This window comes from Pedobacter sp. MR2016-19, assembly GCF_014947265.1.
Taxonomy (GTDB): domain Bacteria; phylum Bacteroidota; class Bacteroidia; order Sphingobacteriales; family Sphingobacteriaceae; genus Pedobacter.
Window position 1 is genome coordinate 115,343 of record NZ_JADCNK010000009.1, and the last position, 57,671, is coordinate 173,013.

48 protein-coding genes and 2 tRNA genes (2 of these 50 running past the window's edge) are annotated in these 57,671 nt (G+C 37.3%); 31 read left to right on the top strand and 19 right to left on the bottom strand.

Going from position 1 to position 57,671, the window contains the following annotated elements:
- The 7 genes from IM793_RS13615 to IM793_RS13645 form a co-directional block, all read right to left on the bottom strand.
- Positions 1–1,331, bottom strand: the 5' portion of a protein-coding gene (locus IM793_RS13615) for a S9 family peptidase (RefSeq protein ID WP_227256252.1). It extends 805 nt beyond the left edge of the window; 1,331 of the gene's 2,136 nt are visible here — the first part of the coding sequence; it begins with the start codon at positions 1,329–1,331; the stop codon falls past the left edge of the window.
- A 245-nt stretch (positions 1,332–1,576) separates the two neighbouring features.
- Complete coding sequence (locus IM793_RS13620; protein ID WP_193422206.1) at positions 1,577–2,191, bottom strand: hypothetical protein; 615 nt, start codon at positions 2,189–2,191, stop codon at positions 1,577–1,579.
- A 152-nt stretch (positions 2,192–2,343) separates the two neighbouring features.
- Positions 2,344–2,919 (bottom strand): hypothetical protein, encoded by a 576-nt coding sequence (locus tag IM793_RS13625; protein WP_193422208.1) that lies wholly within the window; start codon positions 2,917–2,919, stop codon positions 2,344–2,346.
- Positions 2,920–3,128: 209 nt separating this feature from the next.
- The gene (locus IM793_RS13630; protein ID WP_193422210.1) at positions 3,129–4,190 is read right to left on the bottom strand and encodes a helix-turn-helix domain-containing protein; all 1,062 of its coding nucleotides are present in this window, start codon (positions 4,188–4,190) and stop codon (positions 3,129–3,131) included.
- A 926-nt stretch (positions 4,191–5,116) separates the two neighbouring features.
- Positions 5,117–5,201, bottom strand: a tRNA-Ser gene (locus tag IM793_RS13635).
- 89 nt (positions 5,202–5,290) lie between these two features.
- Positions 5,291–6,721, bottom strand: coding sequence for a pyruvate kinase (gene pyk, locus IM793_RS13640; RefSeq protein ID WP_193422212.1), 1,431 nt, complete (start codon positions 6,719–6,721; stop codon positions 5,291–5,293).
- Positions 6,722–6,869: 148 nt separating this feature from the next.
- Positions 6,870–7,289: an IPExxxVDY family protein gene (locus IM793_RS13645; protein WP_138818787.1), complete on the bottom strand. Its 420-nt coding sequence runs from the start codon at positions 7,287–7,289 to the stop codon at positions 6,870–6,872.
- 158 nt (positions 7,290–7,447) lie between these two features.
- Between IM793_RS13645 and IM793_RS13650 the strand changes: the two genes are divergently transcribed.
- The 3 genes from IM793_RS13650 (at position 7,448) to rnc (ending at position 9,783) form a co-directional block, all read left to right on the top strand.
- Positions 7,448–7,684 (top strand): acyl carrier protein, encoded by a 237-nt coding sequence (locus IM793_RS13650; protein WP_008508386.1) that lies wholly within the window; start codon positions 7,448–7,450, stop codon positions 7,682–7,684.
- A 21-nt stretch (positions 7,685–7,705) separates the two neighbouring features.
- A complete protein-coding gene (gene fabF / locus IM793_RS13655) occupies positions 7,706–8,959 on the top strand; it encodes a beta-ketoacyl-ACP synthase II (protein WP_121287478.1) in 1,254 nt (417 codons plus the stop codon).
- 95 nt (positions 8,960–9,054) lie between these two features.
- Complete coding sequence (gene rnc, locus IM793_RS13660; RefSeq protein ID WP_121287475.1) at positions 9,055–9,783, top strand: ribonuclease III; 729 nt, start codon at positions 9,055–9,057, stop codon at positions 9,781–9,783.
- Positions 9,784–9,985: 202 nt separating this feature from the next.
- On the opposite strand, the gene IM793_RS13665 is transcribed toward rnc, so the two are convergent.
- Positions 9,986–10,696, bottom strand: coding sequence for a hypothetical protein (locus IM793_RS13665; RefSeq protein WP_193422214.1), 711 nt, complete (start codon positions 10,694–10,696; stop codon positions 9,986–9,988).
- Between the two features lie 6 nt (positions 10,697–10,702).
- Positions 10,703–11,419: a hypothetical protein gene (locus tag IM793_RS13670; RefSeq protein WP_193422216.1), complete on the bottom strand. Its 717-nt coding sequence runs from the start codon at positions 11,417–11,419 to the stop codon at positions 10,703–10,705.
- Between the two features lie 703 nt (positions 11,420–12,122).
- Here IM793_RS13670 and IM793_RS13675 point away from each other — a divergent pair.
- The 5 genes from IM793_RS13675 to IM793_RS13695 all read left to right on the top strand — a co-directional run bounded on the left by IM793_RS13675 (position 12,123) and on the right by IM793_RS13695 (position 16,631).
- The gene (locus tag IM793_RS13675; RefSeq protein ID WP_193422218.1) at positions 12,123–12,986 is read left to right on the top strand and encodes a YicC/YloC family endoribonuclease; all 864 of its coding nucleotides are present in this window, start codon (positions 12,123–12,125) and stop codon (positions 12,984–12,986) included.
- A gap of 58 nt (positions 12,987–13,044) precedes the next feature.
- Positions 13,045–13,611, top strand: a complete 567-nt coding sequence (gene gmk, locus IM793_RS13680) for a guanylate kinase (protein WP_193422221.1) — start codon at positions 13,045–13,047, stop codon at positions 13,609–13,611.
- Between the two features lie 235 nt (positions 13,612–13,846).
- On the top strand, positions 13,847–14,419 hold the full coding sequence (gene nadD / locus IM793_RS13685; protein WP_193422223.1) for a nicotinate (nicotinamide) nucleotide adenylyltransferase: 573 nt from the start codon (positions 13,847–13,849) through the stop codon (positions 14,417–14,419).
- A gap of 90 nt (positions 14,420–14,509) precedes the next feature.
- Positions 14,510–16,243, top strand: a complete 1,734-nt coding sequence (locus IM793_RS13690) for a glycoside hydrolase family 3 protein (protein WP_193422225.1) — start codon at positions 14,510–14,512, stop codon at positions 16,241–16,243.
- 178 nt (positions 16,244–16,421) lie between these two features.
- Positions 16,422–16,631, top strand: a complete 210-nt coding sequence (locus IM793_RS13695; protein WP_193422227.1) for a hypothetical protein — start codon at positions 16,422–16,424, stop codon at positions 16,629–16,631.
- Positions 16,632–16,732: 101 nt separating this feature from the next.
- On the opposite strand, the gene IM793_RS13700 is transcribed toward IM793_RS13695, so the two are convergent.
- Positions 16,733–17,266 (bottom strand): thioredoxin family protein, encoded by a 534-nt coding sequence (locus IM793_RS13700; protein ID WP_193422229.1) that lies wholly within the window; start codon positions 17,264–17,266, stop codon positions 16,733–16,735.
- A gap of 207 nt (positions 17,267–17,473) precedes the next feature.
- On the opposite strand from IM793_RS13700, the gene IM793_RS13705 reads away from it, so the two are divergent.
- The 5 genes from IM793_RS13705 to IM793_RS13725 all read left to right on the top strand — a co-directional run bounded on the left by IM793_RS13705 (position 17,474) and on the right by IM793_RS13725 (position 26,262).
- Positions 17,474–18,130: a TatD family hydrolase gene (locus tag IM793_RS13705; RefSeq protein ID WP_193422231.1), complete on the top strand. Its 657-nt coding sequence runs from the start codon at positions 17,474–17,476 to the stop codon at positions 18,128–18,130.
- Between the two features lie 111 nt (positions 18,131–18,241).
- Positions 18,242–19,243, top strand: coding sequence for a YhcG family protein (locus IM793_RS13710; protein ID WP_193422233.1), 1,002 nt, complete (start codon positions 18,242–18,244; stop codon positions 19,241–19,243).
- Between the two features lie 8 nt (positions 19,244–19,251).
- Positions 19,252–20,055: a ThiF family adenylyltransferase gene (locus IM793_RS13715; RefSeq protein ID WP_193422235.1), complete on the top strand. Its 804-nt coding sequence runs from the start codon at positions 19,252–19,254 to the stop codon at positions 20,053–20,055.
- Between the two features lie 125 nt (positions 20,056–20,180).
- On the top strand, positions 20,181–23,399 hold the full coding sequence (locus tag IM793_RS13720) for an exodeoxyribonuclease V subunit beta (RefSeq protein WP_193422237.1): 3,219 nt from the start codon (positions 20,181–20,183) through the stop codon (positions 23,397–23,399).
- Between the two features lie 7 nt (positions 23,400–23,406).
- Positions 23,407–26,262 carry a PD-(D/E)XK nuclease family protein gene (locus IM793_RS13725; protein WP_193422239.1) on the top strand — a complete coding sequence of 952 codons (2,856 nt, stop codon included), beginning with the start codon at positions 23,407–23,409 and terminating at the stop codon, positions 26,260–26,262.
- A 105-nt stretch (positions 26,263–26,367) separates the two neighbouring features.
- Here the strand turns inward: IM793_RS13725 and IM793_RS13730 are convergent, their stop codons facing one another.
- Entirely contained in the window at positions 26,368–27,489 is a 1,122-nt protein-coding gene (locus IM793_RS13730; RefSeq protein WP_193422241.1) for an ATP-binding protein, read from the bottom strand.
- Between the two features lie 190 nt (positions 27,490–27,679).
- Here IM793_RS13730 and IM793_RS13735 point away from each other — a divergent pair, with 190 nt between their 5' ends.
- The 5 genes from IM793_RS13735 (at position 27,680) to IM793_RS13755 (ending at position 33,236) form a co-directional block, all read left to right on the top strand.
- Positions 27,680–28,237 carry a GNAT family N-acetyltransferase gene (locus IM793_RS13735; RefSeq protein WP_193422243.1) on the top strand — a complete coding sequence of 186 codons (558 nt, stop codon included), beginning with the start codon at positions 27,680–27,682 and terminating at the stop codon, positions 28,235–28,237.
- Positions 28,238–28,490: 253 nt separating this feature from the next.
- Positions 28,491–29,477: a pyruvate dehydrogenase complex E1 component subunit beta gene (locus tag IM793_RS13740; protein WP_121287443.1), complete on the top strand. Its 987-nt coding sequence runs from the start codon at positions 28,491–28,493 to the stop codon at positions 29,475–29,477.
- A 401-nt stretch (positions 29,478–29,878) separates the two neighbouring features.
- Positions 29,879–30,451 carry a pentapeptide repeat-containing protein gene (locus IM793_RS13745; RefSeq protein ID WP_193422245.1) on the top strand — a complete coding sequence of 191 codons (573 nt, stop codon included), beginning with the start codon at positions 29,879–29,881 and terminating at the stop codon, positions 30,449–30,451.
- A gap of 41 nt (positions 30,452–30,492) precedes the next feature.
- Positions 30,493–30,672 (top strand): hypothetical protein, encoded by a 180-nt coding sequence (locus IM793_RS13750; protein WP_193422247.1) that lies wholly within the window; start codon positions 30,493–30,495, stop codon positions 30,670–30,672.
- 272 nt (positions 30,673–30,944) lie between these two features.
- Positions 30,945–33,236: a Tex family protein gene (locus IM793_RS13755; protein WP_193422249.1), complete on the top strand. Its 2,292-nt coding sequence runs from the start codon at positions 30,945–30,947 to the stop codon at positions 33,234–33,236.
- A gap of 104 nt (positions 33,237–33,340) precedes the next feature.
- Here the strand turns inward: IM793_RS13755 and IM793_RS13760 are convergent, their stop codons facing one another.
- Together IM793_RS13760 and IM793_RS13765 are read right to left on the bottom strand one after the other, a co-directional pair.
- Positions 33,341–33,742 carry a hypothetical protein gene (locus IM793_RS13760; protein WP_193422251.1) on the bottom strand — a complete coding sequence of 134 codons (402 nt, stop codon included), beginning with the start codon at positions 33,740–33,742 and terminating at the stop codon, positions 33,341–33,343.
- Between the two features lie 393 nt (positions 33,743–34,135).
- Positions 34,136–35,215, bottom strand: a complete 1,080-nt coding sequence (locus tag IM793_RS13765; protein WP_193422253.1) for a mechanosensitive ion channel family protein — start codon at positions 35,213–35,215, stop codon at positions 34,136–34,138.
- Positions 35,216–35,415: 200 nt separating this feature from the next.
- Here IM793_RS13765 and pnuC point away from each other — a divergent pair, with 200 nt between their 5' ends.
- From pnuC to frr, 12 genes are all read left to right on the top strand, one after another.
- Positions 35,416–36,027, top strand: coding sequence for a nicotinamide riboside transporter PnuC (gene pnuC / locus IM793_RS13770; RefSeq protein WP_227256253.1), 612 nt, complete (start codon positions 35,416–35,418; stop codon positions 36,025–36,027).
- Entirely contained in the window at positions 36,024–36,989 is a 966-nt protein-coding gene (locus tag IM793_RS13775) for an AAA family ATPase (RefSeq protein ID WP_193422257.1), read from the top strand. Before pnuC ends, IM793_RS13775 begins: the two co-directional genes overlap by 4 nt.
- A 40-nt stretch (positions 36,990–37,029) precedes the next feature.
- Entirely contained in the window at positions 37,030–37,563 is a 534-nt protein-coding gene (locus tag IM793_RS13780) for an ORF6N domain-containing protein (protein ID WP_193422259.1), read from the top strand.
- 370 nt (positions 37,564–37,933) lie between these two features.
- A complete protein-coding gene (gene rplM / locus IM793_RS13785; protein WP_010602007.1) occupies positions 37,934–38,377 on the top strand; it encodes a 50S ribosomal protein L13 in 444 nt (147 codons plus the stop codon).
- A gap of 3 nt (positions 38,378–38,380) precedes the next feature.
- Complete coding sequence (gene rpsI / locus IM793_RS13790; protein WP_025145383.1) at positions 38,381–38,767, top strand: 30S ribosomal protein S9; 387 nt, start codon at positions 38,381–38,383, stop codon at positions 38,765–38,767.
- An 18-nt stretch (positions 38,768–38,785) separates the two neighbouring features.
- Positions 38,786–39,646, top strand: coding sequence for a 30S ribosomal protein S2 (gene rpsB / locus IM793_RS13795; RefSeq protein ID WP_193422261.1), 861 nt, complete (start codon positions 38,786–38,788; stop codon positions 39,644–39,646).
- 129 nt (positions 39,647–39,775) lie between these two features.
- Positions 39,776–40,621: a translation elongation factor Ts gene (gene tsf, locus IM793_RS13800; RefSeq protein ID WP_121287423.1), complete on the top strand. Its 846-nt coding sequence runs from the start codon at positions 39,776–39,778 to the stop codon at positions 40,619–40,621.
- 637 nt (positions 40,622–41,258) lie between these two features.
- Complete coding sequence (gene nagA, locus IM793_RS13805) at positions 41,259–42,350, top strand: N-acetylglucosamine-6-phosphate deacetylase (protein WP_193422263.1); 1,092 nt, start codon at positions 41,259–41,261, stop codon at positions 42,348–42,350.
- 64 nt (positions 42,351–42,414) lie between these two features.
- On the top strand, positions 42,415–43,323 hold the full coding sequence (locus tag IM793_RS13810; protein ID WP_227256254.1) for an MBL fold metallo-hydrolase: 909 nt from the start codon (positions 42,415–42,417) through the stop codon (positions 43,321–43,323).
- 57 nt (positions 43,324–43,380) lie between these two features.
- The gene (locus IM793_RS13815; protein ID WP_193422266.1) at positions 43,381–46,653 is read left to right on the top strand and encodes a carboxypeptidase regulatory-like domain-containing protein; all 3,273 of its coding nucleotides are present in this window, start codon (positions 43,381–43,383) and stop codon (positions 46,651–46,653) included.
- Positions 46,654–46,792: 139 nt separating this feature from the next.
- Positions 46,793–47,497 carry a UMP kinase gene (gene pyrH, locus IM793_RS13820; protein ID WP_086548079.1) on the top strand — a complete coding sequence of 235 codons (705 nt, stop codon included), beginning with the start codon at positions 46,793–46,795 and terminating at the stop codon, positions 47,495–47,497.
- Positions 47,498–47,536: 39 nt separating this feature from the next.
- Positions 47,537–48,100, top strand: a complete 564-nt coding sequence (gene frr, locus IM793_RS13825) for a ribosome recycling factor (protein ID WP_121287415.1) — start codon at positions 47,537–47,539, stop codon at positions 48,098–48,100.
- A 59-nt stretch (positions 48,101–48,159) separates the two neighbouring features.
- Here the strand turns inward: frr and IM793_RS13830 are convergent, their stop codons facing one another.
- Both IM793_RS13830 and IM793_RS13835 read right to left on the bottom strand, forming a co-directional pair.
- Positions 48,160–49,173: a LacI family DNA-binding transcriptional regulator gene (locus IM793_RS13830; RefSeq protein WP_193422268.1), complete on the bottom strand. Its 1,014-nt coding sequence runs from the start codon at positions 49,171–49,173 to the stop codon at positions 48,160–48,162.
- A 137-nt stretch (positions 49,174–49,310) separates the two neighbouring features.
- Positions 49,311–49,455, bottom strand: a tRNA-Asp gene (locus IM793_RS13835).
- Positions 49,456–49,800: 345 nt separating this feature from the next.
- Here IM793_RS13835 and IM793_RS13840 point away from each other — a divergent pair.
- Positions 49,801–50,277, top strand: coding sequence for an Lrp/AsnC ligand binding domain-containing protein (locus IM793_RS13840; RefSeq protein ID WP_025145395.1), 477 nt, complete (start codon positions 49,801–49,803; stop codon positions 50,275–50,277).
- Between the two features lie 690 nt (positions 50,278–50,967).
- On the opposite strand, the gene feoB is transcribed toward IM793_RS13840, so the two are convergent.
- The 4 genes from feoB to IM793_RS13860 all read right to left on the bottom strand — a co-directional run.
- A complete protein-coding gene (gene feoB, locus IM793_RS13845; RefSeq protein WP_370629787.1) occupies positions 50,968–53,076 on the bottom strand; it encodes a ferrous iron transport protein B in 2,109 nt (702 codons plus the stop codon).
- 11 nt (positions 53,077–53,087) lie between these two features.
- Entirely contained in the window at positions 53,088–53,303 is a 216-nt protein-coding gene (locus IM793_RS13850) for a FeoA family protein (protein WP_055913318.1), read from the bottom strand.
- 97 nt (positions 53,304–53,400) lie between these two features.
- The gene (locus tag IM793_RS13855) at positions 53,401–56,148 is read right to left on the bottom strand and encodes a TonB-dependent receptor domain-containing protein (RefSeq protein ID WP_193422270.1); all 2,748 of its coding nucleotides are present in this window, start codon (positions 56,146–56,148) and stop codon (positions 53,401–53,403) included.
- A 275-nt stretch (positions 56,149–56,423) separates the two neighbouring features.
- On the bottom strand, positions 56,424–57,671 hold the 3' portion of the coding sequence (locus tag IM793_RS13860) for an outer membrane beta-barrel family protein (RefSeq protein ID WP_193422272.1). The gene runs 1,560 nt beyond the window's last position; only the last 1,248 of its 2,808 coding nucleotides appear in the window; its start codon lies beyond the right edge, outside the window — the gene reads right to left on this strand; the stop codon is at positions 56,424–56,426.

The following is a 57,671-nucleotide window of genomic DNA, read 5'->3' on the forward strand; positions in this document are numbered from 1 at the left end:
TTCCAACCTGTAGCGATTAATCTCGAAACATCTGTTTTTTCTAAAGTATTGATTAGTTTTCCGTCAATGCTTCTCAAAACGGTAACTGCTGGTACATCAGGCTGCGAATAGCTATCGATAAAATATTTTTCTGAAGGAGATAGTGATACAATATGATTTCCTACTTCAGGAGTTAGGTTGGTTAAATTTTTCCCGTCGAAACCAATTTTATACAGGTAACTGAAATAAGGATTTCCTTTCTCACGTCCGTTTGCAAAAAAGTAAAGTGTACGTGTCTTTTCGTCAACTTTAATCAAACGAGAAACTACGAAATCGCCTTTGGTAATCTGGTTTTTCAATTTTCCGTTACTTGAATCGTACAAATACAAATGTCCCCAGTTATCTCTTTCCGAATACCAGATAATTTCTTTTGAAGCAGGAAGATAACGCCAGTTGATGGATCCTTGCCCCGATTCGTACTGTGTTTTTACAGTCTCTTCGAAAACTTCGCGAACAGCACCTGTTGTGGCGTTGGCAATACGGAACTTTTCATTTTTATGATCTCGTGAAGTCGACACGAAAGCAACTTCCGATCCATCTGCTTTCCAATCGATATCATCAAAAGTACCACTGCTTGATATATCATCACTCAAAGTTGCCCGATGTTGATCTGCAGGAATGTTAAGCGAAATTACTTTCGGGTTTTCTACATCGATAACCACTCTACGGATGGTTGCAATCTGCTTATCGCCAGGCAAGGGATATTTCCAGGCTTTTAGTACCGGTGCACCCACATTAGTGGTTACGAGGTACATATCTTTTGAATTTCTTTGATCTTGCTGAAAGGTCGCTATCTTTTTTGAATCGGGCGACCAACGTAAAATTGTGGCATCACTGTGTTTCCAGCCTGCGTTATCGGTAGCATAACCATAGTCTTTAATGCCATCGGTGGTGAGCTGTGTTAATTTGCCTGAGGCCGCATCTTTCACAAAAAGATTATAATCTTTAATTAAAATGGCTTTTTTCCCATCAGGTGATAATACCTCGTTGCGGCCACCCAAGCGTCGCGATGGCATTTCGCCACCTTTATAATCAGTAGTGGCTGTTTTGGTTTTATTTGCGGGATCTACCAGAAAAGTCTGTTCGCTACCATTCGTTTTTGTGCTATACCAAAATTTATCACCTTCGAGCCAGTTCGGCTGCACGTTGGCATGGTCGATATACTTTGCGGTGTTATAGCTCATAAAACTTTCCGCTCTTTCATAATCGCTAACGGTTAAAGCCTTCTGCTGAGCATTTGCCGTAATGGCCAAAGTACAAGCCGTTACGGTAAGCCAATATTTATTCATCATGTTAGTTAATCTTGCGATAAAAATAATACTGTTTTGGCAAACGATAGGTATTAATCGTGATACAAAATGGGCATAAGGCTTGGGGGAAGGCGTAAAGAGCCAGACAAATTACCTCAGACTTTTGGACACCTGACCTGATACTAGACTACACTTTCTCTTGTTAACCGCAAAGAATGCAAAGAGAACGCGCAGCGTTTACAATGTAGACAAGTGATATCAAAAAAGATACTGCACAAAACTCCTTGCTACATATTACTTTTTGGTTCAATTATCCCCTTTGCATTACTTATATCGTAATAAAAATCAAAATCCTCAGTACTTCCCAAAAAAATCGAGTGTTTGTAAAATTCAGCCGTAACCACATCATTAAATGGTAGAGATACTTTTATTGAAGTCATTTTGGTGCTGATATGCCTGTCAATACTGGCAATTTTAAAAAATCCTACTAAGATACATGAGCTCAAAAATAGGTGCATGCAGACACATTTCAGTTGAAATAGCCTTACATGAAATACAACAATCCACAAAAACAAGAATAACACCAAGGCAATAAGGAATGGAACTAAGATCTCTTCAAAACCAGACTGAAAGGATAAGCAGAAAAAAAGTATAATTGGAACAAGTCCGATAATTAAGCATAAATTTCTAAAAAACCTATCAGTGCATGTGTCTTTAGCCCAACTGCATCCAATAAATATCAAACAAATAACAAAGGGCATTAAAAACGAAATTGCTAATTCTTTTGCTATGGAGAAAACCCTTTCAGAGATCAAAAGATCAGTGGTGTCGGCAAAACCTAGAATGTCGATTTTAAAACTTCGGAAATAATGTAACTCTCCATAAAAATTTAGTGCAGCCAAAAACACTATGTATAAAAAAAAATAGGTAAAGAATAGCCGGGTCATAGTAGATAATATCGATTACTGGAAGTACTTCAGGTTATGTTAATTAGCCATTAAAACAAAGTAAAATTGTCATAGCGTATAAAGAATCAAATTTGCTTTTTCCAAACTCACGACCAAAGGTCTGGCTGAATGAGGTAAGTTCTATAAATCCTTTCAGGCACCTGCTTCCAGACCTTAGGATAAATCGTTTTGAAATACCTTAACTTGTTTTCGGGGCCATCCAGTTTAGAGAGCAGTGTTATGTTGTTGAGATCTCTTATTGCATTTGGAAATAGCAAATGACTAAAAAGGCGGTTTAATATTGGGTAATCATCACAGCCCTTTTCAAGTTCTCTGCGGGGTATTATCAATAGCCAAGAATCTTCCAGAGCCTCAAGATTGAATCCCTTAGCTTCGTTTACCTGGCTTTCGTTAAAGTATACACTACCGGATACTCCCAACCAAACATCACGTCTTGGCATCGGAAACTCAAAAATATATCCACTCACAAATCCCTGTAATACGAGAATAAAGCTATCTGAATAACCCAAAAAGGTACTTACAGAAATTTTATTACCGGTCGAAATCTGTGCAAAGAAAGAATGCCTGAAAACATAACGCAATGCATGGCGGTGGGTATTGTTTATAATTGGCAGAAAAAAATTGAGGAATAATTTAATTTCTTTTATTGATTTTATTTTCATTGTATTTAACCTATCTGTTAACATGCTCAACAACTGCAAAAACAATTCTCTTGCCTTTCAATATCTATGGGCGTTAAGTCAATTGGTCTAAGTTCCCTATCTGGCAAAGGCGATAACATGACCATCGACAATTGAAACCTTGATTGTTTTCAGAATTACACCTGCCTGGAAAATTTTGGTTAAACCCTGTAAATATGTCCCTGATTCTACTACCTATTTACTTTCCGAAGTTTCTCTATACTATTAAGGAGAATGTCATTCGCGTCCTTTTCTATCAGTCCATCCCTGGCAAAATCACTAAGAATCCTACTCAAAGTCTCTGAAGCTATGCCAACAATATTTGCCAGATCAGTTCTAGGGAGACTGACACGAATTTTATCTGAAGAGTTCTTCCCCTGCTTTGCAAGTCTGATAATGGCAGCTGCCACCCGCTCTCGTACTGAGGCATGAGCAAGTGCCATTGCCTTTTCTTCCATATCCCTTACCGACACTGCAAGTTTTTTAACAAAAACTCTTAGTATATCTGGATATTCAACTATAAGCTCATTAACATCTTTCAGCGGAATTGCGATTATTTCAGCGTCTGATATCGCCTTTGAGGTGTGAAAAGCATGAGAACCCAAAGCAAAATCCTGAAGTCCAAAATACTCTCCAGGTCCATAGATGTCGGTGATTAAAAGATTTCCTGAGCTATCTGAGATAAATGTCTTAACATTGCCAGATACCAGATAGTAAAGACCTGAATGATATTCGCCCTGATAATAAATAGTCTGGTTCTTTCTAAAGAAGCGAGCCTTCAGCCGGTCCAATTTCTCATCCAGCCAAAACATTTCGTTGCTAGATTTAATCATGCTTCTTTCCTGAAAATGCTGTTTTAAAAAAAGTTCTTGCTGAAATCTCTTTTTCTTTAACCTTACCTCCACCTGGTTCAAAAGTTCAGCATCATCAAAACTAGTTGACAGATAACCGTCCGCACCGATTTCCATTGCCCTGCGTAATGCGGCCTGATCCCCAGTTTCTAATAACATAATCAGCCCAATCCCTGCAGTATCCACAAATTTGTTTAGCATTCTCACAACGCCATATCCATCAATTCCATATAACTCAATTCCACAGATAATTAAGTCGACACGGTGGCTTTTAACTATCTCCATCGCTTGCTTTCCACTATCAGTTAATTCAACTACATACTTACTGAACAGCAGTATGTCTGAAATTTTGGACCTTAGCCCGGAATCTTTGAGAATAATCAATATCTTAGATCCTTCCATTCAATATTTTTTTTTTATCTTTTGGACCGCCAATCACTTTGCGATATCGGTGATTGTTTATTACTGATCAAACTACCTGATTAAGAGCTTTTTTGCCGACGACAGCAAAGTTCCTTTGAATAGGCAAAACCCTAACAGAACTACTCCTTTCAGTATCAAAACAACTCACTTTAATAAGCCTGGCGTGATGATAGGATTTCTTTAAAACGACTTCAGACAATCTAACATAGCATGCCTACAATATGCACTTTTGATGTGAAAATTTGGGCATTTAACTCTGTTGAGAAGTGTCTTTGACGGGGTAGACTAAAAATCGGAGTTAAAGAGTATCTGTCTATCTTGACTGGTGCGCATTTGATAACTTATTTTTTTGATGTGGAGCTATTTTATTTAAACTATCCATTTGGTTAACTCAGTTTTAATGATAGTTATTCTCAAAGGTTGTCAATAAAAAACCAATAGATATTGACTTATATCAAAGCAATTGTTGATAACAATCAATAGCCTTCATAAATATAATCAAATACAGCATACTAAATCGATTTCATTAAAATTAAAATAATGAAGCATAAATATTATTTCAATCTTGAATATGCACATTCCTGAGAACTGATCAGATTTTAAATAAAATCAAGCCATTAAAAATTCCTATTTAATAGAATCATGCGGAGCGGAAATCAGAAAAAATGATGCAAAATTTTGAGAAATGATAAAGAAGATGATTATTGCCTGGTAATAATTAATAAATCGCTTAACAACCAAACTAATTAAAATAAGACAAAAACTGAATTTGTCCAATAAGAAGGTAGCTTAAAATAACCTTTTCTGTATATATCTATCATACAACGCATCAAACCCCTTACACCATCCTAAAATCCTTAAGCATAAAGTCTAAAGCATTTTTGTGTATTTTGATTATACATTTGCGGAGAGGGCGGGATTCGAACCCGCGGTACCTTGCAGTACACACGCTTTCCAAGCGTGCTCGATCGACCACTCTGACACCTCTCCGTGTTGGATTGCAAAAGTATATTTTTTATTGATAAAAAAAATGCTCCCGGTTAAAAATCGGGAGCATTTTACATATGATGTTAGAAAAATTAATCTATAACTGTAATTTTTAACATATTGGTCTTTCCTTTTGCTTCCATCGGGATAGCAGCGGTATTAATTACGATATCGCCTTGTTTAACCAATTTTTTGCTTTTTAAGAATTCGTTCACCTCAATAATGGTGTTATCGGTACTTTCCCACTTATCGTAGTAGAAACCTCTAACGCCCCAAAGCAAACTTACTGCATTTAATAAGGCCCTGTTACTGGTAAAAATAAAGGTTAAAGCCTCCGGACGGTGACTCGAAATTTCGAAAGCAGTATAACCGCTTAAAGTCATCGATACTATACCTACTGCATTGGTCTGCTTCGCTAAGAAACAAGCCGAATCGCAAATTGCGTCGCTTAAGAAAGATGGTGATTTTGGTTTTAAAAACTTATCAGGATTGAAAGGATAATTGTTTTGCTCAATGTTCTGGATAATTTTTTGCATGGTTTCGATAACAATCAGCGGGAATTCACCAACTGAAGTTTCGCCACTTAACATTACCGCATCAGCACCATCCAAAACAGAGTTAGCTACATCATTTACCTCTGCACGTGTTGGCCGGGGCGTAGTGATCATACTTTCTAACATCTGAGTAGCCACAATTACTGGTTTAGAAGCTGCTCTACATTTAGCAACAATCATTTTTTGTAACAATGGAACTTCTTCCATCGGACATTCAACACCTAAATCACCGCGGGCAACCATAATTCCATCAGAAACAGCGATAATTTCATCAATGTTAGCGATAGCTTCCGGTTTTTCTATTTTAGCAATTACACGGGCAGTTTTGCCACGCTCTGCAATAATCTTTTTAAGTTCGATAATGTCATCAGCTTTGCGCACAAAAGATAAACCGATCCATTCTACATCATTTTCTAGAACAAATTCTAAGTTTTCACGGTCTTCTGGTGTTAATGAAGGGATAGAAACTTTAGTATTTGGCAGGTTTACACCTTTTCTTGAAGTTAAGATACCACCGTGAACGATTTCGCAAACAACTTCATCCTTTAAGTTGGTAGAAATTACTTTCATTTGAAGCTTTCCATCATCCAAAAGGATAATTTCGCCAGCCTGAACATCCTGAGGGAAGCTTTGGTAAGTGATGTAAATCCGTTCTTCATTACCTATACATTCGGTAGTGGTAATTACGGTAGTTTTACCATTGATCAGGTTAATCCCACCTTCTTTCACTAAACCAATACGGATTTTAGGCCCTTGTAAATCGGCAAGGATACCTACATTATATTCGTATTTTTTATTTAAATCGCGGATGGTATCCAAAACAGCTTGATGATCTGCTTGTGATCCGTGTGAAAAATTCAGACGGCAAACGTCTAAACCCGCGTTAAACATACTATATAATACATCTGGTTTTGCTGATGCAGGCCCAAGCGTGGCAACAATTTTAGTTCTCGAATGAAAAGGTTTCATTTATTAATTGATTTTAGCAATGCAGTTTAAGAAAGCATAATTATTATCTAAAATAATCAAACTGCATTAAATTTTATATATTTTGTTTTTTTGTTCTTTGTTTGTAACCGTCAAATATAGTGTATTTAATACACCATGTATATAATTTTTATATTACCAAATTCTCCCGGCTTTTTAATTTAGTTGGATCTATCTTTGCAGCCACCTGTATATCAGGCAGTTTATTCAATCCGTTAATTAAATAATCCAAATCTTCCTTATCAATAAATTCTTTAATAATAATAAAAAAATCAACCTTGCTCATCTCCGGAATTAGAAAACCATCGCTGCTTTTATTACAAATTAAATAGTATTCTACCTCACCTTGCTCTACAAAAAAGTAATATTTAGAGAAAGACCAGGCGGGTTCGTCGATATTAAAAAATATTTCGTGGTCTTCTATTTTTTCAAATTGTGTATTTAACCGGGTATTAATTTTGTGGCAAAGCACATAGTCTTTTAGGGGTGCTGTGATCGCAATTAGTATAAAATCAAGGTCTAAGGTAAGTTTTAGGTAAGTCTTATTCAAAGCGAAATAAATTATTTACAGAACGAAATTAAAAAACTAATTCTATATTCGCTGTGTTATTGAGATACCAAAATTACGTATCGAAATAAAAACATTTGAAAATTGTAAGAATTTATTTTTCTTTGCACAGAATTATTTAACCATTAAATTATAAAATTATGTCTGATATTGCTTCAAGAGTTAAGGCTATTATCGTAGAAAAACTAGGTGTTGACGAAAGCGAAGTTACGCCAGAGGCTTCATTCACCAACGATTTAGGTGCAGATTCTTTAGATACCGTAGAGTTGATTATGGAATTTGAAAAAGAATTCAATGTAGCTATTCCTGATGATCAGGCTGAAACCATCGGTACAGTTGGCCAGGCGATTGCTTATTTGGAAAAAAACGTTAAATAGAATTACGCTTTTTCAGTATAAATGGAATTAAAAAGAGTAGTAGTAACAGGGTTGGGTGCGCTCACTCCTATAGGCAATAATGTTCCCGATTTTTGGGAAGGATTGACTAACGGGGTGAGTGGCGCTGCTCCTATTAAGGGTTTTGATACTGAAAAGTTCAAGACCAAATTCGCATGTGAGGTTAAAAATTTTAATCCTGAAGATTTTTTGGAGAAAAAAGAAGCCCGCAAGCTAGATCCATTTGTACAATATGCTCTTGTAGCAACAGATGAGGCTGTGAAAGATGGTGGTTTTGATTTTGAAAAATTAGATACCAATCGGATCGGAGTAATCTGGGGTGCGGGCATAGGTGGATTGAAAACTTTTTTGGATGAGATCTCGAATTTCGCCAAGGGAGATGGTACGCCAAGATACAATCCATTTTTTATCCCTAAAATGATCGTAGATATTGCCCCAGGGCATATCTCTATCAAATACGGCCTGCGTGGGCCAAATTTTGCAACTGTTTCGGCATGTGCTTCTTCAACAAACGCAATGATAGATGCATTTAACTATATCCGTTTGGGTATGGCTGATGTAATTATCAGTGGCGGTTCTGAAGCGATCATCAATGAGGCAGGTATGGGTGGTTTTAATGCCATGCATGCATTATCAACACGTAATGAAGATCCGGCAACGGCATCGCGTCCTTTTGATAAAGACCGTGATGGCTTCGTAGCTGGTGAAGGTGCAGGAACCATTATTTTAGAAGAACTTGAACACGCAAAAGCAAGAGGTGCAAAAATTTATGCAGAACTTGTAGGCGGTGGAATGAGTGCAGATGCAAATCACATCACAGCACCTCATCCTGAAGGTTTGGGCGCTAGAATGGTAATGACCAATGCACTGAAAGATGCTGGTTTAACAACTGCTGACATAGATTATATCAATGTACACGGCACTTCTACGCCACTAGGTGATATTAGTGAAACCAAAGCCATTGGTACATTATTTGGTGAGGATGCTTATCGTTTAAACATCAGTTCAACCAAATCAATGACTGGCCACCTTTTAGGTGCTGCCGGAGCTATTGAGGCTATTGCAGCAATTCTTTCTGTTAAAAATGATATTGTTCCTCCAACAATCAATCACTTTACAGATGATCCTGCATTTGACCCTAAATTGAATTTTACTTTTAACAAAGCACAAAAACGTACTGTTAGAGCTGCTTTAAGTAATACATTCGGTTTTGGTGGCCATAATGCTTCTGTTATTTTCAAGAAATACGAAGATTAATTTAGAACAGCACTGCTATATAATTTTGTATGCTAATTAAAAATAGATAACTTAGTTAAATATGCTGATTAGCCGTTAATTGTGTTATTTATTTAATGCCGATATTAAAATTATATAAACTTTATCTCTCTCCTGAAAAGGAGTTTGTTAAAAAGCTGAAAAACATTTTAGGCTTTGTTCCAGGCAATGTTACGCTCTATAAAATGGCGTTCAGACATCGCTCTGCAGCAAAAATTTTAAAAAATGGAAGCAGAAGCAGCAATGAGCGCCTGGAATTTTTAGGCGATGCTGTTCTGGGTTCGGTAATAGCAGAGCTGCTTTTTAAACATTATCCCTACAAAGAAGAAGGTTTTTTAACAGAAATGCGCTCGAAGATTGTAAACCGGGCTAATTTAAACCAGCTGGCAAAAAAAATTGGTTTTGATAAACTCATCCAGTTTGATCAACGATCAGTGAGTATACAAACCAAACACAATTCGATGTTGGGCGATGCTTTTGAAGCCATTATAGGTGCCATTTATATGGATAAAGGGTACAATTTTACCAAAGAATTTTTATTGCGCAGAATTGTAAAACCACATATCGATATTCATACCCTTGAACTTACTGAAACCAATTTTAAAAGTAAATTAATTGAGTGGTGCCAACGCCATGGTAAGGATGTATTGTTCGAACTGGCAGAAAATGGTGAAGGCGAAAGTGCCAAACTATTTACCATTAGCGCAGTAGTAGAAGGCGAAAAAGTGGGTACCGGAAGAGATTACAACAAGAAAAACGCAGAAAAATTAGCAGCTGAAAAAGCTTGCGAAACATTGAGTATATAAAATTTCACTGAATCACTTGCCATTGGGTTAGCTGTTTACGATCTTAAACTTAATTGCTTTATTGCTGGGATTGTTAAATTGTTGGGAATAATCGATTAATTGTCGATACGGGTTAAAACTTCAGACCTCCGACACCGGACTTCGGACTTTATTCTATACACCCAAAACTCCAAACGCCCAACTCAAAACTCAGGACTAACCCCTACTTTCCTTTCCCCAGCGTATCTGTAAATTTCTTTGAGGATTCTTTAATGTATTTAATATAATCGTAACTGTTCCAGTATTGCGCTTTATCAAATTCGGGCCGGCAGTTTAGCATGTACTTTTCTAAGGTATCGCCTCTTAATTCTGTATTGTTTTTAATAATGCTCTGATTAAAATACACATCAATCTGCGATTGCTTGATTTCATTATCGGCATACCTGCCAAATCTCCGTGCATTTTTAGGATCGCTACCAAGGAGGTTATACAAAGCATTTAAGGGGCTAAATATGGCAGACAAAACCGTTGTTTTTCCACCGTTGTAAACCCCCTTGTTTTTAAACTCCTGCTTAATTTCATCCAAATCCTGTTTTTTTGTATTTCCTCTGATAGTTACATCATCCAGGGTGGTGCTTCCTCTAACCAGGTAAACTACCAGATCTTTTTCGCTGTTTACCACCACACGCTGATCGATCAGGTCTCGTTTAATTACCAGCAGCGTATCACCGATTCTCGCTTTTAACTGAAATAGACCAATATCATTGCTTCCTACACCTATTCCCGTCCGCAGGTTGGTAATTTCTGATAATGCAATTCTGATATTTGAGCCTTTTTCAATTACCACACCTTTCACAATAAAATCCTGCGCGTTTGCGAAGAAACTGACTGAGGTAAAAACGAAGAGTATAAAGGCAAATTTAAAATTTTTCATGGTATGTTAATTTGTGTGTTTCAAAGTATCGGTATATTTCTTAGCCGATTCTTTGATATATTTAACAGCATCGTAATTGCTCCAATTAAGAGTCATGCTGCGTGTTGGGTAATAATCAAGCAAAAACTTGTCCAGATCTTTCCCGGTTAAGGAAGTATTATTCGACACCAAACTTTTATTAAAAAATTTGTCTACCTCGATCAAACTTAGTTCTTTTTTATAATAACGGTTAAAATTACGTGCTCTGGTTGGCGTTTTTCCAAAAAGCTCATAAAAAAATGTTATCGGATTTCCTCCAAATGGGTTTAGCAGAATTAATGGAGGTTTACCGCCATAAAATGAACCATTTCTTCTCAGGTCTCTTTTTATGCTCTCCATTTCCTGTTTTTTGGTCTGCCCTTTAACTGTAACCTCGTCTAGCATGGTACTTCCCCTGATCAGGTAAACAACCAGGTCATCATTTGTTTTAACCACTATCTTTTGCTCATTCAGATTTCTTTTTTGAATGAACAGTGTATCTCCAATCCGGGCATTTAACTGAAATATGCCAATATCGTTACTGGTTGCGCCCGTCTTACTACGGATGTTCGTAATACTGGCCAGAGCAATCCGCACATTTGAACCTTTTTCGATTACCACACCTTTCAGCACAAAATCCTGGGCCTTTATTTTTAGACCTTGCATTAAGATAATTGATAGAAGAATAATTTTTAAATGCTTCATTGTGTAAAATGGCAAGTTAAATTATCTGATAGCGCAGATTAGGTTTCTATTTTAACAGCAGATAGGTTTTTGTTGTTTGTTTCCAGCCTTACTTGTTACATCTTAACCATGAAACTAATATATTCCTTAATGAAGATTAAAAAATACAACCCTATCTACCAATATTTTTTGTAAAATTAACATTTATTAACCTTGCAAACTGTTAAATAAACGTTAAGAATCATAAGAAATGAGCAGGTAGATTTTTATTCATTTATTCAACATTATATTCTTTATGCCCATAATTATCGTTTTCCACATTTAGGGAAAGGTTCTGCATCCTTTAGGTAACAGGTCCTGCCAAAAACTACTCCACATTGTACATAAGCCGATCGATAACTATCGGATGCAGCAGGCATCCAGATTTTTCATCGGTGTAAAGTGCAATGTTATTAAGTTAAGCCATTAGGCATAAGAAATAATTTAACCACAGATAGGAAGGATGCACACAGATATGAAAATCCGTGTTTATCTGTGCTCATCTGTGGCTAAAACCCTTAATTTAATGAAATTGGGATAAAGCATGGCTGCGATTCTCAAAGAAACACTAAAAGCTGATTTTCTAAATAAAAAATGTTTTATTATATGAACTATAGCTCTGCACCTTAACCATTATTATTTCTCCTTTCGGCTTAAAACCCTATCTTTGCGCATGATAAAATCCATGACAGGATACGGCTTAGCAACAGCCGATTATGCAAACGCAAAGTATAGTGTCGAAATCAAATCGCTCAACAGTAAATTTCTGGAGCTGAATTTAAAATATCCTAAAGCTTTTTCCGATAAAGAGTTGATTCTGCGCAACATCTGTAGTAAAGATATCGAAAGAGGAAAAGTAAGTTTAAGCATCAATGTAGAACGCACCAATGGTGAAGTTACAGGTGCAACCATCAATACCGCACTATTAAGTCATTACTACAAGCAGCTTATTGCTGTTAATAACGAATTAGGGGCTGACAGCAGTAACTTATTGCAAACTGCATTAACTTTTCCTGATGTAATCAGTTACAAGGAAGAAAGTGTAAGTGAAGATGAGTGGAACCATTTATTTCAGATTTTCAACTCGGCTTTGGCCAATTTTAACAAATTCAGAGAAGATGAAGGCTCAGTTTTAAAAGCCGATTTAGAACTAAGAATTAAAAACATTCTTTCTTATTTCAAATCAGTTGAGGAATTAGAACCTAAAAGGATTACTGCAATCCGCGATAAATTTACCCAGTTTTTAGACGATGCGGTAGGCAAAGTAAATATAGATCAGAACCGTTTCGAACAGGAATTGATTTATTACATCGATAAAATCGACATTACCGAAGAAAAAACACGTTTAAAAAGCCACTGCGATTATTTCTTGCAAACTTTGGCAAGCAAAGAGGCAAATGGTAAAAAAATGGGGTTCATTTCACAGGAAATTGGACGTGAGATTAATACTATGGGAGCAAAAGCAAATGATGCCCAAATGCAACAGTTTGTTGTAGGTATGAAAGAAGAATTAGAGAAGATAAAAGAACAATTACTGAATGTGTTGTAGCGTTAGGCGGAAAGCGATAAGCGCTTAACGCCAAACGCCAATCGCAAAACTTTAAAAAATGCAAGGCAAATTAATCATATTTTCGGCACCATCAGGAGCAGGTAAAACCACTATAGTACATCATTTATTAACGAAATTTCCTGAGCTGAGCTTCTCTATTTCTGCGACTACCCGCGAATTGAGGGGTGCTGAAACACATGAAAACGATTATTATTTTATTAGCAAGGAAGAGTTTTTACATAAAGTAGCCCGCCAGGAATTTGTGGAGTTTGAAGAGGTTTATAATGGAACTTTTTATGGCACCTTACGCTCCGAAATCGAGCGTATCTGGAATGATGGCAAACATGTAATTTTCGATATTGATGTAGAAGGCGGTATCCGTTTGAAAAGAAAATATGAAGAAGATGCTTTAGCCATTTTTGTTCAGCCACCCTCATTAGATGTTCTAAAAGAACGTTTAAGCGGCCGTGGAACAGATAGCCCTGAAAAATTACAGGAACGTTTTATCAAAGCTGAAAAAGAACTGCTTTATGCAGATAAATTTGATGTGATTTTAAAAAATTACGACCTGAGTACAGCTTGTGCAGAAGCAGAGCAGTTGGTAGGAGATTTCTTGAAAAGTTAGCAGTTTATAGTTTCCAATTCTCAGTTTTGGGCGCTCTAAAATATTGTTTGGTTAAATATTAAAGTCACTTTATGGGCGATTTTTCTGATTTATGATCGAACTCAGCATTACAAAGCGACGAAGTTGGAAAAATTGCTAAATCGCATGATAAATTTCCCCGAGAAATATGGTGTTGTTTAATTTTAATTGGCATATTCAACTGAAAACCGCCAATTGAAAACTGTAAACTAATAAAATGAAAACTGGTCTTTTTTTTGGTTCATATAACCCCATCCATGCCGGCCATTTAATTATTGCCAATTATATGGCCAACCACACGGCGCTTAATGAAATATGGCTGGTGGTATCTCCCCATAATCCTTTGAAAGATAAAAGTGGCTTAACCAATATGTACGACCGCTTGGAAATGGCCAAACTGGCTACTGAAAATGCAGAACATATCCGCGTAAGTGATATTGAATTTGCATTGCCGCAGCCTTCTTACACTATTGATACACTTACTTATCTTCATGAAAAATACCCTGAAAAAGAATTTGTGCTGATTATGGGTGCTGATAACCTCGCTTCATTTAAAAAATGGAAAAATTACGAGGTGTTATTAAAAAATTACCAAATTTATGTGTACCCCCGTCCTGGAGCAAATGTTAGCGAATGGGAAAACCATCCTGCAATTACTTTTACCAATACCCCTTTAATGGAAATATCCTCTACTTTTATCCGAAAGGCCATAAAGGAGAAAAAAAACGTTCAGTTTTTTCTTCCTGATAAAGTAATCGACTTCATAGAGGGTAAAGGAATGTACAGATAGCATCAATCTTTATTACCATAAATCAACAGGCTTACAACAAATTGTATTAAATCGATTACTTGGTTTGGTTTTTGTTTAATTAGGCTTTAGATGATTAATTTAGCAGCTGATACAACAAAACACGTGAGAAAAAATTTATTTATATTTATTGCCCTTTTCGGCACTGCATTTTCTGTAAGTGCGCAACAAAAAACCTATTTAGAATTATTGGCCAACCAACCGAAATGGGTTGATTCGGTTTTTAACAGACTTAATCGCAGAGAGCGTATTGCGCAGATGTTCTTTGTCAGGGCGCATACCAATTTGGGGAAAAAATATACTGATTCTGTTGGTCAGGTAATTAAAAAAGAACAATTGGGCGGTGTGATCTTTTTTCAGGGAGGTCCTGGCCGACAGGTTTTAGCTACTAATGCTTATCAAAAACTGAGTAGGGTACCTTTAATTGTGGCAAATGATGGCGAATGGGGTTTAGGTATGCGTTTGGATAGTACTATTTCTTATCCTTATCAAATGACTTTGGGCGCCATTCAAAACAAAGAATTATTGTATAAAATGGGCTTGGAAGTGGCTAAAGACTACAAGCGCATGGGCATGCAGATGAATTTAGCTCCTGATGCCGATATTAATAATAACCCTAAAAACCCCGTAATCAATTACCGTTCTTTCGGCGAAAACAAATATAACGTAGCCAATAAAGTTGCCGCATATATGAAAGGTATGCAGGATGGTGGTTTATTAACCACGTTGAAACATTTCCCCGGCCATGGCGATACTGATGTAGATTCTCATTATGATTTACCGCAGCTTACCTTCTCCGCTACACGCTTGGATACTTTAGAAATGTATCCTTTTAAAGAGCTGATTAAACAAGGTGCTTCGGGTGTAATGATTGCCCACATGAATATCCCATCATTAGATGCTACCCCAAATCTGCCTTCTACCCTATCCAAACCGATTGTTACTGGCATTTTGAAACAGAAATTAGGTTTTAAAGGGTTAATCATCTCCGACGCAATGGATATGAAAGGCGTTGTAAAATATTTTAAGAATGGTGAAGCTGATTTAATGGGCATTATTGCGGGTAACGATATCATAGAACTATCAGAAAATAGCGATAGAGCCATAAAACTGGTGCGTAAAGCCGTAAGACAGAATCGTGTAAGCATGGCCGAAATTGATCAAAGCGTACGTAAGATCTTAACTGCAAAATATTGGGCTAGCTTAGCCAAGCGCGATACCGTTGTAACCCAGGGTGTTGTTGCTGGTGTAAACCGCAACTCGAGCAATGCATTAGTACAGGAACTGGCCAATGCATCCGTAACGCTGTTAAAAGGCAAAGATTATATTAAGCGGCTCATCCCAATCAGGAGAACGGCCATTATCAGCATTGGCGTGCCTTCGGTTACCACTTTCCAAAAAGAGGTTTCTAAAGGATATTACAACTCTGTTTATTATGTATTGGATAAAGATGCAAGTGCCACACAGATTTCGAACATTGCCCGTGAAATCGGCGCATTTGATCAGGTGATTGTAGGCATCCACGATAACAGATCAAGACCTGCTAATAACATGCCTCTAAATGCAGGTGTAAAGAATTTTATTAAAGAATTATCAGCTAAAAATGCTGTTTTTGCCTTGTTTGCAAATCCATATAACCTTGCTGGCTTATCTGGATTAGAAAATAGCAAAGGTTTAGTGGTAGCCTATCAGAAAGAAGATTTCATGCAGATTTCTGCAGCAGCCGTAATTAATAACAGGTTAGTACCAACAGGTAAATTACCAGTAAGTATTGCTCCATTTTATAAATTTGGTGAGGGGTTATAAAAGACCACAAAGACAAGAAGGCACAAGGAATTAGTATTTTGTCATTCTGAGCATAGCGAAGAATCTTTTACCACGGAAAACTATCTATCATGTTATAATTCTTTGGACTTACCTTTAAGCCTTTTCCCAAAACAATTTCGCCTCCAAAACGATTATTTAATAATAAAACCTCAATGTTATGATAGATCCAGAAGACGACAATTATTCGAACGATCCGAACGATGCCTTACGCAAAGAAGACGACGTAGAAAATATCAACGAAATTAGTGGCGATGATACCAGTATTGAACATGATAAAGATCTACTGGAGCAAGCTGACGAAGCTTCAAGAGCCTCTTATGAGCTAAACCTCGATGATGAGGTAGACGAAGATGAGCTAAACGATTAACAAGAAAGCCGTCCTGATGTAAAAATCGGAACGGCTTTCTTAATTTTTAGGTTTCGGTTTTATCGCTCGGACTTAAGCCTTACACCGACTACCTTAAACCTTTACTTAGCTTTCGCTTTATAAGTTTCAGGATTTACCGCCGTTGTGGTCCAGCCTTTTAAAAACGAAGTAATTTTTTTAACGTCATGTCCAACTTTCTTTTTGCCATTAGCCGCAACTTCATCCGTTTCTAAATAAGAAGAATTTTCAATATGCAATACTTTTCCTTTGCCGTCTAAAATTAAAAATACCGGGAAACCAAAACGTTGAGGGTAACCCAGGCTCGCCAAAACGCTTTCATTTTTATTCTCCGGGCTGTAATTAACCAAAACGGTTTCAAAATTATCGTTGATGTATTTTTTTAATGTAGTGGTGCTGTCAACCAGGTTATGGAACGCGATACACCAGGTACACCAATTTCCTCCAACCTGTAATAAAACATGTTTATTTTCTTTAGCCGCTTTTGCAACAGCAGCAGCAATTTCCGCCCTGGCATCGGCCTGTGGGTTATAAATATGAACACCTTCTTTTTTCGCCTGACTAAATGCTGCAGTCGAAATCAGCACAGCAGTTAATAAAATGATTAATTTTTTCATGATTTTCGATGAATAATAATGTCAAATGTAATAAAGGCTAGCAACTTTGTAGATGATTAGCAAATTCTTTACAGAGCGGAAACATTGGTTATTAATGGATTTAAATCCTGCAAAGTAGGTTCAATTGGTTTTTAATTTTATATCTGATATTCTCCATCATCCGTCTCACATTTTCCATCTTCCATTTTTACTTATCTTTACCTTGTAATGGATTTTTTAGACATACATACCCACAAAGTTGCCACCCAGCCTGGGGTAATCAGCATTCAAAGTTTGTCGTTAACCAACGATATCTTTTTAGCGATGCCTAAAACCAAGCCAATTTCTGTTGGACTTCATCCCTGGTTTGCGAAAATTGATCACCTGGAACTGCAGATGAAATATCTAAACGTTGTTGCGAATCAAACAAATGTAAAACAGATTGGAGAGTGTGGTTTAGATCGGCTAAGGGGAGAAAATCTGGAAAATCAACTTGTTATTTTGGAAAAGCAGATCGAACTGGCAGAAAAAATCAATAAACCCCTGATTTTACACTGTGTTAAATGTTTTTCAGAGTTAATTGCCACTAAAGAACGATTAAAAGTCAAAGTGCCGATGATTATCCATGGTTTCAACAAAAATGAGCAACTTGGCAAACAATTATTAGATAAAGGATTCCTTTTATCTTTTGGAATTGCCGCTTTAAAAGAGAATTCTGGTGCAGCTAAACTGATTCAAAGTACAGATCACTTTTTCTTAGAAACTGATGATGCAGATGTTTCGATTGAGGAAATTTACCAGGCTGTAGCCATTTTAAAAAAATGTACAGTTGATGAACTTAAAGCTCGTATTTTTGCTGACTGGAATAAATTGAATTTAATATAATTTTTTTAAACACTATTTAAAAACTAACATTTTTAGTAAATTAATATACAGGTTATTCTCATTACCTAAATTTTATATTAAAGATTACTATAATTCCTTTAAATTGATTTAATGCAACTAAAAAAAGAGCTTTTACAACAAATACAATCCATCATAACCTACTCAAAAGAACGAGCAGTACGTTCCGTTGAAACAGAAAGGATGATTATGTATTGGAAAATCGGTAAAGTTATTTTTGAAGAAGAACAATCGGGTAAAGATAGAGCCGGTTATGGCGAATACCTCATTAAATCTATATCCGATGAGTTTCAGCCACAACTAGGAACAGGATTTTCAATTCGTCAATTGGAAAGAAATAGGCAGTTTTATCGTGCTTTCCCAATTGCGTCTGCACTGCGGACGCAATTCAGTTGGACACATTATAAAATCCTGATAAGCATTGATAATCAAGACAAAAAAGATTTCTACATTGCTGAGGCTGAAAAAAATAATTGGTCAGCAAGACAACTAGAAAGACAGGTAAATAGCCAATTATTTGAACGCTTATTACTGAGCAACGATATTGAATCTGTTTTAGCCATAGCTAGAGCTGAAAAACAGCCAACAGAACCAACGCAGATTATCAAAGACCCAATGGTATTAGAATTTCTGGGACTGAAAAAAGAAACAGCTTACTACGAAAAGGATTTAGAGACAGCTATTCTTACGCACCTACAAGATTTTCTGTTAGAAATTGGAAACGGCTTCTCATTTGTGGCACGACAGAAACGCATACACATTGATGGAGATGAATTTTTTATTGACCTTGTTTTCTACAATCGGCTTTTACAGTGCTTTGTAATAATTGAGATTAAAACAACCAAGCTTAGCCACCAGGATATGGGGCAATTACAAATGTACGTAAACTACTACGATCGTTTTGAAAAACAAAATTTCGAGAACCCAACCATTGGTATTCTATTATGCACCGATAAAAACGATGCAGTAGTAAAAATATCACTGCCTGAAAACAATAAAACTATTATAGCAAGTAAATATCAACTTTATCTACCTACAGAGCAGCAATTAATGGATGAAATGAAAAAAGAAATTGAAAAAATAAAGAATTTATAGAATATATTATGTCTGATGTTAGCTGGCTTTCGCGCTCTGCCCTCCTTCTTGGGAATGATGGAATAGATAAACTCCAATCGAAACATGTTTTGGTAATCGGTTTAGGTGGAGTGGGTTCTTTTGCTGCCGAATTTATTTGCCGCTCAGGAATTGGAGAAATGACTATTGTTGATGGTGACGTGGTAGATCCAACCAACCGAAACAGGCAGCTACCCGCTTTGGCAACCAATCATGGTGTAAGTAAAGCCGCAATTATGCAGGAACGTTTACTGGCTATTAACCCCGAATTAAAACTTCATGTGGTTAATACCTTTCTAACGCCTGAAAAATGCAGGGAAATTTTAGAATCGAAATTCGATTACATTATGGATTGTATTGATAGTGTGATGCCTAAAATTACTTTATTAGGAACTGCATTGGAAAAAAACATCCCAATCGTGAGTTCGATGGGTGCTGGTGGTAAAATGGATCCGACACGATTGAGAATTACACTTCTTCCTGACACTTATCAATGTGTATTTGCAAGTTATGTGCGCAAAAGGTTGAATAAACTTCCTAATGCAGGAAAAATAAAAGCAGTTTTTTCTACAGAAGAAATGGATAAAAATTCTATGATTATGACGGATGGAAGTAATTTCAAACGTTCTGCTTATGGCACAGTTTCTTATCTGCCCGCAGCATTTGGTGGTGCATGTGCATCGGTGGTGATTCGCGATTTGCTCGGCCTGCCCATCGAAATGGCCGAACGTCCGGCAAGGATCAGTCATAAAACACTTAATAAAAGGAAAAATAAAAATCCAAATAGAAGTTAAATTATTGATATCCTGATTTCGTGCAGATTTTAAATTGTTGTAAGTTAGGGTAAAATAATAATGAGTCTATAGTAGCCACCCCGCCCTATGGGTACCCCTCCAAAGGAGGGAATTAGAAAAACAATATGCCCCAACCCCTCAAAATTCTTCAAGCCTCCGCAGGTTCTGGTAAAACGTTCAGTTTAACTGCACATTATCTCACGTTGCTTTTCAGCGGCGATAATAAATACCGCGAAATTTTAGCGGTAACCTTTACCAATAAGGCCACGGAGGAAATGAAAACCAGGATTCTGGAGGTATTGTTAGGATTGGCAAAGGGTAATCCATCAAAAAAAATCGAAGATTATCGGAAAATCATTTTACTCGCCTATCCGATATTAAGCCCTCAGGAACTGCAGTTTAAAGCAGATAAAATTTACCGTAAAATTTTGCACGATTACAGCCGTTTTTCAGTGAGCACCATTGATGGTTTCGTGCAAAAAGTAATCCGGGGTTTTGCTTTCGAACTGGGCCTTAATGCCGATTATAATTTAGAAATGAATTATGATAAGGTGAAAGATGATCTTGTAAATAAACTGGATGAAGCTTTAGATCATAATAAACAACTTTTGCAATGGATTATCGACCTGGCCATCGAACGTATCAGCGACAATAAAAGCTGGAATTATAAATTTGAACTCTATAACCTGATTGGTGAAATATTTTCGGAACGTTTCCAGATTTTTGAAGATGCGGTTAGCGCTTTAGGTTTAGAAAACATCGACGAATTATTTAAAAAATACATCAGTATTACCAAGGCAGAAATCAAGAACTTTGAAGAGGAACTGGTTTTGCTGGCAACAGAAGCTAACGAAGCTTTAAATGTAATCGGGGTAGAAACTGAATACCTAAAAGGAAAATCGAGAAGTCCGCTGGCTAAAATTATTCTGGTTGCCAGGGGCGATTTTTCAAAGATTGAACCACTTTTCAATTTAATTGATGAATCTGATGAGTGGTTTCAAAAGAATGCAAATTTTCCTGAAGCTTATGATACTGTAAATCCGATCCTGCAAAAGTTAAAAGCGCATTATTTAACGCATTTACCGAACTACAGTTTGGCTATCGCTTTTAATAAAAACCTCTATTATTTAAGGTTGATGCAGGAAATTGCTGTGTTATTGAAAGAATACCGGGCCGAAAATGATAACCTGCTGATCAGTGATGCACAAAAACTGATTTCGGGAATTACAGAAGATGCCGGCGACAATCCTTCTTTTATCTGGGAGAAAGTTGGTAACCGCTACCGTAATTTTTTATTCGACGAGTTTCAGGATACCTCTACAAGTCAATGGGGAAGTTTTAAATCACTCTTGACCAATGCAATGGCTATGCCTAGTCAGGATTTAATCGATCACTTGATTGTTGGCGACACAAAACAGTCTATTTACCGCTGGCGCAATGGAGATTGGAACATTCTTCATAAACATGCCAAGTTAGATGTTGGTGCTGAAAATGTATTGGAAGAAAGTTTGGAAGAGAATTACCGGAGTGCTGAAAACATCATCACTTTCAATAATTTTCTTTATAAGGCTATCCCATTAACGTTGCAGAACGAACTGAACGAAAACCTCGCTACCAAACCCGAAAGCATTTCCAAATGGTGGCAAGAACAGCATTACCAACAAATTATTACCGATATTTACGGTGGCTCTACCCAAAACTTTGCTACCAATACCTTAAAAGGTGGAACGATTAAGATTAAAAAGTTTGGTAAAGATCATGCACCTCATGAAGCCCGGTTTACAGAAACTGTTTTTAGAGATATAGCCTTAGATGATATTGTTGAAGAAATAAATCACCTCAAAAACGAACAGCAGTATGCGCTAAAAGATATTGCCATTTTGGTTCGTTCGAACAGCGAAGCTTTATTAACTGTTAAAAAATTAATGGAACATAGCTTGCCTGTTTTGTCTGGCGATGCATTATTGATTTCCAACAACTCAGCCATACAGCTCATTATTAACACTTTAAAAGTAATTATTGGTTTAGAAGCACAAACAGCATTATATAAAGCCAACTGTATTGCACTTTATCATTCTCTGCATGAAAAAGAGATTGATGCCAATTATTACTTCAACCTTAGCAATAAACCTTTAAGTACACTTACCACGGTTTTACCGGTTACTTTGTGCGAAAACTGGCAAAGCTGGTTGCAGCTTCCGCTGCCCGAACTCGTAGAAATTTTAATTGAAAGCTACGGTTTAAAAAAATTAACTGCCAATCTTCCCTATCTGCTGGCGTTTAGAGATCTGACTGCTTCTGCCGGAAAACTTGGTGAAAAAGGCATCATTTCATTTTTAACCTGGTGGGAAGAAGACGGCATTAAAAAATCATTGCCATCGCCTGAAGGTGCTGATGCGATACAGATTATTACTATCCACAAATCGAAAGGTTTAGCTTTTAGGGCTGTTTTTGTTCCTTTTTGTAATTGGGAGATCAAAGGCAAACCCAATAGCACTTTTTGGGTTTCATCAGAAGAAACAGTTTATAAAGAATTGAAAGGTATCCCTTTAAAATACAATGAAGCATTGGCCGATTCGGCAATTGCAAAGGCATATTACGAAGAACTTCTTTATAATAATATGGATGCCCTTAATATGCTTTATGTGGCTACCACACGATCAAAAGATTACCTCTACATTGCTACAATGGCCAAAAAGGAATTGAAATTATCCAATATGGGTGATGTAATCAATTTCACTTTTGATGAGCAGTTTGATGAAAACGGCGTGTACGAAATTGTAGAACCTGTAACTGTTGAAAGTAAAACTGAAGATTCGAATTTCATCAACTTAACTAGTTATCCAACCACAACCCGTTTATCGGAGCTCTATGTTCCCTCAGCAGAAAAACATTTAAAACATCTGGTTAACATTGAAAAATCAGGCCGAAAAGGGTCCTTATTACACGATATTCTAGCCAGTGCAAGTAATACCAAAGAAGTAGAAGATTATACAATAAACCTGGTTTTGCAGGGCATTATCAAAGAAGAAGAAAAGCAGAAATTAATCGATTCCGCACTGGAAGTATTGAACAATCCCGAACTGCAGGCCATTTTTGCTAACGCAAGCGAAAGCATTGTAGAAAAAAACATCATTGATGCCAATGGCAAACTGCACCGTCCTGATCGGGTTTTGATTAACGCCGATGAAGTAATTATCCTTGATTATAAATTTACGTTGGAAGAAAGCGATAAACACATCGAACAGGTAAATAATTACAGAACCTTACTTACTGAAATGGGTTATCACAATATCAAAACCTATGTTTTCTACGCAGTTAAAGGCAAATTGAAATTAGTATAATATGCAGATGAAACCATTTTTACAGGAAGTTGCCGAAGATTTAGTTGCCCGGTTTGGAAATCAGCTGAAAAACTGTGCGATCATTTTTAACAACAAACGTCCATCTGCGTATTTGCAGAAACACTTTGCTGATATCATCGGGAAACCATTTTTCAGTCCGTCATTTTTTACCATACAGGAATTCTTTGCCAATTCTACCAGTTATAAAATAGCCGATTTTTACCTGCAGTTTTTTACCCTTCACAGAATTTATAACCAACTGCTCGCAGAAGAGAAGCTGGAAAACATATCAAGTCACAAATTTTTTCCTTTAGCAAAGATCATCTTAAGCGATTTTAATCAGATTGATGCGGACCTGATTGATGCTGAAAAATTATACCGCGATCTGGAAGATATATCTGTTATAAACAAGGATTTCGATTATTTAAGTCCCGAACAATATGAATTTCTTTCCCAGTTCTGGACTTCCTATTCAGAAGGAAAACATAAAAAACAACAGGAGCTTTTCATCAAGATGTGGCGAAGGATGCCCAAACTTTACCATAAATTCCATGCAACGCTCAAAGAACAGGGATATTTAACTAATGGTTCCGTTTACCGCCATCTGGCTGATGATATTACGAATCACCAGGAATTTATTTCGAATTTCGATAAAGGTAAGATCATTTTTGTTGGGTTTAATGCATTAAGCAGGGCCGAGGCTAAAATATTTACCCAGCTACAAGATGCTGAAAAAGCATTATTTTATTTTGATGCCGATCCCTATTATTTAGATGATGTTTCGCAGGAAGCAGGTTTGTTTTTACGTAAAAACATCAACCAGCTTGGATTGAAAAATGAATTTGCAGGACAGGAAAGTTTGATGAAATCTGTCCCACACCAGGTCAATGTTTTTAAGGTTCAGGGACAATCTGCACAGGCCAAAATCCTGAACAATATTTTAAGAGAAGACTATACAGCAGCCGAAACTGTTGGGAAAACAGTAGTAGTTTTGGCAGATGAGAGCCTGCTGATCCCCACGCTACAAACGATACCTACAAATCTGAACGGAAAAGAAATCGACCTCAACGTCACCATGGGTTTTGCTTTATCAACCTCAAGTATTTTTGGGTTGGTTGATTTATGGTTAGGGAGTCAGCTGGAAATTTTACAGCGGGACAAAATAAGTTATAAAAATGTAGAAGCTTTTTTAACGCATCCTTTAACGGGCCTTACCCAGAAAATGCGGGATAAAATTTTAACCGCACTATTGGAAGAAAACAAGGTAGAGATCGATCATAAACGCCTGTTAAGACAAAGCGGACTGTTTGAGACTTTTTATAAAAAAATCGATGATCCGCAGCATGTGGTTACTAATTTACTGGATGTACTGGATTATGTGTTAACCCGCTTATCAAATGCAAAAACACTTAAAAAAATCGATGCGGAACTGTTTGTAAAAACCATACAGGAGTTGAACCGTTTGCACGATACGTTTAGCAACCATATCGGGAAAGAGGAAATTCCTTTTGTAATTTACCTCGTCCAAAAATCGCTTCAGGCCATCGCTGTACCGCTTTCAGGCGATCCGCTGAATGGCATTCAGGTGATGGGATTGCTTGAAACCCGCAACTTAAATTTCGATAAAGTGGTTATTTTAGGTTTTAATGAAGGTATTATTCCAAAATCATCCATTGGCAATAGTTTTATTCCTGATTCCATCCGTCGTGTTTATGGCCTTCCTGTCCTCGAAAATCTTGATGCCATTTCCTCTTACATGGTATACCGCCTATTACAGAGAGCAAAGAATATCAATTTTGTCTATAATAGCCTAACCGACGAATCTACTTCAGGTGAAGCCAGCAGGATTTTAAAGCAGCTTGAGTACGAAAGCGGGTTCGATTTCACCTATAATGAGCTTAATCTGGAGGTAAAAACCGAACCTTTTAAAGAAGTAAAGATCGAAAAGACTAATAATGCGTTTATCCAGGAAACACTTCAAAAATACCTCGATAAAAAGAAGGTGCTTTCGCCTTCGGCACTCACTCAATACATTTCCAACCCGATAGATTTCTTTTTCAATTATATTGCAGGTATTAAAGAACCTAAAGAGATTAGTGCAGTAGTAGAAGCCAACGAAATTGGTTCGATTCTGCACAAAGTGATGGAGTATTTTTACGAGGATTTAAAGTCTGCTGAAATTACTGCGGAGCGCATTAAGGAGAAACGCAAACAGATTCCCAGTCTGATACAAAAAGCCTTTAATGCTGTGATGTTCAAAAATCCAGATATGATAATGGAATACAAAGGCATGCAAAAGGTTATTTTATCTATTGTAGATGCGTATGTGAATATCATTTTAAATCAGGATGAAGCGCAAACCCCTTTTAATATTATTAGTTTAGAACAAAAGGTAGAGGCTGAAATCAGTTTTCCGTTAAGAGGGAATGAAGCCAGCGTTAAAATTTTTGGCTTTATCGATCGTGTTGATGTTAAAGACGGCGTTACTAAAATTATTGATTATAAAACCGGTAGTGACAAGTTAACTTTTAAAGATATTCCAGAGTTATTCAACTCTGACGGCAAACATATTAATAAAGCGTTGATCCAAACCTTATTATATACTTATGCTTACGAACAATTTTCGGGCAAAAGTTTTGTAGAGCCAAATTTATATGTAGTAAAAACCATGAGCGCAGATGGCGTTTGGTTTAAATCGGGCAGGCAAAATCTATCGGGAGCCTATTTAGAAGAAATCAAACCAGAATTTCTTGCCGAATTAAGAAAAAAACTGACCGAACTTTTTGAAGCGCCTTATTTTGTGGCCAGCGCAGTTGAGGATAACTACAAATACTCTATTTATAAAACTTTATTTGGGAAATAATTAAAAGCAAAAAATTTGTCTAAATAGAACTTTTTTCAACATCTTACTGGCAGGAACGTAAGTAGTCTATTTAAATAAGGGGATATTTTTAAATGGCATGCTGGTTTATAAAAATTCCCAGTAATTATCCCTATTGATAACATGTGCTGCCTCAGGAATATATTTTTCCATAAAAGCATTAGGAAACTTTACTTTTACTTTAGGATTCCATTTTAGTTCAAAAACTGTTATTTTGTTATCCTGTTCCTCAATATAATCTATTTCTGTTTTACTTACGGTTCGCCAAAAATAAGTATTGCCATAAAAGCCACTATAGGCCAGGTTTTTTTTCCGTTCACTTATAATAAAGTTTTCCCACAAGGCACCGATATCATTACGTTGAGCAATCGGCGAAAAATTATTAATGATGCTGTTTCTGATCCCATTATCATAAAAATAGATTTTCCGGGAAGAGCTAATCTCATTTCTTAAATTTCGGGCCAAAGGATTTAAGCGAAAGACCACAAATGATTTTTCAAGCAGATCTATGTAATTGTTAACCGTTGCCTTGTCAATACCTACAGTTTGGGCAAGCTCATTATAAGAAACCTCATTTCCCACCTGCCAGGCAAGGGCCTGCAAAAGTTTTAAAAGCGCATCCGGTCGACGAATACCACCCGCTTCTAAAATATCCTTATATAGATAACTTCCAGCAAGATTATTTAATATTTCTATCGCATTTTCGCTATGATTAATTACATCAGGATACATGCCAGTTATCAAAAATTCCTCCAAACGTGGGTGAATTTTGGCAAAGGAATATTGATCCTTCAATTCCCGCCAAGACAAAGGATATAATCTGTACTCCCACTTACGACCTGTAAGAGGTTCATTAATCTGACTTGCAATTTCCAACGCTGAAGAACCAGATATGAAGAGCTGAACATCTTTGTTAGCGTCAATGATCATCTTTGCAGTTAAACCTATATTTTCAAGTCGCTGTGCCTCATCAAATACAACAACCTTAGCCTCGCCGATAAAAGTATTAATAAAGGCTTGTGTTGGATTGTTCCATAATAGTCTTACGCCAGGGTCATCTCCATTGATGTAGAGATAATCACTAGTTAAAGAGCCAGCGATTTTATTAATCAGCGTAGTTTTACCTACCTGTCTTGGACCAAGTACAACTATTGCTTTTTTAAAATCAACCTTACTTTCTAAAGTTGGCTGTAACGCTCTTTTAACCATAAACTTCAATTCCCCAAATATAGCTATTTTTGGGGAATACAATCCCTGAAAATAGCTATATTTGGGGAATAAATTAATTTAATTCAAATGTAAAATCAGGGATAATAAAAGAATATGTTATTATAAATAAAAGACATTTATAATTTTCGTTACAAAAAAATTGCCTTTATCTCTAAGCTTATCTTTAAAAATGCTAACCTTAAATTTCACAAAATTCCCGGTTCTTGAAACCGAACGCTTAATTCTTCGTGAACATGATCTTAATGATGCCGAAGCACTTTTTGCCATGCGCACCGACGAAAATGTAATGAAATACATTGACAGGGAAAGACCAAAAGACATTTTTGAGATCAAAGACTTTATATCCCGTTTCAGAAATGGTTATGAAAACGGCGATAACCTGGCCTGGGTAATTGCTTTAAAAGAAAAGCCTGAAAAAATGATTGGTTCTGTTGGTTACTGGCGCACCGATTTTGCCAACCACCGTGCCGAGATCGGCTACATGCTGCACCCTGATTATTGGCGACAAGGAATTATCTCCGAAGCACTGAAAAAATCAATTGCTTTTGGTTTCGAAGAAGTGAACTTGCATACCATCAGTGCAAACATTAATGTAGAAAACGATGCTTCAAGACAGATGCTGCTCAAACATGGCTTTGTAAAAGAGGCCCTTTTTAAACAGGATTATTATTTTAGGGGCCAATTTCTTGATAGTGAAATTTATGGATTATTAAATCCTAATCATTAAGTTTAGATATAATCGGAACCAAATGTTTTTGATGAAGATATTTCGGAAAAAGCAAAAGCTTTGATACAATAAGCTTATCAAAAACACAATCGCCCAATATTATTTCTTCTTTTGACAAATAAACAAAAAAAACCGCTTCAAAAAGGCTAAATAATTAAGAGAATTACCTATAATTATTACAAAACATAGGCATTATAGCCTTTGGTTTCAAAGCGATTAATAATTATATTTGCCACCGTTATTAAAATTTACAATGAGAGAAATCCAATTTAGAGAAGCACTACGCGAAGCCATGAGCGAAGAAATGCGTAAAGATGACCGCGTTTTTTTATTAGGTGAAGAAGTAGCAGAATATAACGGTGCGTACAAAGTAAGTCAGGGTATGCTTGATGAGTTTGGTGCGAAACGCATTATCGATACCCCGATTGCCGAACTAGGTTTCGCAGGTATTGCAACTGGTGCAGCAACAGCAGGCCTTATTCCAATTGTGGAATTTATGACCTTTAACTTCTCATTAGTAGCTATCGATCAGATTATCAATGGTGCTGCTAAAATTTTATCAATGAGTGGTGGTCAGTTCTCATGCCCTATGGTTTTCCGCGGCCCAACAGGTAACGCAGGTCAATTAGGTGCACAGCACTCTCAAAACTTCGAAAACTGGTTTGCAAATACACCAGGACTAAAAGTAGTAGTTCCAGCTACACCTTACGATGCAAAAGGATTATTAAAACAATCAATTATAGATCAGGATCCGGTTATTTTCATGGAATCTGAAGTAATGTACGGCGACAAAGGCGATGTTCCTGCAGAGGAATACTATATCGAACTCGGTAAAGCTAAAGTAACTAAAGAAGGTACTGATGTAACCATTGTAACTTTTGGTAAAATGTTAACCCGCGTTGTAAACCCTGCGGTAGAAGAGTTAACAAAAGAAGGGATTAATGTAGAAGTTATTGATTTACGTACTGTACGTCCTATCGATTATGATACCATTATTGCATCCGTTAAGAAAACAAACCGTTTGGTTGTGGTAGAAGAGGCCTGGCCATTGGCATCTCTTTCTGGCGAGATTGCTTTCATGGTACAAAAACATGCATTCGATTATTTAGATGCACCGGTTTTACGTATCACTTGTGCAGATGTTCCACTTCCATATTCACCAACTTTAATTGCAGCAAGCTTACCAAATGCTGAGCGTGTAGTTAAAGCGGTAAAAGAAGTAATGTACGTTAAAAAGTAATTAAAAATTGTAGTCTGAGCTTAGCCGAAGACCAAAAGATATAAATCCTCCAAAGCAATTTGGGGGATTTTTTATTTTAAACCTTGCAGGTTTTATATTCCAAAAACGAAATGCTCAGGTTAAATAAACCCGACAGTAGAGTAAAACCCGAAGGTGAGGAACGAGCCAAGGCTTTGCAGCGGATAGCGGGGTTTTCGCAACCGAAGCACACTAAACCCTGCTTTTCAAAAGATTGAACACCTAAGCAATGCTTATGAATTTTAATAGCAGGAAAAAACCCTGAAATAAATTTACTTCGTAGCTTTCCGCTGCGCTACAGGTCAGGGTGACGATCGGATTAAACCTCGCGGGTTTCCAAACTAATATTTTTATCTTCGCTATACCTATTAAATTTTTTTCCCATGCCTGAATACATAGCCGATCAAACCTTCGAAAAGACTGATTTTACAGTACGCCCACTCCCAAAAGCAGAATATGAAAACTGTAAATTCTTCAATTGCGATTTTTCCAGTTCAGATTTAAGCGGTGTAAAATTTTTAGACTGCCAATTCATTTCCTGCAATTTAAGTTTGGCGGGCTTAACCAAAACATCATTTATCGATGCTGATTTCCAGGATTGTAAAATGCTTGGTTTAAGGTTTGACAACTGTAACGATTTCGGCCTCGCATTTAGTTTTACCAACTGCAAATTAGATCATTCTTCGTTTTATAAATTAAAATTAAAAAAAACCAATTTCAAAAACTCACAGTTACATGAAGTCGACTTCTCTGAATGTGACTTAAGCAGCGCAATATTATACAATTGTGATTTATTAAATGCTACTTTTGATAGAACAATACTAGAAAAAGCAGATTTTAAAACGGCTTACAATTACTCCATAGACCCTGATAACAACAGGATCAAAAAAGCAAGATTTTCAAAATCCGGCCTTGCAGGCTTATTGCATAAATACGATATCCAAATCAGCGAATAACTTCTGATAATTTGTAAATTCAGCTTACAAAACCACCGAGGATGGAACAGCCCAAACGAGAGAACATCGATCAATACATCGCTACTTTCCCTGTTGAAACACAAAAACTATTACAGCAAATCCGTGAAACTGTACATAAAGCCGTACCAGTGGCTAAAGAAATAATCAGTTATAGTACGTCTACCTTTAAACATAGGTACGCCGAGGATCAAATTCACTAAAAACATTGCTATTCCCGACGAGCTGAGTAAAATTCAAATTGGAAGATTAGCACTTACCGGACAGATTACAGAAGCTGAAAAGCAAAGACGTATAAAACTCTTTCCCAATAGCTGGCTGTTTATAAATGGAAAAATGATCGAACGCAGTAAAAATAATCATTCCTTTTTTCAAAAACTTACTCACAAATTTCGGTGGATAACTTCATTCTAAAAATAATTAAATCCCGCAAATCCTGATTAGCTTTGCTCTCTTTAATTTTTACCTTTAGGATATGTTAACCCACCATAAAATAATTGCAGCCGAATTAAAAGTTGCAGAAAAGCAAGTAACAGCAACCATAAATTTGTTAGATGAAGGTGCAACTGTACCCTTTATATCGCGCTACCGTAAGGAGGTGACGGGCAGTTTAGACGAAGTTGAGGTAGCTGCTATTCGTGATAGGGTTTTACAGTTGCGCGATTTAGATAAACGTCGTGAAGCGATTTTAAAATCGATGACCGAGCTTGGTAAACTGACACCCGAACTGGAAAAAAAGATCAACGAAGCAGAAACCATTTCACTCTTAGAAGACATTTACCTGCCGTTTAAACCCAAGCGTAAAACACGTGCCTCGGTTGCAAAAGAAAAAGGATTAGAACCTTTGGCCTTGCAGATATTTGAGCAGAATGCTTTTGATTTAGCTGCATCAGCTGAGAAATTTATTAATACAGAGAAAGGTGTAAATTCGCTTGACGAAGCTTTAGCCGGAGCCAGGGATATCATAGCCGAAATGATTTCTGAAAATGCTGAGGCTCGCACCAAAATGCGTACTTATTTTCAGGAAAAAGCTGTTTTTAAATCAGAAGTGATCAAAGGAAAAGAAGAAGAAGGCATTAAATATAAAGATTACTTCGAATGGAGCGAGCCGGTTAAAACAGCTGCATCACACCGTGTTTTGGCCATGCGCCGTGGTGAAAAGGAACTGATTTTAAGATTAGATGCACTTCCACCAGCAGAAGATGCCATTGCTATTTTACAGAACCAGTTTATTTTAGGCAATAATGCCGCTTCAAAGCAAGTTCAGCAAGCTTTAGAAGATGGTTATAAACGCTTGTTGGAACCTGCAATGGAAACTGAACTTCGGGTTTTCACCAAACAAAAAGCAGATCAGGAAGCCATCCGGGTTTTTGCCGAAAATGCACGTCAATTGTTATTGGCAGCTCCAATGGGGCAAAAAAATGTGTTGGCAATCGATCCTGGCTTCCGTACTGGCTGTAAAGTCGTTTGTTTGGATAAACAAGGTCAATTGTTAGAGAATACAGCAATTTATCCGCATACCGGACAGGGAAATGTGAAAAACGCTGAATTTACGATACAACAACTTTGCGAAAAACACAATATTGAAGCTATAGCCATTGGCAACGGTACTGCAGGAAGAGAAACCGAAACTTTTGTTAGAGGGTTGAATTTACCGCACATTACAATTGTAATGGTTAACGAAAGTGGTGCTTCGATTTATTCAGCATCGGAAGTAGCCAGAGAGGAATTTCCTACCCAGGACATTACCGTGCGTGGAGCAGTTTCAATCGGACGCCGTTTAATGGATCCATTGGCCGAATTGGTGAAAATAGACCCAAAATCTATCGGCGTTGGTCAATACCAGCACGATGTTGATCAAAATAAATTACAGGCAAGTTTAGATGATACTGTAATCAGTGCTGTAAATGCCGTAGGTGTAGAATTAAATACCGCCTCAAAACAAATCCTGGCCTATGTTTCTGGCTTAGGCCCTACTTTAGCGCAAAATATAGTTGATTACCGCAATACAAATGGTGCTTTTAAAAACCGTGAAAGCTTGAAAAAAGTACCTCGTTTAGGCGACAAGGCTTACGAACAGGCGGCAGGTTTCTTACGTATCCGCAATGCGGAAAATGTTTTAGATACCAGTGGTGTTCACCCTGAGCGCTATGCTGTAGTAGGTAAAATGGCAAAAGATCTGAGTACTACCGTTTCTGCTTTAATGAAAGATACACAGTTGCAAAAGCAGATTAAGCCACAACAATATGTTACAGATGAAATCGGTTTACCAACTTTGAATGATATCTTAAAGGAATTAGCTAAACCTGGCCGCGACCCGAGAGAGCAATTTGAGGCTTTTAGTTTTACTGATGGTGTAAATGAAATTGCCGATTTAAGAGTGGGTATGAAACTTCCCGGAATTGTAACCAACATCACCAATTTTGGCGCCTTTGTAGATATTGGTGTACATCAAGATGGCCTGGTGCATACCAGTCAACTGGCCAATCGTTTTGTAGCGAACCCAAATGACATCGTTAAAGTACATCAAAAAGTAGAAGTAACGGTAATGGAAGTTGATGCTGCCCGTAAACGAATTTCGCTATCAATGAAAACTGAGGTTAGTCAAAAGCCTGGAGTTGGAAGTCCTAAGTCTAAAGAGCAAAAGCCTAAACAGGATTTTAAACCTCAAACGGCAAAACCAGCTTTCAAACCAAAACAGGAAAAGAAAGATGCTGATGGGGATTTGCAGGAGAAACTGGCGAAGTTGAAGGGGATGTTTAAATAATAGATCTACAACAGGAAAACAAAATTAAGCACAAAATGCATTAAAAAGGCTTTCTTGATAAAACAAGAAAGCCTTTTTAATGCATAAATTATTTTAGAATTTAATTATTGAAATACATAAGTTGAAGTAATATCAGTTACGGTGTTTCCACTACCAGATTTCTTATCAACACTCTTACCGTCAACAAAAATCTCACATTCAATTGTACCGCCAGTGTTTGAGGTTCCACTGATTAATAATGCATCAAATTGTTTAACAGTCATATCAAACTTGTAAGAATAAGGAAGTGCTTGATTACTAAATAATTCCGTTGCTCCTGTTTCATTTCTTCTTGAAATGCTATATAAACTTGTAAGGCCAGAAGGCGAAGTGATTCTATATTCTACAGACACTTTTCTGGGATAGGTATCTTGATTAGTTGGTGTAGTTTCGTCTTTTTTACAAGAGAACAATAATGTAACTACTAAAATTAGGGAAAGGGATAACAGCAATTTAAATTTTTTCATAGATTTTTTAGTTTTTAATTTCTTAAAATTCCAGTCCAAAAAAAATGCCAAAACTTGTAGCTATGCTCAAAATACTATATTTCAGGTAAAAAGAACTACCTATTTTTAGGTAGTTTTAGAATACTTTATTTGTTTTGATAGCTGATGTGCTAAAAATTATTCTGTAAGATGCCTATATCTGCGACACAAATTCCTTTATCGCGACATTCGGGTGATCTGTTTTCAGAAAGTTATCCGATTAAAAAATCTTTAAAACCAGCTGCTCTTAATTCCAGGATAGTTTGCGGATTACACTTTCTGAAATTTTTAGAAATTCTTAAAGGTAAAATCTACTTTTCAGTTTTTGAAAATAGTGACCAGAGGAAATAACTTAGTTATCTTAGATTGTAAAAACTACAAACCCGCAAACTTATCCCGATGTTCTAATCTTGTTTTAGGTAAACTATCAGGATAATTATTCTGGATAAAAGCAATCATTGCTTCTCTTACATGGCAACGTAAATCAAAAGCCCTTGAAGAATTTGAAGCACTCATTAAAAAACGCACTTCAATAACACCATCTTTTGTACTATCTGTAACCTGTACTACATTTACGCGCTTATCCCAAAGCAGATCAGCATTTAAAAGCCGGGTTAATTCCTGCCGCATAGGTTCAATTGGGATGGTATAGTCAAGATATAAGAACACTGTTCCAAGCAAATCAGCTGAAACACGCGTCCAGTTTTGGAAGGGCTTTTCGATAAAATAGGTAATTGGCAGGATCAACCGCCGTTGGTCCCAAATATTGATTACCACATACGTTAGGGTAATTTCTTCTACCTTACCCCATTCGCCTTCTACAATTACAACATCATCAATCCTGATCGGCTGGGTAAAGGCAATCTGGAAACCTGCTAATAGATTCCCAAGCGATTTCTGCGCTGCAAAACCGATGATAATCCCGCCTATTCCAACTCCGGTAAGCAGCCCCGCCCCGATTTTACGCATACTTTCAAAACTTAATAAAATAATAGCAGCAGTAATTAAAATAATAAGCGAAACAATAAACTTTCGAACAAACTCCAACTGCGTCCTGATTTTGCGCTCTTTCAGGTTGTTTTCTTTGTTTAGATCATATTTAAGATAGAAATAATCTTCCAAAACGTTAATTGTCCTTACCAAAATAAGCGCAAAAGTAATGGTCAGTGCAATTTCCAGTATTTTGGCCATAGGAAGACGATATGTTGGCGCCATCTCCATCAGCGTTAAGGAGAAGTTAAGGAACAACAGGGGAATAAAAATAGCTACAGGCCTCCTCAAATGCTTTACTGTAGATTTTATAATGATAAAATCCCACCAACGCGAAAGCAGGATAAAAGTTTTGTGAATGATAAACTTGATTAAAATACCAAGAGATACTGCTATCAAACCAATGATTAGGTTCTTAAAAAATAAAGGGATAGGATAACCGAAAGCCTGGTCGAGAAATTGCATAAAAGAATCTGCTGGTTAATAAAAACGGCGATTAGCCATTAGATATTCTTATAACAGCTATATTTTTGGATTGTTTGCCAATGGAAAACCAATAGCCGCAAATAAATTATTTACATTAGCATTTTGTAGATTTCAAAAAATAGAAAAAGATGGATTTTTTCGATGCCCACAGTATATTTTTCACAGTTCTTGGCTATAAAATGAGCTATTTAGAATTCTTTGCTGTAATTACCGGGATTATTTCCGTTATACTTTCAGCAAAAGCCAGCGTTTGGAGCTGGCCCATGGGTATTGTTAATGTATTTTTATCAGCCTTTCTATATTATCAAAGTCAGCTTTACCCCGATATGTTTTTAATGGTTTTCTTTTTTGTAACCAACATCATGGGCTGGTGGCGATGGACAAATCCAAAGCCTGGAGAAGAAGATAAAAATAAAGAACTCAAAATCAGTTTTATGCCCCTAAGGCAATTTTTAACCTTATTGGCTATTGGCATTATTGGCACATTATTAATGGGTACATTGGCAAGTCAACTCCACAACTGGCTGCCTTTATTATTTAATTTACCCAGCGCATACCCTTTTATTGATTCTTTTATTTTTGTAATGAGCGTGATCACAACATTTCTAATGATCCAGAAAAGAGTAGAATGTTGGATTATCTGGCTGATTATAGATATTGTAGCCACTTATCTTTATTTTTTAAAAGGAATTAAATTTATGGGGGTAGAATATTTCATCTTCACCATTATTGCTGCTTTTGCATTGTGGCATTGGATTAAAGAATATAGAAGCTACACTAAAACGGTATGAAAAGAGGTTTAGTGATTGGCAAATTTATGCCCATTCATAATGGTCACATTGCATTGATTAATTTTGCTGCTTCACATTGTGATGAGCTAATTGTATCAATGAGTTTCACTCCTGCTGACAAGATTGATCCTGTTTTACGTTTTGAATGGATCAAAGAGATTTTTAAGAATCAATCCAAGGTCAAACCCGCTATTATTGCTGATGATTTTGATGATGAAACACTGCCCTTGAATGAAAGGACAAATACCTGGGCGATCAGGATGCAGGTGATATATCCAAAAATTGATATTCTTTTTAGCTCCGAGTTTTATGGAGCACCATTTGCCTTCAATTTACAAGCTGAACACATCTTATTTGACGAGCCGAGAAAATCCATCCCCGTTTCAGCAACTCTAATCAGAAACCATCCTTTTCAATATTGGGAATTTATTCCAAAAGAAGTCCGTCCATATTTTGTAAAGAAAATTTGTTTCTATGGACCAGAGAGCACAGGGAAATCGACTATGGCTGAAAAAATGGCCTTACATTATCAAACGACATTCGTTCCTGAAGTTGCGCGCGAATTAATCAATTCGAACGATATCACAATTGATGACATTATCGAAATCGGAACATCACAAACCGAAAGAGTCAAAGAAAAAACAAACAGCGCCAACAAGCTTGTTTTCTGTGATACCGATCTGATTACCACGAAAATTTATTCGCAATATTACCTGAACGAAGTTCCACAGATACTGAATGACCTTGAAAAAGAAATCTGTTATGATTTATATTTCCTAATGGATATTGATGTGGAATGGGTTGCTGATCATCTCCGTGATTTTGGAGATAGGCGGCTGGAAATGTTTAATCTGTTTAAGAGTGAGCTTGAAAAGCGTGGAATAGCCTACATTCAGATCAGCGGAGATTATAAAACTCGGGAAGAAAAGATCAGGAAAATTATAGATTCGATTTTGGTTTAAATAAATCATTTTTTTATCTTTAGATTCAATTCAAAATGATATGACAGCTAAACAAGTGCTTCCTATCATCCCTGACAATATTGTAGTTAATAAAATTTACGAACTAAGGAGCCTCAAAGTGATGCTTGATAGTGACCTGGCAGAGCTTTATGGTGTAGAGACTAAACGCCTTAATGAGCAAGTTGGAAGAAATCTAGATCGATTCCCTGAAGATTTCATGTTTCAACTCACTGATGAAGAGTGGTTAAACTTGAAGTCGCAATTTGCGACTTCAAGTTGGGGCGGAAGAAGGAAACTTCCCTTTGTTTTTACCGAACACGGCATCCTCATGCTTTCAAGTGTATTAAACAGCAAACAAGCCATTCAGGTAAATATCCAGATTGTAAGAATTTTCTCCCGTATCCGTCAATTTATTGTTGATAATGGCGAGCTCAAACTTGAAATAGAAGAAATTAAAAAGACGTTGAATAATCATGATAAAAATATTGAGTTGGTTTTTACCTACCTGGATAGACTAATCGATAAGAAAATTGGACCTAGGAAAAGAATCGGCTACATGCCTGATGATTTGTAAGAGATAACATTAAATATTTATACACTTTACCCATAACCTTTAATAATTGTACTAGCCGGGATTTTTGAAACGGGATTACAGCGACATCCTTAATGGAGCTGAAGTAGGAAGGTTGTCAAAGCTTAAAAAAACAAAAAAGACTTAGAATAAAGCCCGGCTGGAACTCGCCAAAGAATTTCTGGTTTTGTTTTTCTCAGCCTCAAAAACGATACAGCATATTAGATACTTAAATATTTTAGCCTGACGATCAAGAGGTAAAAATGCAAAACTTTTTTCGATCAACTATTTGATAATAAAAGTATTCTACCTATCTTTGCAGTCCCAAATTTAATGGGAATAATAAATTGTTTAATAAATTAAATACAAGCAAGTGAATACGTTAAGTTACAAAACTGTCTCGGCCAATGCGAAAACTGTTAACAAACAGTGGATTGTTGTTGATGCGCAAGGCGAGATTTTGGGGCGCTTGTCATCGAAGATCGCTATGATCATCCGTGGTAAAAACAAGCCTGAGTACACCCCACACGTAGATTGCGGCGATAACGTAATTGTTATCAATGCAGACAAGGTTAAATTGACAGGAAACAAATTCAGCGAAAAGCAATATGTTTCTTATACTGGTTATCCAGGTGGTCAACGTTTTATTTCTCCTAAGGAGTTAATGGCGAAACACCCTCAACGTGTAATCGAGAAAGCGGTACGTGGTATGTTACCGAAAACTAAATTGGGTAAAAAATTATACACCAATCTTTTTGTGTATGCAGGTGAAACTCATCCTCATGCAGCTCAATCTCCAAAAACCATTAAACTTTAAGAAATGTCAGTTACTAACACTTCAGGAAGAAGAAAAACAGCTGTTGCACGTATCTACTTAAAAGATGGTGCTGGCGCAATTACCGTTAACGGTAAAGATCACAAAGTATATTTCCCAACTTTACCATTACAATATATCGTAAACCAAAGTTTAGAAGTTTCTGAACTTACTGGCCGTTATGATATTACTGTAAACGTACAAGGCGGTGGAGTAAAAGGACAAGCAGAAGCTGTTCGTTTAGCTATTGCTAAGGCGATTGTTGAACTAGATGCGGAGAAAAAACCTGCTTTACGTGCTAAAGGTTTAATGACACGTGATAACCGTATGGTTGAGCGTAAAAAACCAGGACGTGCTAAAGCCCGTAAGAAATTCCAATTCAGTAAACGTTAATCACAGGAGGCAAACACAATGGCAAGAACAACTTATCAAGACTTATTGGATGCAGGTGTACACTTTGGTCACCTTACCCGTAAATGGAATCCAAAAATGGCTCCTTACATTTTCATGGAGCGTAATGGAATTCACATTATAGATTTAAATAAAACTTTAACTAAAACTGAAGAAGCTGCGGCTGCGATTAAACAAATCGTAAAATCAGGTCGTAAAGTATTATTTGTTTCAACAAAAAAACAAGCAAAAGGAATCGTAGCTGAACAAGCTAAAAAAGTAAACATGCCTTTCGTAACCGAACGTTGGTTAGGTGGTATGTTAACTAACTTTGCTACTGTTCGTAAGTCAATCAAAAAGATGTCTAACATCGATAAAATGACTAAAGACGGTACTTATTCGATCTTATCTAAAAAAGAGCGTTTAATGATTCAGCGTGAGCGTATTAAATTAGAATCACTTTTAGGTGGTATTGCTGATTTAAACCGTTTACCTGCAGCTTTATTCTTAATTGATGTTAAGAAAGAGCACATCGCAGTAACTGAAGCGTTAAAATTAAACATTCCTACTTTTGCGATGGTTGATACTAACTCTGATCCTTCTAACATCGATTTCCCTATTCCAGCGAATGATGATGCTACAAAATCAATCTCTTTAATTACTGATGTAATTATCAAAGCTATTGAAGAAGGTTTAGATGAGCGTAAACGCGAAAAAGATGATGAGGCTGAAAAAGAAGCAGTAGCAGCAAAAGTTGCAGCTGATGCTCCTGAAGTAAAAGAGCCAAGAGGAGCTGGTGAAAAAAGACCAACAACTAAAAAGGCAACTGCTGAAGCGGAAGTTGAAGCTCCTTCATCAGAAGAGACTAAAACAGAAGAATAGTAATATTTTTTAATTGCAGGTTACTGGTTTCAGGTTTTAAGTTGGCTTAACATGAGTTTAACTTAGCGCTTGTAACTTGTAACCTGTAATTGTTATAACAAGATTGTAAAATTTAAAAAAAGAAATAAAATGTCTACAGTACAAATTACTGCCGCAGATGTAAACAAATTACGCCAACAAACTGGCGCTGGTATGATGGATTGCAAAAAAGCTTTAGTTGAAGCTAATGGCGATTTCGAAGCTGCTGTTGATTTGTTGCGCAAAAAAGGTCAAAAAGTATCTGCCGCTCGTTCTGGTAATGCTACTTCTGAAGGTCTGGTATCAATCAATATTTCAGCTGATGGAACTAATGGTAAATTAGTTGCTTTAGCTTGTGAAACTGAACCGGTTTCTAAAGTTGAAGATTTTCGTAATCTAGCTCAGGCCGTTTTAGCTGCAGCAGTTGCCAACAATCCTGCTTCTGCTGAAGAATTATCAGCAATTACTTTGGAAGATGGACGTACAGTTGCCGAAACAATAACTGAACTAACCGGTAAAATCGGAGAGAAAATCGTTATTCAAGAGTACGCAAATGTATCTGGTGAAAAAATCGTTTCTTATATCCACTCTAATGGTAAAATGGGCGTTTTAGTTGTTTTTGAAAACACTAATGGCGCAGATATTACTGAAGCAGGTAAAGATGTTGCAATGCAAATTGCTGCAATGAACCCAGTTGCTGTTGATAAAGACGGTGTTGATCCTGCTACAATTGAACGTGAAATCGAGATTGCTAAAGACGTTATCCGTCAAGAAGGTAAACCAGAGGAAATGGTTGAGAAAATCGCTGCTGGTAAATTGAATAAATTTTACAAAGACAGCACTTTATTAAACCAGGAGTTTGTTAAAGATAGCTCTATGGATGTGCGTAAATATTTAGATAACACTTCTAAAGGTTTAACGGTATCTGCTTTCAAACGTGTACAATTAGGTGCATAAGCATTAAAAGTATATTTAAAAAGCTCCAAGAAATTGGGGCTTTTTTTATGCGTTATATTTCAAGGAACGGCCGTCATCTCGACTGAAACGCAGTGAAATGGAGAGATCTATCAAGATAAATTTAGCTTGGCTGAGTCTGCGCGGATTCTCGACCACGTTTCTCTCTGCTCGAAATAACACCCTCCTACTTCCTCAAAGCCGTATAAGCGACTTTATAATAATATTTTGTTCTTGGTTTTAATTTTTTTAACGTTAACGCATTTAGCTTACTATTGGCTTGCATTAAACCCAATTCATCATTCCATAAGCTTATTGATTCATTTGATCGGGCTGTTCGCCATATTCAACCCAATCTGACGCGTTTTTATTGGTCAACCAAAGAATGGTCATTCGTTATTGAAATTGGCTTGGAGGTAAGGACCTACTGCAATTTTAAAAACCTCTTCCTCAGCGGGTACATCTGCTATCGACACTGTTGGGGTGACCAAAGTAGCCACACATAATTGAGGCTGGCTTTTAAAAAACTTCTTCTACAGGACTGATTTTCATCCATTTGGTTATTTCATCTTATTATCCAAATATATAGCCACAATATTTAACTTTGACCGTTTAAGATTAAATTCACTCAACGTTTGATATGCCTAAAGTAATTTCCAACACCTCCTATTTTCAGGGCAACGATTTAAAAAAGAATCAAGATATCATTATTGATAGTGATATCATTTCAGCTATTAAAGAAAGTGATCATAAAGAAACCAGCCATTCGATTGTTGTTCCAGGTTTTATAGATCTGCAGATTTATGGAGCAGGCGACAGGTTATTTTCAGCAGAGCCAAGCATCGAATCGTTGAGCATTATGGAAGATGACTTGCTCAAAAAAGGAACGACTGGTTTTTTGGCGTGCATGGCAACAAATTCTCAGGAAGTTTTTAACGAATGTATCAAAGTAGCTAAAGAACATCGCTCAACAGCCAGGAATTGCCTGGGTTTGCATTTAGAAGGACCATTTTTAAATCCAAAACGTTTAGGTGCGCACGTACCTGCCTTTGTACGAAAGGCCTCCTTAGATGAAATTAAGAAACTAATCGATTTTGGAGATGGTGTTATTAAAATGATGACCATAGCACCAGAAATCCAGGATGATGAGGTAATACAATACTTACTAGATCAAAGTGTTGTGGTTTCATTAGGACATAGCAATGCAACTTTTGAGGAAGCTACTGCGGCGTATAATAAAGGCATTCAAACCACTACACACCTCTTTAATGCCATGAGCCCCATCCACCATCGCGAACCTGGAATCCCCACCGCTGTTTTTAGTCACGCTAGGGCGATGGCCAGTATTATCGCCGATGGGCAACATGTAGACTTTGAGGTGGTTAAATTTGCACAAAAACTATTAAAAGAGCGCTTATTCCTCATCACCGATGCCGTCACAGCTTGTTCAACCGGTCCTTATCAGCATATCCAAGAAGGAAACAAATTTGTCATGCCCGATGGTACACTATCCGGCTCGTCGTTAACCATGTTAGAAGCTGTTAAAAACTGTGTAATCCACTGTGGCATCAGTTTAAATGATGCAATTAAAATGGGAACAAGTTATCCTGCCAAATTAATCGGAGTTGAAAACTTAACGGCAAATATTGCAGCTGGCGAGCAGGCAAATTTAGTAGTGCTTGATGATGCACTAAACTTAAAAGAGGTTATTTTTAAAGGTAAAACGGTATAATCAAACCAACATATTCAAAAGAATTCTTCCAGCAATTATCTTTCTATCCATTTATGCCAGTAATTTGTGGGCGCAGGGAACGGGGTCTTCATTTACCATCATTCCACTTGGTGTAAAAGGCGGCGATGATGAGAGCAATTTATCATCATACATGATAACACCAAAAGGAAGCGACAAATATGTTTGCCTTGATGCGGGAACCATAAATGCAGGCATACAGAAAGCAATCGATTTTAAATCTTTAAAAGGCAATAGCGAAGAAATCCAGCGCAAGCAGATTAAAGGTTATCTGATATCTCATGGACATTTAGACCATTTAGCTGGCCTGATCATCAATTCACCAGCCGATACATCAAAAAACATCTATGGACTGCCTTCGGTGCTGAACATCTTAAGGGATAAATATTTTACATGGGATGCCTGGGCTAATTTTGCCAACGAAGGTGAAAAACCACAGCTAAAAAAGTATACGTATTTCCCATTGATTGAAGGCAATACTTATCCGCTTGAAGGCACAGAAATGAAAGTAAAAGCTTTTGAACTGAGCCATGGTAATCCTTATAAAAGCACTGCTTTTCTAATCAGCCACGATGATAGTTATATACTTTATCTGGGAGATACCGGCGCTGATGAAGTTGAAAAATCAGATAAACTCTCCAGCCTGTGGCAAAATATAGCACCGCTGATTAATGCCGGCCAGCTAAAAGCCATATTTTTAGAAGTTTCTTTTCCGAACGAACAGCCAGATAAACAATTATTCGGGCACCTCACACCAAAACTTTTCTTTAGCGAACTGTCGAAACTTGAAGCTTTAATTAATGAGAAAGCATTTAGGAAAGTTTCTTTTATTGTAACCCATACCAAACCACCACTTCAAGCTGCAGAAAAAGTAAAACAACAATTGATTTCGGGGAATGTAAAAGGCTTAAAATTAATCTTCCCGGAGCAAGGCAGGCGCTTAACAATTAATTAATATAAACAAAACATAAGCAGCAGCAAGTCAGTGTATTTTTGTCAAAAAAAAAGACTGATGAAAAGACTTATATTATTAATAACTCTTGTGTTTGCCGTAACCATTTACGGTTTTGCACAGGGGGTAACTACTGCATCATTTATTGGTACGGTTAAAGATCAAAAAGGGGTAATACCCGGTGCAACAGTTACCGCCATACATATTCCTTCGGGCACAAAATACTCCACCCTAACCAGGGCGGATGGAAGATATAACCTGCCCAACGTTCGTGTTGGCGGGCCATACACCATCAAAATTAGTTACGTTGGCTACAACGAACTGGTTAAAGAGAACCTGAATACGACCATTGGAGAAGACTTAAGGGTTGATGCCTCGCTTACCGAAACTTCGCAAAACCTTGCCGATGTAGTGGTAAAAGGAACGCAGGACAAGGTGATCAACTCCTCGCGGACAGGCGCAAGGGAAACCATTACAAGGCAACAAATTGATAATTTACCAACCATCAGCCGTTCATTATCGGATTTTACCAAATTAACGCCATCAGCAAACTCTACAACCGTTGGCGGTTTAAGTTTTGGTGGCAGAAGTGGTTCTTACAACAACTTAACGGTTGATGGAGCCTTGTTTAACAACTCGTTCGGACTGTCGGGCAGTTTGGGTGGACAGGCCAATTCTCAACCGATCTCATTAGATGCGATTGAGCAGATCCAGGTAGATATTGCACCTTATGATGTCCGCCAGGGATCTTTCACTGGAGCGGGTATTAATACCATTGTAAAATCGGGAACAAATAATTTTAAGGGTTCGGCGTATTACTATACCAGGGGAACTGATTTAACAGGATACTCTGCCGGGGTAACCAAAATACCTGTTGTCGATTTTAGCTACAATCAACGTGGTTTAAATATCGGCGGACCGATTATTAAAGACAAATTATTCTTCTTTGTTTCGGGTGAACAGGAAAGGATCAGTACACCAGCAACTTCATTCGTCGCATCAAGACCAGGTTTATCTGGTGCAAATGTTTCGATAGCAGCAGACGCAGCTACATTAGATCGTTTATCCAACTATTTAATGAGCAAATACAACTATGCAACCGGTCCTTACGAAAATTATCCATACAAAACGCAAAGCGATAAAATAACGGCTAAGATAGACTGGAACATCAATGCCAATAATACCTTAAGTGCAAAATATTTTTATCTAAAATCGAACAGACAGGTTGTTGCCAGTGGCTCGGGTATTCCCGCAGGCTTAAACGGTAGCCGCTCACCTTCTTCAACTTCTATGCCTTATTTTGGCTCGAGTTATACCATCAACAATAACTTTAACATTGGTATTGTGGAGTTAAACACGAGGATCGGAAATAACATGTCGAACAAATTAACATTGGGTTATTCAGCCTTGAGAGATTTCCGCGCTTCAAACGGTGCTGAATTACCAATGGTTGATATCGGTAACGGAAACGGTGGCATCTTAACCAGTTTTGGTTACGAGGTATTTACCGCCAACAACCTCTTAAACTCCGATATTTATCAGTTCTCTGATGATTTCTCTATCTATGCCGGTAAACACGAAATCACAATCGGTACCAGCAACCAGTTAAACAAATTCTTGAATGGTTTTGCGCCAAACTACAACGGCCTGTATTATTTTAGAACCGCTGATGATTTTATCAATAACCAGCCTGCGGTAAGTTATTCATACCGTAACTCTGCATTGGCCGATGGATCATTTCCATTCGCAAAAATGTCTTCGTATAACTTAAGTTTATATGCGCAAGACAAATACCAGGTGAGTGATAATTTTAAATTAACCTATGGTATCCGTGCCGATTATACTTATTTCCCGACCAAACTGGATCCAAACCCAAATTTGGCTGCTTTAACCTTCCAGAATGGATTGCAGGTAGACATTTCTAAATTCCCGAACAAAAAATTATTGTTCTCGCCACGTGTAGGCTTCAATTATGATGTTTTTGGCGATAAAACTACCCAGCTACGTGGTGGAACAGGAATTTTCACTGGTCAGGTGCCTTATGTTTGGATCTCTAACCAGGCCTCTAATACCGGAACATTATTCAGCTCAAGTACCGTTTCTACTGCTGGCGATCCACGTTTGATTTTTAATCCAAATGTAAATGCCAACCGCCCTGCACCTGGTACCGCAGCTGCTAATACTTCTTACGAAGTAGATGCAGCTTCGAAAGATTTTAAATACCCTCAGATCTGGAGAACAAATGTTGCGATTGACCAAAAATTACCAATGGGCATTATTGCTACTTTAGAAGCATCGTATACCAAAGATATCAATGCGGTAAACTTCTCGAATGCGGCATTACCAAACAATGCTACAGGCTTAATTACTCTTCCTGGAATTGAAGGTCAACAGCGTTATACCGTTAAATCTACACACACAGGTACTACGGCGGCAAATCCATCGATTTCGCCATTTATTTATATGCAGAATATCAAAAAAGGCTATTCATACTTCATTACAGGTCAGTTGCAAAAATCTTTTTTAAGTGGATTTAATGCAAGTGTAGCCTATACTTACAGTCAATCGAAATCAGTAAACGATGGTGGTTCTACTGCAAGTTCAATCTGGTCGCAAAGGGCAATTGCCAGCGATGCAAATTCAGATGTTTTAGCCAATACCAATTTTATTCAGCCGAACAGGGTTATTGCTTCCTTAAGCTATAAAAAAGAGTATTTTAAACACGCAGCTACTACAATTGGTTTAATCTTCGAATCGGCCAATAATGGCGCATTCAGTTATGTTTCATCTGGCGATATCAATAACGATGGCGGCGCGAACGATTTAGTTTACATCCCACAAAACAAAGGCGATATTATTTTGGTTGCTGATTTTGCCGGCGATACGCGTACCCAGGATCAGATCTGGAACCAGTTGAATGCCTATATTACTCAAGATAGCTATCTTAGCAAACACAGGGGTGAATTTGCAAAGAGAAACGGCGCCATCATGTCGTATTTTAAAAGAGCAGATTTACACCTTGCACAGGACTTTTTTGTTGGCCCTAAAGGAAAAAGAAATACGCTTCAGTTTACGTTGGATATCATTAACCTTGGCAACCTGTTAAATAGTGATTGGGGCTTATATCAAACACCAAATATCCCACTATCAACATACAATACCGCCGTATTGCTGGCCTACAAAGGTTTAGATGCTACATCGGGAAAACCTACTTATTCATTCCCTTATCAGGATAAGGCCAATTTAACTCCGTATACCGCAACGTATAAAAATATTACCGATCAGATTTCACGTTGGCAGGCCCAATTCGGCGTGCGTTACATTTTTAATTAATTCACGATCCATATCTTTTCACAATAAAAGCTCTATAACAGGAGCTTTTATTGTTTGCAGATTAAATCCAATAAACAATTTACATCAATTATTAAAAAGCATAGCTCGGTATTAAAAAATTGTTAATATTTTTGAGGTCATGAAATACAAACGCATCCTATTAAAACTTAGCGGAGAATCGCTAATGGGCGACAAACAATATGGAATTGATAATGAACGCGTTAAACAATACGCTGAAGATATCAAAGCTGTACACGATAAAGGTTTAGAAATCGCAATCGTAATTGGAGGAGGGAATATTTTTAGGGGTTTAAGCGCCGAAAAAAGTGGGATGGACAGGGCACAGGCTGATTATATGGGCATGTTGGCAACAGTTATCAACTCTATGGCCTTGCAAGATGCGTTAGAAAAAGTGGGTATTAAAACACGTTTACTTACTGCCATTAAAATGGAACAGATTTGCGAACCATTTATTCGCAGAAGGGCTGTTCGACATTTAGAAAAAGGTCGTGTGGTTATTTTTGGTGCAGGTACCGGAAACCCATACTTCACCACCGATTCTGCTGCAGCTTTACGTGCTATCGAAATCAAAGCTGATGTTGTTTTAAAAGGAACACGTGTTGATGGAATTTATACCGCGGATCCTGAAAAAGATCCGTTAGCCACTAAATACGAAGAAATTTCTTTCAGAGAAGTTTATGATAAAGGCCTGAATGTAATGGATATGACAGCCTTTACCCTTTGCGAAGAAAACCAAGTGCCGATTATTGTGTTTGATATGAACAAACATGGCAATTTCATGAAAATCGCTAATGGCGAACCTATTGGAACCCTGGTTAAATAAGGAATAAAAATTATTATTTTTGTAGAAATACACACAATTATGAACGACCTCATACAATTACAATTAATGGATGCTCAATCTGCAATGGATAGAGCAATCGATCATTGTGAATCTGAATTAACTAAAATCAGAGCTGGAAAAGCATCAGCTGGAATGTTGGATGGTATTTTCGTAGATTATTATGGCGCAGCTACAGCACTATCACAAGTATCCAGTATTAATACACCTGATGCCAGAACAATCGTAATCCAGCCTTGGGAAAAATCACTTTTAACTGCAATCGAAAAAGCTATTCAGGTAGCTAATATTGGTATCAATCCGCAAAATGACGGTATTGTTATCCGCCTGGTTGTACCGCCTTTAACAGAAGAGCGGAGAAAAGACCTGGTGAAAAAAGTTAAGGAGGAAGCCGAAAGGGGCCGCATTACCGTTCGTAACATCCGTAAGGATGCCAATACCAAAATCCAAAAACTGAAAGGTGAAGGTGTTTCTGATGACGAAATTAAAACCGGTGAAGGCGAAGTACAAAAATTAACCGATGCCTATATCATCAAGGTTGACAAACATGCTGAAGCTAAAGAAAAAGATGTAATGACAGTTTAATCTGTACAACATACAATCAGAGCGGGAATAGACTTAAATCTATTCCCTTTTTTATTACTTTATTTCTTTGCGCTTGAGCCTCTAACGTTTAAGATGGTAGGTAACGATACCTGCGTGTTTTCAACAGGCTTTCCTGCTCTTTTAAGCTTGTTTATTAAAATTTTCATTACGTTTTCTGCAATGGCTTCAAGAGGCTGTGCAATAGCTGTAACCGGAGGCTCGCAAAACTCCAGGATTTCGAAATCATCGAAAGAAACAACAGCTATATCTTTGTGGATCTGAATACCTAATTTTCTAAAAGTTCTTAAACCATCCAGGCAAATATAGTTAGCTGCAAAAACTACCGCATCAAGTTGTTTCTCTTTAAAAAACTTGATCATCTCCTCAATTGATTCAGCAGAGTTTACATATTTTATCTTCTTTACAATTGCCGGCAGATCATATTTTTCAACAGCACTTTCGTAACCAGCCAAACGGTCTACCATCTGTTGTTGTAAAGTATCAATGGTTACAAATCCTATTTTTTTGTAATTATTTTTAATGAGGTGCTCAGTAGCTTCGTAGGTGCTGCTTAAATTATCAATTATTACATAATCCGTTTTAACATCCGGTACATACCGATCGAAAAGTACTACCGGAGCATCTGTTTGAATCAATTTTTTAACTTCTTCTTCCAATCCCTCAGGCAAGGCCATAATATAGCCATCAACATGCCTGTCTTTAAAAATCTGCAACAGTTCTATTGCTTTCTCGGTATCGTTTCTGGTGCTGCTAAAAAGGATTTTATAACCAAGGCTCGAGGCAATTTCATCAATTTGGCGTGCAATACCAGAGAAAAAAGGTTCAGAAATGTCATCAACCAAGAAACCTATAATTTTTGTTTTGCCTGTTCTTAAACTTGTAGCAAGGGTATTGGGCTGATAATTTAATTCAGCAACCAGTTCTAAAACTTTTTTGGTAAGCGATTCGCTGATATTTTTTTCTCTTGCTTTCCCATTAATTACAAACGATACGGTTGTAATGGAAATATTTAATTGTTTAGCGATATCTTTTATGGATACTCGTTTTTTCATTACAGGCATTACACAGTTAGAATAAATTGAACTGGTAATATAGGAATATATCTATTAAAATGTAAAGGCCTTAAAAAAGAAAAAGAGCAACCTATCCAGGATTGCTCAATTAACTAACTTATTATTCATAAAAAATGCTGTTGGGGAAGGAGTCGAACCTTCAAGGGGTAGTTAGCTACAGTTCAAAAAATTAATTTGTGGTCAACCCAATAAACTGCGTTTGTCCCATTATTCCCCACCACCGAGACAAGGAGGCGTGTCTGCCAATTTCACCACCCAACATTATAGTCCTTAGTCCAAAGTCTGCAGTCGTAAGTCTACTAAAGACTATCGACTCTTGACTTAGGACTAAAGCCGCTGTAGGGGAAGGAATCGAACCTTCAAGGAGTGGTTAGTACCGAAACCGGTATATTCCCATTATTCTCCGCCACCGAGACAAGGAGGTGTGTCTGCCTGTTTCACCACCCTACATTATGTTATGCAATTCTGAAAGAACGTTTCCTTTTTGTTAATTGCTTGATACAAATGTAAAGGAACAACCAATACCTTGCAAATATTTTAAACATTTAATTTTATTTTTATAATATTGATAAATATTCGTAAATTCGCTTATCATAATTCAAAAATATGCTTAAAAAAGACAATTCCAATTTAGAAATTGACAACCTCGACATCGACATATTAAAACAATTGATGCAGGATGCCACTAAACCCTATACAGAAATCGCTAAAGATCTGATTGTTTCAGGTGGAACGATACACGTTAGGATGAAGAAACTGCAGGAAATGGGCATTATTAAGGGCTCTCATCTCATCATTGATCCGCAAAAGGCCGGATATGATATTTGCGCCTTTTTAGGTATTTACCTGGAAAAAGGAATCCAGTATAAGGATGCGGTTGCACAATTAAGCAAAATTAAAGAAGTGGTAGAATTGCATTATACCACGGGTGCCTACAGTATGTTTGCCAAAATCATCTGCAGAGATACCAATCATTTACGCCATGTTTTAAACGAAGAAATACAGGCCGTGAATGGTATTCAACGTACGGAGACTTTAATATCATTAGAAGAAAGCATTAAGCGGCAGATTGAATTAGGGTAAGCGGAAAGACTAAAGCAGAAGATTAAAGGTGAAAGGCCACAATCTGTGTAATCATACCTGAACCTGGATGACCTTATATATCTTATATGGTAAAAACCTTTAATGATTTTATTTGAAAATGAACGTGCAGTAGGGTTTCGGAAACAGTAGCCCCGTTATGCGCTCTAACCCCGATGAAGAATCGGGGGCTGCCGCTACTACCGGGTTTAGAAACAAAGATTTGTGCCAATAAATAGCAATTTGCTTGACCCTTCCGCTCAGCTCAGGGTGAGACTAAAAAGGTGCGCGGAAAAACTATTATATTAGGTTATTGATAGTATAGTGGTTTATGCAGGTTAAGCATCCAGCCAAAAATAGCACCACTGACCTAGCCACCTAGACCTGATTGGAGTGAACATCCCGATTTAAGCACTTTTTTTTTGCTTTTATGGTGTGCTTGCTTGTTCCACAGGTTTCATCGGGATAAAACGGAAAGCAGGAGAAAACCAAAATAGTTGTACAGGTGCTGCTCTCCCAAGCCAAATAATGATAATGTTTTTTAACAACGCCCCTCAACTAATTTAAAAGATTTCTCCACTACGGCCGAAATGACGAAACTTCGAGACCATTTACCTCCTTAACCCACCGTTATTTATACTGATTTTATAAAATAAATTAACTCTCAAGATGACACCCCAAGAAAAGATTGAGCTACTTCAACAACTGGTACGCAACCAGCGCAGCAATATAAGCCATAGCCGTCATGTAAGCCAATTGGATTACCGGCCATTTCCAGCCTTTGGTTTCGCGGTAAACTATAGCTACTGTACTCATGCATTGCATGGCAAAAGCATAAAAAAGCATCAAAGAAATACCTGTAGCAAAAGTGTAAACAGGCAAGCCGGTGCGGTTATTAACCGAAGCCGACATGCGTTCTCTAATGGTCGAGGTATCTTCATCACCGCCATCAACACTATAAATAGTTGCCATTGTACCCACAAAGGCTTCGCGGGCAGCAAAAGAGGTAATTAAACCAATACCAATCTTCCAGTCGTAACCCAAAGGGCGAATTGCAGGCTCGATCCAATGGCCAAGAATACCTACATAAGAGTTTTCCAATTTCTCGGTAGCCACCAGGGTTTTAATGTGATCTGTATTTTTAGTCTTATCATTAAGAACAGACTCGTACTTTTTATCAATGCTTTCAAAGCGGTTTCCAGGTCCGAAAGAGGCCATTACCCAAAGAATAATCGAAATGGCGATAATAACCTTCCCAGCTTCGAAAACAAAGGTTTTCGATTTTTCGTACATGGTATAAAACACATTTTTCCACCTTGGCATGCGGTAGACCGGAAGTTCCATGATGAAATAAGATCTTTCTTTGGTTTTGATAATGAATTTCATTACCCATGCCACCAATACCGCAGCGATAATACCTACCAGATACATCACCATTAGCGCCAGTCCTTGAAGGTTAAAAACACCCAAAACCGTTTGCGAAGGGATAATTAAGGAAATAATCAGGATATATACCGGAAGCCTTGCCGAGCAGCTTACCAATGGGGTAACCATGATGGTAATCATTCTATCCTTCCAGTTTTCGATATTCCGGGCAGCCATAATAGATGGAACAGCACAGGCTAAACCACCGATCATCGGTACTACCGATTTACCATTAAGGCCAACCTTGCTCATAATTTTATCCATCATAAAGGTAACACGGGCCATATAACCTGTATCTTCTAAAATGGATATGAAGGCGAAAAGAATTGCAATCTGTGGAATAAAAACAAAAATACCACCTAAACCTGCAATTATACCATCCAACAACAAATCGGTAAGCATGCCTGCCGGCAAATATTCGTGCCCAACGCTGGTAATAAAACCAAAACCAGTCTCAATCCAGTCCATTGGATAGGATGACCAGGCAAATATGGCATTAAAAATTACAAAAAGAATAAGCAGAAAAATGGCAAATCCCCATATTTTATGGGTTAAAATAGCATCTAATTTATCACTGAAAGAAAATTTCTTTTCTGTCCCACTGTCAATAACCACATCAGATAAAATGGTGCTGAGCTGTTTATATCGGGCAATAGTTTCTGCAGCCTGCACCTTCGAAGATTCAAAATGGTGAGATTGTTCTATCTGTTCAATTTCTTCCTGCTCTTTTTCGGTAAAGAAAGTTAAGTGTTCATGCTGATGCAGCACCTGCAACGCATAATAATCGTTATCAGAATTGAGTTTCGATTTTATGGCGTTAATCGCTTCCGGAGCCAGAAAATTCACATCAATATCCTGAAACTGTGTGGCAATTTTATTGGTATTGGCAATGGCCTGTTTCAGTTTATCAATTCCGATATTGTTTCGTGCTGAAATGGAAACCACCTGAATGCCCAGTTTTTCAGCCAATTTATCCAGATTAATCTCAATTCCTTGCTTCGTAGAAAGGTCTATCATATTCAAGGCCAAAATCATTGGGATACCTAAATCTGCCACTTGCGAATACAAAAGCATATTGCGCTTTAAATTAGAAGCATCGGCAATGAGCACAATAACATCAGGATGGCTATTGTTTTTTTTATCGGCAAGTACTTGAAAAACGATGCTTTCATCAGCACTTTTCGGATATAAGCTATATGTTCCTGGTAAATCGATGACCTCTGCTTCTTTACCATCAGCAAGTTTAGTAAAACCTGTTTTCTTATCGACAGTGATACCCGGAAAATTTCCAATTTTTTGATTTAACCCTGTTAAACGATTAAATAAAGTAGATTTACCTGTATTGGGATTACCAACTAACGCAACTTTAATATCCAAACCCAGCTTTTTTATTGAATAATGATAACATCGGCTTCGCTTTTACGCAAGCAAAGCTGATAACCAGCTACACGGATTGCCATAGGATCGCCCAGTGGAGCAAAACGCTCTACCTCTACCACCTCACCTGGCAAGCAGCCCATCTCCATTAACTTTACAGACATATCTAAATCTGTAAAAGCTACAATTGTTCCTTTTTCTCCAACTTTTAGGTGCGACAGCTTCATGTGCTAAATTTGGCGCAAGTTAACCTTTCTTTAGATTTATTCCAAATAAGATACTCGGGTATGGATATAAATTACAGTGCTTTTACCCTAAAATGATCTAGTTTCGCTGTCTGCCACCACCACCGTTACCCCCTCGGCCTCTGCCGCCTTCCTCGTTTCCTATTATGCGGTTTTTACCGCCCATACGGTTTAAAGAATAGGTAAATGAAAACATAAAATAACGCTGCAATACGTTGTAGCTTTCATCACGGATAGTGTTGTTGTTGGCCGTGCGACTTACGCCCTGGTTTTCGTTCAGCAAATCGTTTACAGCAGCTTTGAAAGTGCCACGGTTTTTAAAAAATTGTTTACTCAGGTACGAATTAACCAAAGTAAAGTAGGTATCGAAATTCTCTCCCCTACCTGTATTCTGGTTATAATCTGCATCTACTGACCAGCGGATATCGCCCGGAAACATATAGCTGATACTAATATTGGGACTGAAGGTATAATAGCGCGTATTAGAATTAGGTTGAACCGAGTAAGTTGCCCGGTTAATTGAGCCACTAACGCCTGCGGTTAAATCGAGCTTATCCAAATTGGAAACCAAACGGTAACCATTGTTAATCGACCAGCTATTGGTGATATTTTTTAAGGTATTGGTAAAGTTTACGTCTCTATCATAGTTGCTACTGATGTTGATATGAAAATTAAGCTTATTTTCTGCCATGATAGGCAAACTTAATGAGGAGGATAACGACCCGGAATAAACACCATTTACGTTTATGGGCAGTACTGCAAATTTACCCTGGTTAACCCCGCTTTCGATTAAACTGCTGCTATTTGCAATTTTATTGGAAGTCTGGGTCATGTTTATATTGACAAATAACGACCTGTTTTTTCCTACCGTAAAAGTGTTGTAAGCAATACGCAGGCTATTGTTAAATTCGGGTTTTAAATTGGGGTTACCCAATGGGATACTTTGTGTATTGGTATTATTGGGAATAGGCTGCAACTGTTGTATGGTAGGCTGATTGGTACTACCACGGTAATTGAAAACCAAACGCTTGCTATTGCTAAAATTATACCTGAACATAGCAGAAGGCGTATAGTTAAATATGTTCTGTTTTAATACGAATCCCTGGGTAATATTATTGTTTTTGCGATCGGTATTCTGAACGGCCATCCCCACATTCCAGTTGTATTTTTTGGCCATTTTATTAAAACTGAATCCAGCTGTATTGGTTAAGGTGGTATTTTCGTAAACGTTACTTAATGAATCATTCAGTAAATCATAGTTCAGCGTAGCCGGGTTGAAGTCGTAAGTAAAACGATCAGAAGTATTATGGCTATAGCCGTTCTGGTAATTAAACTCAAGGCTCAGGGTTTTATTCAGAGGCTCAGTATAAACCAACCGGGTATTCTGACTAATAGATTCGCTTACCTGATCATTGAGCTGGTTAATAATTTTTACCGTTTTAACACTGTCTTTTTCACGCGTTTCGGAATTGTAATTATAATTATTGGCGTCGTTATTATTAATGTTCGTATTAAAATTAAGCGACAATGTTCTTCCACGGCGCATAAACTTCTTGCGTAACAATATATTATTACTGATAGCGGGCGCTGTATTGTGATTGGTTAATCGCTGTGATCCACTTGTGTTATAGGTGCCAAAATCGCGCGTATAAATACTGCTGTTTAGGCTCTCGTTATCGGTATAACTTAAATTGGGCTGCACTTTAAGTGAGGTTAGCGAATCGATTTTGGTATCGATCATAAAGTTTAAGCGGTGGTTTAAACGATCTGAATTATTGGTCTGGTTATTATTAAAAATCGTTGTTACATCGCCCAACAGGTTTTGGGTTACGCTGTTCCTGAGGGTCAGGTTATCAGATTTATTCACAAAATAACTCAAATTCACTTCCGTCTGGTCGGCATACACATCCGAGAAATTAAATCCACCGGCTTTGGTATCGGTAATTCCACCACGACCGCTATTTCCGCCGCCCAGACCGCCACCAAAATTTTGTTTGTTCACATTATTAAACTGGGCAATTACACTCAATCGTTTATCCTGATTAAAATGATTAATGTTCGCATTTACATCATAACGATCGTTAGATCCATAACCTCCAGAACTGTTCCCGAAATAGCCGTTTTTCTTTTCCTTTCTGGTGGTAATATTGATGATTTTGGTTCTTGATCCATCATCAATTCCGGTAAACTGTGCCTGATCGGAAAGTTCATCGATAATCTGAATTTTATCGATCATATCTGCAGGAAGGTTTTTAGTGGCCAATAAAGGATCATTCCCAAAAAACTCTTTTCCGTCTACCTTAACTTTGGTAATGGTTTCGCCCTGGGCTTTCACTGTACCGGCTTTATCTACCTCTACTCCTGGCAATTTCTTTAACAAATCTTCTACTACAGCATTCTCTACTACTTTAAAGGAACTTGCATTAAACTCGAGCGTATCCTTTTTTACCACAATTGGCGGAATTTCTGCTTTAATATCTACCGTTTGAAGATCGATTGCTCCTCCTTCTAAAACAATATCGTCCAGGATGATATCAGGTTTATCTGCTGAGATGGTAAAATCTTTAGTGGTATTTTTTAAGCCCAAAAATGCAGCGTACAACCTGTAAGCACCAGGTTTTAAACCTTTAAAAACAAACTTCCCATCTTCTGTGGTACTTACAGCGCCTACCATGCTTGAGTCTGCCAGATTTCTAACAGCCAAAGAAGCATAATAAATTGGTTTTTTATCCTTTGATTGAATTACCCTTCCGCTAACTGAACCCGTTTGCTGGGCGTAAACATAAAAAGATGATAAAATAAGAAGGAGCGTAAAAATGTGTTTCATTCGGTTAGTTTGCCTTATAACATAGAGACAGCGTACTTTTATAAAGGTTTATTTGCCTTGAGTAACATTTGAAATACATAAATGTCAATTGTACATTTAATCATAAAACACTGTGGCTATAAAAGAAAAGACCCGGATAAAACCGGAACTTTCTAAAGTAAAATCGTCAATTCGACTGGAGTGCAACGAAATGGAGAAATCTTAAGCATCCTTTTAGATTTCTCCACTACGGTCGAAATGACGATATATCGAAGAATGATAGATTACAGCAAGTATTACATTCTTGGGCGCTGACCACCACCATTACCGCGTTGGCCTGGCATCTGCATATCGCCACTTATGTTTCTACCACCTATACGCGTTAACGAATAGGTGAATGAGAACATATAATAACGTCTTAATACATTGGTAGTTAAATCAACTATCGAAGTTCCAGTAGCAGTTCTGCTTACACCAGTGTTTTGGTTAAGCGCATCATTTATAGAAAATTTAAATGTTCCTCTGTTTTTAAAAAACTGACGGCTGATGTAAGGGTTAAGAATGGTATATTCCTGGTTAAATAGATCACCACCGCCAAAATTCCTGAAATAATCGATATCTATTGCTAATCTGATATTGGCTGGCAATACATAACTCACATCAAAACTTGGATTAATGGTGTAATACTGCGTATTGGATGATGGCCTTGCAGAAAACGTAGAGTTGGTATAGCTTCCGGTTATACCTCCAGTTAAATCGAATTTATCAACGTTGGTTACCAATTTGTACCCGTTTGAAATGGTATAACTATTGGTTACATTTTTTACCAGATCGGAAATCCCTTGTCCTGCAATAAAATTCACATTTCTACTATACGATCCGTTTCCAGAAATATTCAGCGTTAGCTTACGCTCTGCCATTAAGGGTAAAGACCAAGTGGCATTGGCATTACCCGCATAAACGCCATCCACATTGATGTAACTTACCTGTTGAACACCTCCTGACAAAGGCACAACAGTATTTCCAATGGCATTAAAGGTTTGGGTAAGATTTAAACCTGCAAAGAAAAACCGGCCATTTTCGATATTAAAATTATTAAAGTTGATCCTCAACTGGTTATTGAACGATGGTTTTAATGACGGATTACCTATATAAATGGTCTGAGAGTTTGTATTATCCAGAATCGGCTGAATCTGATCGATAGTTGGTTGTGAGGTAGAGCCCCTGTAATTAATGAACAAACGTTTACGGTTACTAAAATTATACCTGAACTGCGCCGATGGAGTAATATTGATAAAATTCTGCGTACGTTTTAAACCTGTGGTTAAATTGCTATTTACCCTGTTGGTTTGTTGTGCGGCTACTCCGATATTCCAGTTGTATTTTTTCTCAGTTGTAGTCAAACTTACTCCTGCAGCATTGGTTAAAGTACGGTTGTTGTAGATATTCGAAAATGCATTATCTACGAGGTCGAATTGCAGAGTTAACGGATTGTAATTAAATACATCTCTTTGTGAATCGCTATTTGAATAACTATTCTGATA

Coding starts and splice junctions, on each gene's coding strand:
- IM793_RS13850 (WP_055913318.1), bottom strand. CDS start 53,303: ATGAAGCTGTCGCACCTAAAAGTTGGAGAAAAAGGAACAATTGTAGCT.
- IM793_RS13705 (WP_193422231.1), top strand. CDS start 17,474: ATGGATTTTTTAGACATACATACCCACAAAGTTGCCACCCAGCCTGGG.
- IM793_RS13665 (WP_193422214.1), bottom strand. CDS start 10,696: ATGAAAAATTTTAAATTTGCCTTTATACTCTTCGTTTTTACCTCAGTC.
- fabF (WP_121287478.1), top strand. CDS start 7,706: ATGGAATTAAAAAGAGTAGTAGTAACAGGGTTGGGTGCGCTCACTCCT.
- IM793_RS13670 (WP_193422216.1), bottom strand. CDS start 11,419: ATGAAGCATTTAAAAATTATTCTTCTATCAATTATCTTAATGCAAGGT.
- IM793_RS13700 (WP_193422229.1), bottom strand. CDS start 17,266: ATGAAAAAATTAATCATTTTATTAACTGCTGTGCTGATTTCGACTGCA.
- IM793_RS13695 (WP_193422227.1), top strand. CDS start 16,422: ATGATAGATCCAGAAGACGACAATTATTCGAACGATCCGAACGATGCC.
- IM793_RS13760 (WP_193422251.1), bottom strand. CDS start 33,742: ATGAAAAAATTTAAATTGCTGTTATCCCTTTCCCTAATTTTAGTAGTT.
- IM793_RS13815 (WP_193422266.1), top strand. CDS start 43,381: ATGAAAAGACTTATATTATTAATAACTCTTGTGTTTGCCGTAACCATT.
- pyk (WP_193422212.1), bottom strand. CDS start 6,721: ATGAAACCTTTTCATTCGAGAACTAAAATTGTTGCCACGCTTGGGCCT.
- IM793_RS13710 (WP_193422233.1), top strand. CDS start 18,242: ATGCAACTAAAAAAAGAGCTTTTACAACAAATACAATCCATCATAACC.
- IM793_RS13855 (WP_193422270.1), bottom strand. CDS start 56,148: ATGAAACACATTTTTACGCTCCTTCTTATTTTATCATCTTTTTATGTT.
- pyrH (WP_086548079.1), top strand. CDS start 46,793: ATGAAATACAAACGCATCCTATTAAAACTTAGCGGAGAATCGCTAATG.
- IM793_RS13755 (WP_193422249.1), top strand. CDS start 30,945: ATGTTAACCCACCATAAAATAATTGCAGCCGAATTAAAAGTTGCAGAA.
- IM793_RS13775 (WP_193422257.1), top strand. CDS start 36,024: ATGAAAAGAGGTTTAGTGATTGGCAAATTTATGCCCATTCATAATGGT.
- rnc (WP_121287475.1), top strand. CDS start 9,055: ATGCCGATATTAAAATTATATAAACTTTATCTCTCTCCTGAAAAGGAG.
- IM793_RS13765 (WP_193422253.1), bottom strand. CDS start 35,215: ATGCAATTTCTCGACCAGGCTTTCGGTTATCCTATCCCTTTATTTTTT.
- IM793_RS13840 (WP_025145395.1), top strand. CDS start 49,801: ATGCTTAAAAAAGACAATTCCAATTTAGAAATTGACAACCTCGACATC.
- pnuC (WP_227256253.1), top strand. CDS start 35,416: ATGAGCTATTTAGAATTCTTTGCTGTAATTACCGGGATTATTTCCGTT.
- nadD (WP_193422223.1), top strand. CDS start 13,847: ATGAAAACTGGTCTTTTTTTTGGTTCATATAACCCCATCCATGCCGGC.
- tsf (WP_121287423.1), top strand. CDS start 39,776: ATGTCTACAGTACAAATTACTGCCGCAGATGTAAACAAATTACGCCAA.
- IM793_RS13745 (WP_193422245.1), top strand. CDS start 29,879: ATGCCTGAATACATAGCCGATCAAACCTTCGAAAAGACTGATTTTACA.
- IM793_RS13735 (WP_193422243.1), top strand. CDS start 27,680: ATGCTAACCTTAAATTTCACAAAATTCCCGGTTCTTGAAACCGAACGC.
- IM793_RS13625 (WP_193422208.1), bottom strand. CDS start 2,919: ATGAAAATAAAATCAATAAAAGAAATTAAATTATTCCTCAATTTTTTT.
- gmk (WP_193422221.1), top strand. CDS start 13,045: ATGCAAGGCAAATTAATCATATTTTCGGCACCATCAGGAGCAGGTAAA.
- rpsI (WP_025145383.1), top strand. CDS start 38,381: ATGTCAGTTACTAACACTTCAGGAAGAAGAAAAACAGCTGTTGCACGT.
- nagA (WP_193422263.1), top strand. CDS start 41,259: ATGCCTAAAGTAATTTCCAACACCTCCTATTTTCAGGGCAACGATTTA.
- IM793_RS13725 (WP_193422239.1), top strand. CDS start 23,407: ATGAAACCATTTTTACAGGAAGTTGCCGAAGATTTAGTTGCCCGGTTT.
- IM793_RS13690 (WP_193422225.1), top strand. CDS start 14,510: ATGATTAATTTAGCAGCTGATACAACAAAACACGTGAGAAAAAATTTA.
- IM793_RS13715 (WP_193422235.1), top strand. CDS start 19,252: ATGTCTGATGTTAGCTGGCTTTCGCGCTCTGCCCTCCTTCTTGGGAAT.
- IM793_RS13650 (WP_008508386.1), top strand. CDS start 7,448: ATGTCTGATATTGCTTCAAGAGTTAAGGCTATTATCGTAGAAAAACTA.
- IM793_RS13750 (WP_193422247.1), top strand. CDS start 30,493: ATGGAACAGCCCAAACGAGAGAACATCGATCAATACATCGCTACTTTC.
- IM793_RS13780 (WP_193422259.1), top strand. CDS start 37,030: ATGACAGCTAAACAAGTGCTTCCTATCATCCCTGACAATATTGTAGTT.
- frr (WP_121287415.1), top strand. CDS start 47,537: ATGAACGACCTCATACAATTACAATTAATGGATGCTCAATCTGCAATG.
- rpsB (WP_193422261.1), top strand. CDS start 38,786: ATGGCAAGAACAACTTATCAAGACTTATTGGATGCAGGTGTACACTTT.
- IM793_RS13740 (WP_121287443.1), top strand. CDS start 28,491: ATGAGAGAAATCCAATTTAGAGAAGCACTACGCGAAGCCATGAGCGAA.
- IM793_RS13830 (WP_193422268.1), bottom strand. CDS start 49,173: ATGAAAAAACGAGTATCCATAAAAGATATCGCTAAACAATTAAATATT.
- IM793_RS13730 (WP_193422241.1), bottom strand. CDS start 27,489: ATGGTTAAAAGAGCGTTACAGCCAACTTTAGAAAGTAAGGTTGATTTT.
- IM793_RS13675 (WP_193422218.1), top strand. CDS start 12,123: ATGACAGGATACGGCTTAGCAACAGCCGATTATGCAAACGCAAAGTAT.
- IM793_RS13720 (WP_193422237.1), top strand. CDS start 20,181: ATGCCCCAACCCCTCAAAATTCTTCAAGCCTCCGCAGGTTCTGGTAAA.
- IM793_RS13630 (WP_193422210.1), bottom strand. CDS start 4,190: ATGGAAGGATCTAAGATATTGATTATTCTCAAAGATTCCGGGCTAAGG.